Annotated in this window: 26 protein-coding genes and 3 pseudogenes; 4 read left to right on the forward strand and 25 right to left on the reverse strand. The window is 40.2% G+C overall.

Features of this window, described 5'->3' with window-relative positions; genetic code table 11:
- Window positions 1–300 precede the first annotated feature (300 nt).
- From CALPO_RS0104560 to trxB, 11 genes and pseudogenes are all read right to left on the reverse strand, one after another.
- A complete protein-coding gene (locus CALPO_RS0104560) occupies window positions 301–1,626 on the reverse strand; it encodes an ABC transporter substrate-binding protein (protein ID WP_026486279.1) in 1,326 nt (441 codons plus the stop codon).
- A gap of 139 nt (window positions 1,627–1,765) precedes the next feature.
- Window positions 1,766–2,593, reverse strand: coding sequence for a carbohydrate ABC transporter permease (locus CALPO_RS0104565; protein WP_026486280.1), 828 nt, complete (start codon window positions 2,591–2,593; stop codon window positions 1,766–1,768).
- Between the two features lie 11 nt (window positions 2,594–2,604).
- Complete coding sequence (locus CALPO_RS0104570; RefSeq protein ID WP_026486281.1) at window positions 2,605–3,489, reverse strand: carbohydrate ABC transporter permease; 885 nt, start codon at window positions 3,487–3,489, stop codon at window positions 2,605–2,607.
- Window positions 3,490–4,145: 656 nt separating this feature from the next.
- Window positions 4,146–6,052 (reverse strand): annotated as a pseudogene (locus CALPO_RS15235) (rhamnogalacturonan lyase).
- A gap of 68 nt (window positions 6,053–6,120) precedes the next feature.
- Window positions 6,121–8,640 (reverse strand): glycosyl hydrolase, encoded by a 2,520-nt coding sequence (locus CALPO_RS13235; RefSeq protein ID WP_051585824.1) that lies wholly within the window; start codon window positions 8,638–8,640, stop codon window positions 6,121–6,123.
- Between the two features lie 9 nt (window positions 8,641–8,649).
- Window positions 8,650–9,591, reverse strand: coding sequence for a rhamnogalacturonan acetylesterase (locus tag CALPO_RS13240; RefSeq protein WP_051585825.1), 942 nt, complete (start codon window positions 9,589–9,591; stop codon window positions 8,650–8,652).
- Window positions 9,581–12,238, reverse strand: coding sequence for an exo-rhamnogalacturonan lyase family protein (locus CALPO_RS0104590; protein ID WP_245589911.1), 2,658 nt, complete (start codon window positions 12,236–12,238; stop codon window positions 9,581–9,583). The genes CALPO_RS13240 and CALPO_RS0104590 overlap by 11 nt, the downstream gene beginning before the upstream one ends.
- A 122-nt stretch (window positions 12,239–12,360) precedes the next feature.
- Window positions 12,361–13,932 (reverse strand): extracellular solute-binding protein, encoded by a 1,572-nt coding sequence (locus CALPO_RS0104595; protein WP_026486283.1) that lies wholly within the window; start codon window positions 13,930–13,932, stop codon window positions 12,361–12,363.
- Between the two features lie 84 nt (window positions 13,933–14,016).
- Window positions 14,017–14,895: a carbohydrate ABC transporter permease gene (locus CALPO_RS0104600; protein ID WP_026486284.1), complete on the reverse strand. Its 879-nt coding sequence runs from the start codon at window positions 14,893–14,895 to the stop codon at window positions 14,017–14,019.
- Window positions 14,896–14,932: 37 nt separating this feature from the next.
- A complete protein-coding gene (locus CALPO_RS0104605; RefSeq protein ID WP_026486285.1) occupies window positions 14,933–15,898 on the reverse strand; it encodes an ABC transporter permease in 966 nt (321 codons plus the stop codon).
- Between the two features lie 342 nt (window positions 15,899–16,240).
- Complete coding sequence (gene trxB / locus CALPO_RS0104615) at window positions 16,241–17,155, reverse strand: thioredoxin-disulfide reductase (protein ID WP_026486286.1); 915 nt, start codon at window positions 17,153–17,155, stop codon at window positions 16,241–16,243.
- A gap of 218 nt (window positions 17,156–17,373) precedes the next feature.
- On the opposite strand from trxB, the gene CALPO_RS0104620 reads away from it, so the two are divergent.
- Window positions 17,374–19,521 carry a glycoside hydrolase family 3 C-terminal domain-containing protein gene (locus CALPO_RS0104620; protein WP_026486287.1) on the forward strand — a complete coding sequence of 716 codons (2,148 nt, stop codon included), beginning with the start codon at window positions 17,374–17,376 and terminating at the stop codon, window positions 19,519–19,521.
- 50 nt (window positions 19,522–19,571) lie between these two features.
- Here the strand turns inward: CALPO_RS0104620 and CALPO_RS0104625 are convergent, their stop codons facing one another.
- From CALPO_RS0104625 to CALPO_RS0104660, 7 genes and pseudogenes are all read right to left on the reverse strand, one after another.
- Entirely contained in the window at window positions 19,572–20,441 is an 870-nt protein-coding gene (locus tag CALPO_RS0104625; RefSeq protein ID WP_026486288.1) for a damage-control phosphatase ARMT1 family protein, read from the reverse strand.
- Window positions 20,442–20,463: 22 nt separating this feature from the next.
- Window positions 20,464–21,492, reverse strand: a complete 1,029-nt coding sequence (locus CALPO_RS13245; protein ID WP_051585827.1) for a DUF3048 domain-containing protein — start codon at window positions 21,490–21,492, stop codon at window positions 20,464–20,466.
- A gap of 45 nt (window positions 21,493–21,537) precedes the next feature.
- Window positions 21,538–22,755, reverse strand: coding sequence for a tyrosine--tRNA ligase (tyrS, locus tag CALPO_RS0104635; protein ID WP_026486289.1), 1,218 nt, complete (start codon window positions 22,753–22,755; stop codon window positions 21,538–21,540).
- Between the two features lie 279 nt (window positions 22,756–23,034).
- Window positions 23,035–23,181 carry a hypothetical protein gene (locus CALPO_RS15320; protein ID WP_156940130.1) on the reverse strand — a complete coding sequence of 49 codons (147 nt, stop codon included), beginning with the start codon at window positions 23,179–23,181 and terminating at the stop codon, window positions 23,035–23,037.
- 25 nt (window positions 23,182–23,206) lie between these two features.
- Window positions 23,207–24,157 (reverse strand): tRNA dihydrouridine synthase DusB, encoded by a 951-nt coding sequence (dusB, locus tag CALPO_RS0104650; RefSeq protein ID WP_026486290.1) that lies wholly within the window; start codon window positions 24,155–24,157, stop codon window positions 23,207–23,209.
- Window positions 24,158–24,359: 202 nt separating this feature from the next.
- Window positions 24,360–24,650: pseudogene (locus CALPO_RS15325) on the reverse strand (DUF134 domain-containing protein); the annotation flags it as partial.
- A 129-nt stretch (window positions 24,651–24,779) separates the two neighbouring features.
- Window positions 24,780–25,064 carry a DUF5320 domain-containing protein gene (locus CALPO_RS0104660; RefSeq protein WP_026486292.1) on the reverse strand — a complete coding sequence of 95 codons (285 nt, stop codon included), beginning with the start codon at window positions 25,062–25,064 and terminating at the stop codon, window positions 24,780–24,782.
- 210 nt (window positions 25,065–25,274) lie between these two features.
- Here CALPO_RS0104660 and CALPO_RS0104665 point away from each other — a divergent pair, with 210 nt between their 5' ends.
- On the forward strand, window positions 25,275–25,871 hold the full coding sequence (locus CALPO_RS0104665) for a superoxide dismutase (protein ID WP_026486293.1): 597 nt from the start codon (window positions 25,275–25,277) through the stop codon (window positions 25,869–25,871).
- Here CALPO_RS0104665 and CALPO_RS0104670 read toward each other — a convergent pair.
- The 3 genes from CALPO_RS0104670 to CALPO_RS0104680 form a co-directional block, all read right to left on the reverse strand.
- Window positions 25,866–26,825: an aldo/keto reductase family protein gene (locus CALPO_RS0104670; RefSeq protein ID WP_026486294.1), complete on the reverse strand. Its 960-nt coding sequence runs from the start codon at window positions 26,823–26,825 to the stop codon at window positions 25,866–25,868. The genes CALPO_RS0104665 and CALPO_RS0104670 overlap by 6 nt on opposite strands.
- Before the next feature lie 24 nt (window positions 26,826–26,849).
- Window positions 26,850–27,239: a type VII toxin-antitoxin system MntA family adenylyltransferase antitoxin gene (gene mntA / locus CALPO_RS0104675; RefSeq protein WP_026486295.1), complete on the reverse strand. Its 390-nt coding sequence runs from the start codon at window positions 27,237–27,239 to the stop codon at window positions 26,850–26,852.
- A gap of 96 nt (window positions 27,240–27,335) precedes the next feature.
- Window positions 27,336–28,106, reverse strand: coding sequence for an SDR family oxidoreductase (locus CALPO_RS0104680; RefSeq protein WP_026486296.1), 771 nt, complete (start codon window positions 28,104–28,106; stop codon window positions 27,336–27,338).
- Window positions 28,107–28,436: 330 nt separating this feature from the next.
- On the opposite strand from CALPO_RS0104680, the gene CALPO_RS14895 reads away from it, so the two are divergent.
- Window positions 28,437–29,366, forward strand: a complete 930-nt coding sequence (locus CALPO_RS14895) for an HD-GYP domain-containing protein (protein ID WP_245589887.1) — start codon at window positions 28,437–28,439, stop codon at window positions 29,364–29,366.
- Window positions 29,367–29,387: 21 nt separating this feature from the next.
- Here the strand turns inward: CALPO_RS14895 and CALPO_RS0104690 are convergent, their stop codons facing one another.
- From CALPO_RS0104690 to CALPO_RS0104700, 3 genes are all read right to left on the reverse strand, one after another.
- The gene (locus CALPO_RS0104690) at window positions 29,388–32,090 is read right to left on the reverse strand and encodes an AAA domain-containing protein (RefSeq protein ID WP_035172321.1); all 2,703 of its coding nucleotides are present in this window, start codon (window positions 32,088–32,090) and stop codon (window positions 29,388–29,390) included.
- A gap of 82 nt (window positions 32,091–32,172) precedes the next feature.
- Window positions 32,173–36,732: a glycosyltransferase gene (locus CALPO_RS0104695; protein ID WP_026486299.1), complete on the reverse strand. Its 4,560-nt coding sequence runs from the start codon at window positions 36,730–36,732 to the stop codon at window positions 32,173–32,175.
- Between the two features lie 39 nt (window positions 36,733–36,771).
- On the reverse strand, window positions 36,772–37,560 hold the full coding sequence (locus CALPO_RS0104700) for an FkbM family methyltransferase (protein ID WP_026486300.1): 789 nt from the start codon (window positions 37,558–37,560) through the stop codon (window positions 36,772–36,774).
- Between the two features lie 592 nt (window positions 37,561–38,152).
- Between CALPO_RS0104700 and CALPO_RS13250 the strand changes: the two genes are divergently transcribed.
- Window positions 38,153–39,214, forward strand: coding sequence for an IS110 family RNA-guided transposase (locus CALPO_RS13250; protein ID WP_169736181.1), 1,062 nt, complete (start codon window positions 38,153–38,155; stop codon window positions 39,212–39,214).
- A gap of 895 nt (window positions 39,215–40,109) precedes the next feature.
- Here the strand turns inward: CALPO_RS13250 and CALPO_RS13255 are convergent.
- A pseudogene (locus tag CALPO_RS13255) lies at window positions 40,110–41,115 on the reverse strand (IS110 family RNA-guided transposase); the annotation flags it as partial.

Here is a 41,115-nt window from a genome sequence, read left to right on the forward strand (position 1 = left end):
CAGCAATCGAGCATACATCGCGTGAAGGATTATATGTTTGGTCGATGTGTAGTCAAGCCTAAAATGAACTCACTGCGTTCGGGCTTGACAACCCATCTTCCCAAACATAGATAGTAGCTATGCGATGTATGCATAGGTATCAAGTGGCACTTGATAGATTTAATCATAGTGAAATTTAATGAAACAATATTTAAATATCAAGGTTCTTTATTAATCTTGTTAAAGGTCGACCTTTTTGGTTGATTACAAATCATATTATACGAGGAGAGAACTCCTTTATATTTGTATTTGCAACATCATCTAATCTTTTTTGGCCAGTTCTTCATTTACTCTTTTTTCTAATTCCGACAATACAGAATTGATGTCTTTGTTGTTATGCCAAAACTGATCTGTCACTTCTGTATAAATATCATTGACTTTATTATGAGTAAGCATGGCATAAGGATAAACATCTGCATTTATAAACCAATTAATCATCGGTTTAAAGCTTTCGCCATAAACCTTATCACTATACCATTTCTTCATACCTTCTTCTGTATACAATGATTTCCTATCTGGTAACCACAAACCTTCTTTAACATTTTGGATCTGATACTGATCCGATGACAGGAAACTTATAAGCTTCCAAGCTTCTTCTGGATGCTTGGTCTTGGCCCACGCAGCATGCATATGCGCCTGAACATGGGTTGTTGAATATTTAAATTTGGGTAAAACACCTACTCCGACCCGGAAATTCATTTGAGATAACTCTTGTAATGACCACGATCCATCAGCTAACATAGCAACCTTTCCCGTTTCAAGCATCTGATGAGGCTGCATTCCTACCATCTCTAAAGTTGTTGCATCAGGTGCTGCATTATCAACCTTACGCAAATTCAACACCGCTTGAAAAACCTCTCTAGCTTCAGGTGTATTTATTATCATTTTATCATAATTATCATTAAATATCTTGACCCCGTTCTCCATAAGAAGAGCGGTTGTCACATATTGTTGCTCAAATCCATAAGCACCATATTGTATTACTTTATTACCCTGCTTTATAGTGAGTTTCTTCGCCACATCTCTAAACTGATCCCACGTCCATGCTTTATTAGGATCACTTGGTGGATATGGAAGACCAGCTTTGTCAAATAAGTCTTTATTATAAAATAACTCAGGACCTACTATACAACTTATAATTCCGTATAATCTGCCATTTACTTTCATAAGTCTCATAGTACCTGGGAGAAAATCGTCCTCTTTATATTCACTATTTTTAAAGTAATCAGTAATGTCTAATAGCTGTCCTTCTGTAGCCAATTTTCTATATAAATCAGTACCAGCAAAGAAAACATCAGGAGCAGCATTACCAGCTAACATAGTCATTAATTTAGAAGCATAATTAGACCCTGGAACTGTGGTATATTCAACTTTAATATTAGGATTCATTTTCATAAATTCTGCAAGTCCATTTTTTACACTTTTCGTTTCCAACGGACTGGCTTCCCAACCCATCATTTTTAAAGTGACAACTTTATTATTATCTGTTCCTTTTTGGTTCCCAGTCTGCTTAATGTGTCCCGAACATCCACTCATCAGTATACCCAGTAGGAACATACACGCAATCAATAAAGAACTCTTTCTCATTTTCGAAACCCCCTTGGATAAATTTACAACAATCGAATATCTTTAAAACACCATATTTCCGCTTTTTCACATTTACTATCACCCCCTTCTCTGAAACCTCACTTCCGTAGCTTTATATATCCCTCCTTTGCCATATGCTTTAACCTTCTTTTAATCCTGAAAGCGTTACACCCTTAATAAATAAATCCTGTGCTGCCAAAAATACAACAAGTATAGGAATTAAGCTAATAGTAGTTCCTGCCATTAACGCTGGCCAATCAGTTGAATACATACCTTGCATTGAAGCCAAACCTAAAGGCAATGTCATTTTATTTTGAGAATTTATATAAACCAACGGCGCCAGAAAATCATTCCAAATACCCATAAAAACAAATATGCCTAATGTAGCAATAGCAGGCTTTGACAATGGCAAAAATATGCGCCAATATATATCAAATGGTGTACAACCATCTATCCTAGCAGCTTCCTCTAATTCTTTAGGAATGGTCAGGAAAAACTGACGCATTAAAAATGTACCAAAAGCTGACACTAAAGCAGGTAAAATAAGTGAATAATGCGTATCTACCAAGCCATAAGTCTTCATTAAAATGAAATTGGGAATCATTGTAACCTGGCCTGGAATCATCATTGTAGCTAGATACAAAGCAAATATAGAATCTCTAAACCTGAAATTTAACCTGGCAAACACAAATCCTGCCATAGAACTTGTTACTAGTTGAGCAAACACCACGATTATTGATATTTTTAAACTATTTAGAAAAAATAACCAAAACGGAAACCTCTCTGTTAACTTTGTGTAATTTTGCCATACTATTTTACTCCCGAAAAATTTTGGAGGAAACACAAATACTTCGCTCAATGGTTTTAATGATGTACTAATCATCCAAAGAAAAGGAAGTATCATTGTAATAGCGCCTAGCATCAATATTATATGTGTAATAATAATCGTACTTTTCTTTTTCTTCATGATTCTACCCCCTAATAAATAACCCATTTTTTCTGGAAAATAAACTGAATTAAAGTAATTACAAATATAATAAAGAATAATACATACGCAAGGGCACTCGCATATCCCATCCTAAAATACTGAAATGCATTTTGATATAAATAATGAACCAGAACTGATGTAGACCGACCAGGTCCTCCTCCTGTCATTAAAAAAACTGAGTCAAATACCTGAAAAGAGCTTATAAAACTCATTATTATTACAAAAAATGTCGTAGGAGAAAGTAATGGCACCGTGACATTTTTAAATTTTACCCACCAATTTGCCCCTTCAATATCAGCTGCCTCATAGTATGAGGAAGGTATTCCCTGAAGACCCGCAAGGAATAGAAGCATATTAAACCCCAGACCCTTCCATACATTAGTTACTATAATAGCAGGCATAGCCCACCGCGGATCACTCAACCACGCAGGTCCCTTTATTCCCACTAAACTCAGCAAATAATTTAATAAACCATAGTCGGGATTAAAAATCCATTGCCATACCATAGCAACAGCAACCATCGATGAAATAACAGGTAAGAAGTAAGCCGTTCTATAGAACTTTATTCCAGCAATTTTTTGATCTAACGCAATAGCTAAAAATAATGAAATAATGATTCCTACAGGAACCGTTATCACGCTATAATAAAATGTATTTATTACCACCTGTTTAAAAATCTGATCATGTAACAAATCAACGTAATTTTTTAAACCTATCCACTTTACCGGAGACATCATATCGTACTCAGTAAAGCTCAATAAGAACGCTGCAATTACAGGAAATAATGTAAATATAAAAAATCCCAGCGCATTAGGGAGTAAAAGTAAAATGGCCCAAAAAGTATCTGAATACATAAGCTTATTTTTTATTTTCATAATGTACCTCTTCCTTTCTCGAATACTTGCTTATTCCATTTTCTCCTTTAGAAAACATCTGGGATACATAACTAATAACCTTATTCCTCCACAGCATCAAATAAAATCATATTCAGTACCTGCAAATAATAAGTGTTATATATTGTCGCAATCTATATGTAACATTCACTTTCTATTTGCTTAACTTCTCTTATACCGTTCTCTTAAAACAATTAATTAGCATTAATCACCTAAAAAGCGTTTTTATTTGTATACCACCTTCCTTTCATTTTCGTAGTATACGTACATTTTGTAAATAAAAATTAAAATGTACGTATATCTTCATCTTCTGCTTTTAGAATACTCTTTTATAAAAACATTTTCAAAGCCCAAATTTGACCAAATTCACCGAATATTCTCCGTTTTTTTTTTTTTCAGAATAATACTCGCGATCTCTCATTTTTTCTCCATTTTTCTCCTATATGTGTTAAGATACCTTGCAAAAACCCATATTACCTGCCTCGAGGTAATCCAGCGGTAAATGCCCTTCACATTCAACAACACGTTTTCAAACTCTTTCTTTGTTCCTTCAATTTTTTTATTTTGTCTAATAAACAACCAGACATAAAAAGGTATGGCATTTATTTAAACGCGCCATACCTTAAATATCACATAACTCATTTTTGCGCTTTATGAGGAGCTAAATAAATATTCGGCCTCGGTGGGTTAGCCATGCCCCCGCCTAAATAAAAGCTCGTATGGGGAGGCTGGTTATAAGCTACATTCTGCCATGCAATACCAAGCCTGTATACAGGATCGTGCATCAGCGTGTATATACGATGTTCAGTAACTTCTGTAGTTGTATAGATACGGAGTGCAGTGCTATCAGCCGTTTTCCATATCACTTCTTCCCTCCAATCCCCCAGTATATCGGCCTGCAGCGAAGGAGTAGCTTTTGTGCCGTTATTTGAAGTGCATCCCTCAGCTGTAAGCAAATTAATGGTTTGATTATTTACATAATCCCACTTGTCGATCCTATTTGAGTCAAGAAGCTCGCGAAGCAGATCTCCATCCCACCAGATGGCAAAATTTATCGACGACGGTTTGCTGTCAGCTATCTTTTCCCATTTACAACTGTACAAGCCATATGGGCCAGCAGCCCACATCTCCTCACCTGGATACCTAGGATCCACATCAGCTGATAAGCCCCTTCCGGTATCTTTTGTGGTAGACAATCCCCATACTATCTCACCTGTCCTGGCATCGTGCATTTCTATGCCGGCACCGGACGGTACTTCGTGAACCTGAAATACTTCAAGGCCCGGCCTGCTGGGATCTAAATCCCCTACATGCATGGCATCTCCATGGCCTAAACCCGTAGTATAAAGCCCCTTTCCGTCGTGGTCTATAACGGACGATCCATATATGATCTCATCTTTACCATCGCCATCCACATCCGCCACGCTTAAATTGTGGTTGCCCTGTCCGGCATACCTTGAATTACCAGGGTCATTGCTGTCAAACCTCCATAACTTGGTAAGCTTTCCGTCCCTCCAGTTATACGCCACAAGCACCGTCCTCGTATAATAACCGCGGGCTATAACAAGACTTGGCCTCTCGCCATCCAGGTACGCTACGGCTGCGAGAAAACGATCTACGCGGTTGCCATAACTATCTCCCCAATCAGCAACATTACCTCTAGGTGGATCGTAATCCGTGGTCACCAGCGCTTTACCTGTCTTTCCGTCAAATATAGTAAGGTATTCAGGGCCTGAAAGTATTCGACCTGTGCGTTGCGGTAATCCGCATTGGGATCGCCAATTACCTTTCCTATCCCATCAACAGTCCCATCTGCTGTCTTACAGGCAATTTCAGCCCTGCCGTCGCCGTCCAAGTCATATACCATAAATTGAGTATAGTGTGCACCTGCGCGTATGTTTTTGCCCAGGTCAATTCTCCACATCAATTTGCCATTGAGTTTATAAGCATCAATGTACACATTGCCTGTATATCCATTCTGTGCGTTGTCCTTGGAATTGGATGGATCCCATTTAAGCACAACCTCATACTGACCGTCGCCGTCGAGATCCCCTACGCTGGCGTCATTGGCGCTATAAGTATAGGAAACACCATCTGGCGTGATGCCATCTGCCGGTTTTTGAAGAGGAATTGAGAGGTAATTTGTGCTCCATACCTTTACTTTTTCAGACGGTGGCAATTCTTTGCCGTCCACAACAGCACGGATATAATAAATTGAATTTAAATTACCATCAGGATCTAAGTAATTCGTACTTGTCCCTATAGGCGAAGAGTTTATCTTTTTCCCGTCGCGGTAAATGTTAAAAGAAATGCTATCAGGATCGGTACCCAACAACCGCCACCCAATGTAGACGCCATTGTCTATTTTTACGGCTATTAAACCTCGATCCAGGTTTTCCATTTGGCGCTTCATTTCTGGCATTTTATTTACAACCTCCTTTAACACCGTATTTTGAGCACTGCCGCCATTTGAATATCGCTGTCCGCTCATACCCCAATACAGCGTAGTGGGCACAAAAGCAAATATAAACACGGCTGCTATCATAAAGTAAAACTTAAAACCTTTTAAAACTTTAAACACCGATACTCCCCCTCACATAATTTTTTATTGATTTAACTATTATAAGACACAATCCTCACAGGTCCCATAAGACCTGAAGGAACCATTTCCATATCAAATTTTATGGAAACAGAAAGATAAAAGTTTTTCAAAGCTTCCTGTCTGAGTTTCTCCGCCTTTGAAGCATCCCCCAGTATTTCGCTCGCTGGTGTATTTCTCACCTCAATCATTACTACATTTGCTCCTGGCTTCAGAATATGGGTCACATCCCACCTAAAAGGGCGCCAAGCGCAGAGCCCCAGATCTTCTCCGTTTACCCAGGCTCTGGCTGAATACATTACCCTGCCGCACTCCAGGAAAAGCCTCTTACGGGTTTTAAGCACATCTTCAGGAAAAGTAAATTCTTTGCAGTAGTATGCGGCGCCTGAATAAGCAGGATGCCCTAATTGTTCCCAGCTCAAAAGGAGAGCCTTTCTTTCATCTTCCCCTATCTTAATATTCCACAATTGGTCAGAAAGGTCCAGGACGACCTCACCTCTATCCATAAGCAAATCTCTTCCTTCCGCAGCGGGGAGAGATTCCCCCACAGCTATAAATTTTGATTCAAAAGGCTCAAGTACAAGGGGTATTTTCACATATCCATTTCCTGCTGGCATGCAATCAAGAGCCCTCACCTTGCCCGTTCGCGCATCCCATACCTGAACTTTCCCAGAACCATAAAGCAAGGCATAAGTCGTTACCTTCTCATCCTTTTCGTTGAAAAAGAAATATATCTCACCGTCTACCAGACGCCTATGGGCATACTTTATGGAGGGATAAACTCCTTCAATTTCCACATCGGGCGCAGGTAGCGCCTCAAGCACATTGGCCTGTACCTTACCCGAAGGCTCCCACAGTGACCAGCTCATATCGGCATAATCACAAGCGCGAAGAAAGCTTTTTTCTACCACTAAAGGTGGCTTGTCGCCTAAATACACCACTTTTTTGCCTTCTAGAGCAAAACCGCGCAATAGCTCAAGGGCTTTTTGGGATATGACGGATACTCCAGGCACGATGATACATCTATACCTTGAAATCAGACCCAAGCATATGGCCTGCTCATCGACAAAATCAAAATCCCTCTGGTGCTCCAGCAGTTCCCCCGCAACATCAAGGGTGTTTTTTAACGCCTGTTCATCTCCCAGCCACATGCTTAATGTAGGAAAATACAGACCGATCTGAGCTGAAGGTTCACCGGCTGACAAAAGGTAACAGATCCTATTTATGTAATCTATAATAAGTGGAAAATGCTCTGATTGAGGGTTTTTGTGATCTCTATCCATAAAAATCGCCGTTAAAAAGAAGTTGATACCGCGCACAGCCTGATGATCTATCACCCACTTCGCCTGTTCAATGGAAAGACCCCGCCCATACACCGCAAAACTCTCACTAAACGCCCGTTTTCTGTCAAACAGATGAGCGGCTGAAGAAGCCAGCTTGGGAAAATCGGCTGCTTTATCCATCCATATCTGGCGCCATATAGCGTCTACAGCAGGGATGTGAACATAGCGCATACACCTGAAAAAGTCTCCCTCGCTTTTTGTAAGCTGCATGAGCATATCCTCGTGATTCAAGTGCACAATGTAGTTGAGGCGGTTTCTCTCGCACCATTCTGCTTGAGGTTTAAAAAAGTTCTCGCAAAACAAGGCAGACCACACGTCCCAATAGTCAGCTTTGGCCCGGCGCACCTCTTCAGACATCACCGGCGCAAAAAAGTACGGGATATAAGGCTGTATTTCATAACCTTTTTCTCTACTAAACCTATCAAAAATACCAGGGGTCCAGGGTATGCCCTGAATACTGTAGTCAGGCTCATCGCCAAAAAAGCCCAACACTGTCTTGCCAAATTCATCTCCTATGTGCTTTTTGTACCTTTCGTGGACATCTTGCAGAAACTGATGGGTAGCGTTTTTATCCAGATAATCACAAAGGGAATAGGTAGTGTCCTTGGCTCCAGTAGGATGATGTACATATCGAGTGGGAGAGGTTAGAAAATCCCATTTTATCATCATAACTTGCCAATGTCCCTTTGGGACCGTCCAATCCAACCTTCCACCCTTTATATCAAGGGCTATGCTCTGCTGGGTTTCGCTTTCCACCGCCAATACCCCTACGGTGTTATGTGAAAGATCTCTTATTACTCTTGTGCCCTCTTTTACCTCTATTTTTTCACCCACCACCAAAGCTTTCATGCGAAGGCGTGGATGTCGCCGGGTAAATTCCCCACCGGCAAAGCCACTGGGATAGCTCCCTTCATCTGCTATCCACACTTTTATATCCCTTTTTTTTGCTTCCTTTACAGTAAACCGAATCCTTTCAAACCATTCATGAGAAAGGTACCCGGGTTCCACACCATGGCCAGCTCCTATAAGTACCTGTTTTATACCCAGAGACTTCACTTCGTCCAGTTCGCGGCATACCCTCACCTCTGTCATGGGACCTGCCCATATCCACCAGTGCACCACGCTATAGCAAGCAGGCGGATCACAAAAGTCCTTTGCTAAGTCTTTAAAACTGGAAAATCCTATCCCCATTTTATCCCATCACCCTTTGACATACATCGCCAATGGAAGCCCTTTTTCTTTTATTTCTTCTACCACCAGACGTGCCAGTTCGTAGGCTCCAAATTCGCTAAAATGGGTATTGTCTTCTATGCCGTCGGGGTATCCAGGATAATCTCCAGGAGAAGCATAGACAAACAAAGCCTTTGTCCCCTCAGGGCCGTAATGATTAAAAAGCTTTTCACTTTTTGCATTAAGATCGATTAAAAACACCCCTTCTTCACAGGCCAGCTGCCTCATGGCCTCAGGATATTGCCCCAGCGTATTTACGATTTTGCCATTTTTATCAAAGAAGCGCCTGTGCATAGGAGTCACAAGGACAGGGATGGCCCCCTTTTCCCTCGCCTCATTTATGTAAATCTTGAGCATTTCTTTATATGTGGTATAGGGCTCAGTGTGGCGCCAATCCTCTTTTTGATCATTGTGGCCAAACTGGACAAAAAGGTAATCCCCTTCTTTTATGGTCTTCAATATATCGTAAAGCCTTCCATTTTCTATAAAGCTTTTTGTAGACCTACCTGAGTAGGTATGGTTAGCAATAGCCACTTTGCTGGTAAAAAAGCATGGAAGCATCTGGCCCCATCCTGCCCATGGCTCTTTTCCCTGATCACATACGGTGGAATCCCCTGCTATGTATATCACCGTCACATCACCGGCTTTTTTGACATCTATACCCCTCACCAGAGGCGCATGGCTATAAAACTCAAGGGTGAGTTTCCCTCCTCTTACGTTTGCAGCAAACTCTTTCTCTGTCAATCCCCCTGAAACAACCTCTTTAACCATGAGCCTCCTCGTCTGAGCCTTTACAGTGACCTCGCTTTTGCCGCTCTCATCTCCTATTAATACCTTTACAATGTAATTGCCATCAGGTACGTCTACGCCCAACCTTAAAGTGCTCTTTTGCAAGATTTCTTTATCTGTCACTTGCTCCCCCTCCTAATCTACTTTGTCGCTTTTTCAACAGCTCATGTATCCCCTTGGGGACCGTATCCCCTATGAGCCCCATACTCATTATAACATTTAGGGCCCATTGTGAAACCGCATTGGTGGATATCCATGGGATCTCCGTGACAGGCTTAACACAGGTTATAAGTGACGTCACTTCTTCTGACTCTACAGGCAATCTTACCCACGACTTTTCACCATCCATCAGGAGGGTCCTCCACACCTCCTCCGCCAATCCCTTGATGCCCCTTCGGCTAGCAGCATAAGCCGCAAGACCGCTGCTGTATACCGACATATCGAATCCTCTGTTTGGTACTCCCCATTCGGCTAATTTTTCGTCCTTCTTTTCCATAAAAGAGCTGTAGAACTGCCCCATATCCATGATCATGTTGTCCAACACGCTGTCACCTATGGCCTGGGCTATTTCCACCCATATAAACTGGCTTCCAAAGCAAAACATAAAAGGGTCTCCGCCTGAAAGCTTAAAATCGTGCAGCTGCGTTTTGTCAGGGTCATATCCATAAACGCCTCCCGAAACCAATGCATAGGGATGACTTTTTAGAAAATCTAAACACTTAAAGAGTTTGGCTTTATACACCTCGTCCTCATAGCGTTCCCATCGAGTAAACCAGTTAGAGCAGAAAGCCATGACATCGGGTCCTATCCTCACATGGGTTTTAAACCGCGGATCCGGCGGGTAATATGCCCTCATGGGGTCCAGGTTGCCGACGGTGTAGTCCACTTCCTTTACCTCATCCATCACATCCCCCACTCTTTCATCTGCGGTTAGGTAATAATAGTACCTGTGAAGGCCTGCCATGCTTATTCTGGCCTCTTTACATCCACAGCCCCAGTGTAGCACATTATGCCTGGACCCAAGACCTGCGTATTCGCCAAAATGATAGACATCCACCTCTGATGTATGGCGAGTCATGGCTTCAGCCATCCTGAACACATCTTCCCTTCCGCTCCTCAAGAACATATACCACAGCCACATGTTGGGTACCAACTCTGTATTCTGCCAAGCATACCCGCCGATGTCATACCTCCATGTATGCCTCACTTTATCGTAGCTGTGCATTACATCGCCGTAATTCCAGAAACCGTACCACTTTCTGCGCTCTATTTCCCCTTTATAAAACTTTACCAGTGCATCTAGCTGGTCTTCTATAAAAGCTCTCTGCGGTGTGCTCCTGTCTACAAGGCTCCACTCACCAAAAACTCCCGTTTTTCTATAATACTCGGGTTCACATACTAAAAGCGGCGGAGATGCGCACTCTGCGGCAATTTCAACGAGCATGTGGTTACCAGGCATCCCATCAAAACAATAAAGAGCAAATTCACTGGTGTTGGCAATACCGTAAGGCGTGCTCCTCAATTCGTCAAACCCTTCGTAGGATGATAGCACATGGGTGCTGGTATCGTAATGGCGAAGGTCCATAGCTTCACAATCCGGAGGCCAAAACCACAATGTAAGCCTGGCAATGTCTGACACCACGCCCAATGTTTCTAGAGATGACGGGTACTTCTGCCAGAAATCCTCGACCCCTACGGCAACTCCTCCTTTTTCATGGCCAACGCACGCAAGGCCGCCAGATCTATTGCCCCTCGTCGCTTCCACAAAGCTACAGTGCTCATTCGTCCTCTTGAAAATCGCGTAATTATCTGAAGAATACTGCACGAGCTTGAAACAATCCCATACCGCCGAATCATCTACCATGGCTAAAAATCTTGAGTCTTGCTCTGGATCCAACGATACAGGTTTTCCCTCTATTTGCATCCTGTATAAATCCTCGTACTTCCCATAGGTCATTTTATTCATGAGGTTTTTAGGCGATTCGCAAAACAGACCGCTATCCCCAGAAAAGCGCACGTACCTGTTATACAGAGGCCCTGCCATAGGCACAGAAAAAGTCATACCAATACCTTTTATGAAGTCAGCATAGGGATTGCCATCGTAAAAAAAGGTGTACACAAACCGTATGGATTCCTGGCCAGCGTAAAAATAAAGCCTCATGTCAAAAGGCAGCCATCCCCGATATATCCCCGTTGCAGCATTCCCTTTGTTTATATGCCTTCCTCTTATGCGAATCACGCAGCGCCTCGGCCCCTGACTCTCAATCTCAGATTCTACAATCTGGCTTTCAAAATCCTCTTCCGCCCGCACCCTGAGGCCTGACGCGATACTCCTGCTCTCACGGATGCACACAAGTTTCGCACCTGTGCATACAGTGACATCGCCCCGCCTTATATACTTAATTATATCGCTTCCTTTTTTACTTATCCGGCAGGTGATCATGCCGGTGTCTACATCTATGCAGTCATCGGTTTGCTCAACTGACATAAATCCGTCCACATCAGGTGAGACCAAAGGGCCTGGGCCAACCGTTTTATAGGCGTATAACCTCTGTGGCGGGGTATCAGAAAAAGACGCCGCATGAGCCGTCCATTTAACGCTTCCGTCAGGCCAGTAGGCCGTTATCCAGCTTTGCACGGTAATATCCTCGCCGTTTTCCCCTTCAATCTTTACTAACTCATCCCGAGTCAATGCGCCGCGTTTCCAGGGAATTCCCCATGTCACCCCGCCTTTTTTGGGCCTTTTATTGCCCAGCCAGTGAATTACCACTTTATCCAAGGCATTCCACTTCCTTATGATAGAGAATTGATATGACAAATACCCTCGCGCCTGTGAGAAAAATTACACGCTCATCACCAAGCGCGAGGAATTTACTTTAACTTACTCTGCCATCAAAAAGAAGGCATCTTATCTTTGTACTTTTTGTATAATTCATTGACCTCCTCGATTAGCTTATCGCCTCCAGTTCTTCGCCACAGCTTTACGGCGTTTTGGAAACCTTTCTCATCGATCTGACCGCTTATAAACTTAACCCTGGCATCCTCTATAATATTGTCCAGCTGAGGACCCACTTTAGCGTACGTCTCAGTTTGAGAGAGCAAAGGTTCTGCAGGATTTCCCACGACTATTTTCTCGTTTTCCCTCATGACTTGACTCTCTTTTTCTCTGACAGGAGGCGTTTGTACCCGAGGCGTTCCATTTTCAGGCGGTATAAACATGAGAAGCTGATTAAGGTCAGCGGCCTCTCGTGTTACCTCCGCCGGCAAATTCTCTATCGGTTGAACCTTGCCATTTACTAAATTGTAATGTTTACCCTCTATGCCATAGCCCAATAAGTCCTGCATCTTTTTGTCCCCTAATTTATCCAAAAAAGCAAGAACTTTCTTTAACTCATCTACGGTTTTAACGCTGGATTTAGATATTAGGTACATACCTGAATAACCCGATGTAGGAAGATTTCTGAGCCCTTTAGGTCCTTCCACAGAACTTATAACATCCATTTCAGCATTTTTTACCCCTGCCTTTTCCAATCCCTGCTGTATTCGATGGGCTGAATCCAGAACATCGACTTTTACACCGGCTTTTCCTGCAACGTAGAAATTCTCCCATTTAGCCGGATCAACAGTAGCAAAATCCCTGTTGAAAAGCTTCTCGTCATACATCTTCTTCCAGAACTTTAAGCAGTCCATATACTCCTTTGTGAAAAATGAAGGCACCAGCTTTCCGCTACCGTCATCACCCCATCCGTTGGGCGCACCAAACCATGTGAGCATGATGTTAAATGGTCCGTTGTACTTGGTCACTATCATACCATAGGTATCGTTTTTGCCATTTTTATCCGGATCATTGTAGGTAAACGCTTTTAGTACATTGTAAAAGTCATCGATGGTCTTAGGCATTTTAAGGCCCAGGTTGTCCAGCCAATCTTTTCTTATAACTATACCATTTCTGCCTAAATCCCTTCCTCTATATATCCCATATATCTTCCCATCTATAGAGGAATTCCACAGTATAATAGGATTAGCTTTGCTTAAATTGGGGTAATCCTTCAAATACGGCCCTACTTCCCAAAACGCACCCGCTCTAACCGCGTTGATGATACTAGGAGACTTAGAGGGAGCAAATACCACCATGGGCAGGTTTCCGCTGGCCAAAACAGTGTTTAACTTGTCTTCGTAAGAGGTAGAAGGCACCCACGTTATATCCACCTGGGTATTAGTGTATTTTTCCATCTCCTTAATCACCGGGCTGTCAGGCGGAGCCGGATCGGCTGCAAAATTCTGGGTCATTATGGTGATTTTAAATGGTTTTTCCGCACTGGCTACATTAGCCTCTTTTCCTTTATCAGCAGTTTTGTTTCTGCTGCTTTTAGAACCTCCACATCCTGCAACCGCTGTTGACAATAATATTATCACGAGCGCCAGAGATATAAAATTTTTAAAAAATCTCCTGAAATCTCTCACTGTTAAAATCCCCCTTTCTCATTACTCATTCAAGTCTCTATATTGCCGGGAAATTTTCCTTTATTTACCTTATGGCATTTTGCATCACCCCTTCAATGATCCTATGAGAATGCCCTTCACAAAATACTTCTGTAAAAACGGATAAACCGCCAGTATAGGCACAGTACTTATCACTATGACAGCCATCTTTAGCGACTCCTGAGGCGGAACGAAATTGGGGTCAAACTGCGCTAAATTGGACATTATTCCAGAGGATAACATGACTATGTTGCGAAGTGTAACCTGTATAGGCCATTTACTCGAGTCATTTATGTATAAGAGAGCGCTAAAGAACGCATTCCAGTGGCCGACCCCGTAAAACAACGCAAAGGTGGCGATAATAGGCATTGACAGCGGCAGCACAATCCTTATAAACACTCCCAGGTCACTGCAGCCATCAATCTTGGCTGCATCCTCCAGTTCCTTGGGAAGCTGTTGAAAAAAGTTTTTGACGATGAAAAGGTTAAACGGGCTTATAGCACCGGGAAGCCATAGCGCCCAATAGGTATCCAGCATCCCCAGGCTTTTTACCAGTAGGTAAGTGGGAATCATGCCACCGCTGAAGAGCATGCAGAATATTATACCGTTTATAATCACATTTTTACCTATAAAATTATCTTTGGACAAAGAGTACGCCAAGGTAAATGTGAAAAATAAATTTATTAAAGTGCCCACTATTGTAATATAGACAGAGTTAAGCAAGCTCCTCATTAAACTCGGTGAAGCAAAAACGTACTTATAAGTATCCAGCGTAGGCATGTGTGGAATCAGGAAAAACGGCCTTTTGGCAATTTCCGCATCTGTAGCAAAAGATGCTGCTATCACGTATATAAAAGGAATAACTGTTATTAAGGCGCATAGTCCTAAAAAAGTATAATTGAACACATCAAACAAACGGCTACCCAAACCGGCTTTCTGACGCATTCACTTTTCACTCCCTTTGACATGATTTACTTGTGCATCAGAACAAAGATGTCTCTCCCACCTTTCTGGCGAGGTAATTAGCGGCTTCTATCAATATGATGCCTACCACTGATTTAAACAACCCTACTGCAGCGCTATAGCTGAACGCCCCCTGAGTGATACCCATAGTGTATACATATGTATCAAATACGTCAGCTACTTCGCGGTTTAGCGAATTCATCATCAAATATATCTGTTCAAAACCTGTGTCCAGAATACTGCCCAATCTCAAAATAAGCAAAATTATTATAGTGCTGCTGATAGCCGGCAGCGTTATATACCGGGCTTGTTGCCATCTGGTCGCTCCATCTACGATAGCAGCCTCATATAGCGTTGGATCCACGCCGGACAACGCCGCTAGGAATATAATCGTCCCCCAGCCGGTTTCTTTCCATATGCTCTGGCTGATGATAAGCGTTCTGAACCACCTGGGATCTGCGAGAAAATCTATTTTTTGCCCTGTCCAATGGAAAATCAATTGGTTAAGAGCCCCGCCTTCAGTGGTGAGAAGGACATAGGTTATACTCGCTATGACCACCATGGATATGAAATGGGGAACGTATACACACGTTTGCACTATGCGCTTATATATAGATACCCTTACCTCGTTGATAAGCAAAGCCAAGATGATAGGCATTGGGAAAAAGAAGATGAGATTGTAAAACGACAATAGCAATGTATTCCTCAGCAATTTAAGAAAATCAGGGTTGGTAAAAAAATCCTTAAAATGCTCAAATCCCACCCATTTACTTCCCATAAGCCCTAAAAACGGATTATAATCCTGAAAAGCCACCACTATACCTGCCATGGGAATGTACCTGAAAATAACAAAATACAATATTCCAGGAATCGCCAGTATATACAGCCATTTGTCTTTTCTGAGCGCTTTAAGCATACTACGGTTGTGAGCTATATTTATTTGAGTTTTAGATCCACCGACTTGAACTAAAGCTGTTTTGGACATTATATCTTAATTAACCCCCTTCCCGGTATATGTTACTTCATAACACCAAGCTATTTATCGTCACTCACCTCCCTTGCAAACGTTTGGTTTTTTGCCAGCGCTGAATTTTATTACAATATTTATGTTAAACTATATTGAATTTATTCCATTATTATGCATCTTTTTATGTCTTTATGTTGAATTTTTTCACTTTTTCTCCATATTTCTCTTTAGCTTGCCAAACGTTAAACTTTAGCGTATAATATACTTAAAACATTTTCAAAGTCCAAATTTGCTCAAATTCGGCGAATATTCGCCGCTTCTTTTTTGCATTAAAAAAGAATTCGACATAAGCCGAATTCTTCATTTTATTTCCCCTATGTATTTCTCAGCCATGATAGCCGCTATAGCTCCATCGGCAGCAGCTGTCACTATCTGCCTTACAGGTGTCTTTCTGACATCACCTGCCGCAAATACCCCTTCTACGCTCGTCTTCATACTCTCGTCGGTTATTATATAGCCGTATTCGTCCATTGCCACAAGTCCTTTTACAATTTCGCTATTGGGAACTGTTCCTATAGCTACAAAAAGGCCATCCACTGCAATCTGGCTTTCTTGACCTGTTTTGTTATTCCTGAGCTTCAAACCCTCCACTGCCTGATCGCCAATTATATCCTCGATGACTGTATCCCATATAAAGCTTATTTTCTCATTGCTAAAGGCTTTATCCTGTTCAGCTTTAGTGGCCCTGAGCTCATTGCGCCTGTGGATGAGGTAGACCTTACTGGCGAACCTGGTGAGAAATACAGCGTCCTCTACAGCGGTATTGCCTCCACCTACTACCGCTACCACTTTGTCCTTATAAAACGCTCCATCGCATGTGGCGCAATAGCTGACGCCTGCACCTCTAAACTTGCGCTCCTTCTCCAGGCCCAGTTCTCTGGGATTAGCCCCCATGGCCAGTATAACAGCTTTTGCCTCATACGTATTCCCATCGGTCTTTACCTTTTTAAAAGAGCCAGCTATATCCAGCTCCTGGACCTCTTCGTATATTATCTCTAGGCCATAGCGCCTGGCCTGGTTCTCAAAATTAGCCATGAGGTCTGGCCCGGCAATAGGCTCCACAAAGCCGGGATAATTCTCTACCAGATAGGTCGTAGAGACCTGCCCACCTGCAAACATCTTTTCCAGCAATACAACGTCCATACCAGCTCTGGCTGCATAAAGACCTGCCGTCAAGCCTGCAGGACCGGCCCCTATTATAATCAAATCATGCATATACTACCTTCCCTTCCTTTCCACAAGTATCTTACAAAAAATTGTAGATGTTCCCAATACGGCCTTCCTTGAGTTACACATTCTATCCATATATTACCCTGTTCTTTATCATTATACAACAAACAGCATTTTGCATCAAAACATGAATCGCTGCAGGATTTGAAAGGAAAAAGAAGAACTAATAAATTATAACGTACTCATTTGAGGGGGTATTATTTATGGAAGAAAAACCGCTGTACAAAGATCCTTCGCAGCCAATAGATATAAGGGTCAAAGACCTGGTATCCAGAATGACTTTAAATGAGAAGATATCTCAGATGCTGCACGAATCCCCTGCTATTCCGCGCTTGGATATACCAGAATACAACTGGTGGAATGAATGCCTTCACGGCGTGGCCCGAGCCGGAATTGCCACCGTGTTTCCCCAGGCCATTGGCCTTGCAGCTACGTTTGATCCGGATCTGATATACCAGGTAGCTACAGCCATATCCGACGAAGCCAGAGCGAAACATCACGAAGCCGTACGCAACGGCGATAGAGGAAAATACAAAGGTCTTACCTTCTGGAGCCCAAATATAAACATATTCAGAGACCCTAGATGGGGGCGAGGCCAGGAAACTTACGGAGAAGACCCATACCTTACCGGGCGGATGGGGGTAGCATTTGTAAAAGGATTGCAGGGCAATCACTCAAAATACCTTAAACTGGTAGCTACACCCAAGCATTACGCCGTACACAGCGGGCCGGAAAAGGACAGACACCATTTTGACGCCCGCGTAAGCCCAAAAGACCTTCGCGAGACATATCTGCCCGCCTTTAAAGAATGCGTACAGGAGGCCAAAGCAGAGTCCATCATGGGCGCATACAACAGGACCAATGGTGAACCCTGCTGCGGCAGTAAAACCCTGCTTCAGGAAATATTAAGGGATGAATGGGGCTTTGACGGCTATGTAGTCTCTGATTGCGGCGCTATAAGCGACTTTCACCTCCATCATAAGGTCACCAACAGCCCACAGGAATCCGCCGCTATGGCGGTAAAAAACGGCTGCGACTTAAATTGCGGCAATACATATGGCAGCCTGCTTATAGCAGTACAGGAAGGCCTTATAACTGAAGATGAAATCGATCAAGCCGTAACCAGGCTCTTTAAGGCAAGGTTTAAGCTCGGCATGTTCGATCCACCGGAAATGGTTCCTTACGCCCAGATACCATACGAAGTAAACGACTGCCCTGAACACAGGCAACTGGCTTTAAAGGCTGCGCGAGAATCCATCGTGCTGCTAAAAAATCAAGGCAACTTGCTGCCTCTTAAAAAAGACCTTAAATCTATTGCAGTGATAGGCCCCAACGCCGACGCGCTAGAGGTCCTTCTGGGTAACTACAATGGCACACCGTCAAAATATGTAACACCTCTGGAAGGTATAAAAAATGCGGTATCGCCTGACACAAAAGTCATATATGCCAAAGGATGCGACCTTATAGGGACATCAAAAAAAGGCTTTGATGAGGCCGTAGAAGCCGCCAAAAATGCCGACGCCGTCATTATGTGCATGGGACTGGCGCCATCCATTGAAGGCGAAGAAGGGGATGCAGCCAATTCCGACGCCTCAGGCGACAGAATCCTTATAGACCTACCAGGGGTTCAGGAAGAGCTGCTCAAAGAAATCCACGCTACAGGTAAACCCATCGTGCTGGTGATGCTAAACGGCAGCGCCATTGCCATAAACTGGTCCCAGGAACACATACCTGCCATTATTGAGGCGTGGTACCCTGGCGAAGAAGGGGGCACCGCTATTGCCGACGTCATCTTCGGCAACTACAATCCAGCAGGAAGGCTCCCTGTCACCTTCGTCAAGTCCATCGACGATCTGCCGCCTTTTACTGATTACAGCATGAAAAACAGGACTTACAGGTACATGGAAAAAGAGCCTCTGTATCCCTTTGGCTTTGGCTTAAGTTACACCACATTTCAATACAGCAACCTGATTTTAAGCGCCAAGGAAATAGGCACATCAGAACAACTCACCATATCAGTTGACGTGCAAAATACAGGCAAAATGGCCGGGGAGGAGGTAGTTCAACTTTATCTCACCGACCTGGAAGCATCAGTAGTAGTGCCTAAATGCCAGCTGAGGGGCATCCAGCGAATACACTTGGCACCAGGCGAGAAGAAAACCGTCACGTTTACTTTAACGCCCAGGCAAATGGCCCTCATAGATAACGACGGCAGGTGTATACTGGAACCAGGGGCATTTAAAGTCTCCGTCGGCGGCTGCCAGCCTGACGAAAGGAGCAAAAAGCTGGGAGGCACCTTCCTCACCGAAACCTTTGAGGTGAAAGGAAACCCCGTAGAATTGCCTTACTGATTTGCCGGTATACGCGCAAAGGTGCTACAGGATTTACACTGTAGCACCTTTTAATCCCTCATCCGATTCTGGCAAAATACCAGATCCATATAATTGACGCCTGCCCTTTTGGCCACCCACGGGCACTTGGCCCTGAATATAAAGAAGGTCTTGTCGCCGGCTATTTCCTTGCCTTCCAGCGACTCGTAATTGCCCTGACCTTTTGATATCACCAGATCGGCTTCTTTATACGCCTGAATAAATTCTTCAGAGCAAGCATTCAGCACCGTGCCCAAATACCTGTTGCCGTTCTCGATAACATCAGCCATCCTGTCCATACCTACCATAGTAGCGTCCTCCACGGTAGAATCGTTGAGTATAGGACCTGATTTGACGCTATATATGATATGGACATGATACCTCTTTAGCTGTTCCACAAGGAGTTTGTCAAACACTATTTCGCCGCTGTTATCGCCTACGATCAGAATTTTTCTTGCTCTGTTTAAAAAAGCCTTAAACTGCTCATAATCGCACAATGCAAAACCAATAGATAGGGCATCTTCAATGCTCTTATCCACATCAAAATCCCTTAATATCCCCATATCTATGATATTACCTGCCGCCGCCATCTTTATCGCCATCATAAGCGGGTCTTGGTCATTTAAGACCATACCCCTCAACTTTGGATAAAGCTCCATAGCAAAAGCATTAGAACGCTCCTTAGCCTCTTTAAAAGGATCATCAACAGCCATGAGGCGATATGCTTCTAATAACACTATAGAGGAATTTTCCGCAGGGCTCTTGGTATCATCTACATCCGGTATCATCTTTGAAACCTCTTTGATAATTTCCCTCTGCCTCTCCTGAGGCAGCCCTGCGGCCTCAAAAGCCGATATAACCTGTTTCAAATAGCATGGCGAACACTCCGCAACACACTCCATCGCCATCACCCCTATTCGCGAACTATTTGCTTATAGTGACATTCCCTTCAGAAGGTACTATATTTATCCACGTCTTGCCTGGCATTATCCTTATTTCTTCCCCATTGCCATCGTAAAAATGAGTTATGTCGTCTTTTGATGTCCTCTCCCACGTGCCTTGGATGTAATTCCCATTGACTATATAAGCGGCCTTGCCTTTTGATATGAGGTTTATGTAAAGGCGCCCTTGGCTGTCCAGCACTTTATAAGGCGCATATTGCAATATTATGTTATCAGCATAAAGCTGCTTACCCGTTTCCCTGTCCAAATGAGGTTTCCCGTTTATATACCTCAAAAAATGCCCCGTGCTCTCATCGTATTTATAAAGATTGTCAAAATACTTATTGTACTTAACCTCTACCGATTTGACATTTCCGTGGGGTATACCGCTGTCAAATTTAAAATGTGGTATCTTATCTGTTGCCATATCGTTTAATTTGACGGCGTCCTTTAGCGATGCGTATGTGGCATGTGGATCCACCCGGGTTTTGTCTTTAAAAAAGGGGCGGGACATATGTAGGGCCTCGATATCTACTAGCCCCAATTGCTTTATTGCGGTTTTGGCCGCTTCAGAACCACCCACGTGGACGTACTGAGCATTCCATTCTTTCGCAATATCCACAAAATAAGGCCTTGCACTCCTCACCGGCCCCACTTTATCAGGGTAGTTCTCGTAAAAGAGAGCCAAAAACCTGGTTATGCCGCCCTCCACCAATGCCTCATAAACCACATCTGCATAAATTAGCCCCGACTGTGGCCTGGCTGGCGGAGTATTTTCTACCATCACCGCAAACAGTTTATCGTTCTGCCCGGCGTATTTCATGCCGGTCGTAAAAGAAGTCCAGTTATCATTGGACTTCACATCTTTTTCACCGGCCGTTTTGCCGGCATGGCTATCGCTGTTGTTATTTATCGAATTGCCCTCAGGCACCACATCTTTTACCTGCTTTTTACACCCTGTAATCCCCAGAGTTAATATGACAATCAAAAAACACGCTATAAATTTCTTCATGACAAACAGGCTCCCCCTTTAAGCCTCTCTGCACCTCCCGCGTCTTTACTCTATCTCTATTTTATTGTACGTCTTTTTGCCCTTTCGCACCAGCATAAAACCATCTTTGAAGAAATCCTCAGTGGCAATAAGGTTTATATCATCAACCCTCTCATTGTTTACATAAAGCCCTCCTTGCTGGATAAGCCTTCTTCCCTCACTTTTAGACGGTATAACACCTGCTGCTAGAAGCACATCGAGTATACCTGTGTTTATCATATTCTGTGATACCTTTGACGTGGGCACATCGTCTAGATTGCCCCCACCTTCAAACAACGCTTCGGCAGCTTTTCGAGCTTTTTGGGCTTCCTCCTCACCGTGCACCAGTTTAGTAACCTCATAAGCCAGTACCTTCTTGGCCTCGTTAATCTCCTTGTCCTTCAGCGAGCTTAACCTCCTCACCTCATCCATAGGCAGAAAGGTCAAAAGGGCCAGGCATTTTCCGACATCCTCATCATTGACGTTTCGCCAATATTGATAAAAATCATAAGGCGATGTCTTCTCGGGATCCAGCCACACCGCTCCCTTTTCAGTTTTGCCCATCTTCTTGCCTTCACTGTTGGTGAGAAGGGTAAAGGTCATGCCATATGCCTGCTTCTCTTCCTTTTTCCTTATAAGCTCAACCCCTGCTATTATATTTGACCACTGGTCATTACCGCCCAGCTGCATCACGCAGCCATACCTTCTGTAAAGCTGCAAGAAATCATAGGCCTGCATGAGCATGTAGTTAAACTCCAGAAAGGACAAACCCCTCTCCAGCCGCAATTTAAAGCATTCGGCTGTAAGCATCTTGTTTACAGAAAAATGCACGCCGATATCCCGTAAAAACTCTATGTAATTGAGATCCCAAAGCCAGTCGGCGTTATTGACCATAATGGCTTTGTCGCCAGAAAAATCAATAAAGCGCTGCATTTGCACCTTAAACCGTTCAGCGTTGTGGGATATCTCTTCTTTAGTCAGCATCTTCCTCATATCGGTCTTTCCGCTAGGATCGCCCACCATAGCAGTTCCGCCGCCTATAAGCGCGATAGGCCTGTGACCTGCTCTTTGCATATGGGCCATAACCATAAGCTGAAGAAAATGTCCCACGTGCAGACTGTCGGCAGTAGGATCAAACCCGATATAAAAGGTGATCTTTTGTTTATCCAGCAAATCTCTTATCTCATCCTCGTGGGTTAACTGCTCAATATACCCTCTTTCTCTTAAAACATCAAAAACCGACACGCGAAAACCTCCTCAACGTTTTACTCTTATGGTATTTGCAGTTAATGATATTATACCATATTAATAACACAAATTTAAATCTTCAAGCATTTAAAGATCCTTCTCTATTATTTGCCCGCTGGTAGTCAAAGCTCCTGGCAGTCTCCAGATTGTGATTGTACCTCTCAACACCCACTTCCTTTAGTATCAAGGCTGCTTTTCTCGTCAAAGTGCCCAGACATGCACACAGCTTGAGATTTATCCCTTAAAATTACCTGAAATTCTTCCTCATCGCCATTATTACCCCAAGCCACTGGTGGCTATATCGCAGTGCCTGGCTCCGTTTTTCTCCTTCTGTATTGCCTGCTCAACAATCTTGTCCTCGCTCATCAAAGAATAGCATTTAATGCCCTCTGACTTGGCATTGATGACAGAGCATAGGTCCACTTTATCTCCAGCGTACTTTTCTCACTTATATCAAAGTGAGAAGCAATTCCTTTATCTCATTATAATCCGTCATCTTATTGATGCTGTCTCTCAACCTGGCACTTCCATGAATCCCTTTAAGATACCATCCTATGTGCTTTCTCATCTCCTGTATTCCTTTATTTTCTCCTTTATACTGTACCATCATGTCCAGGTGCCTTAAAATCATATCTACTTTCTCTTTAAGGGATGGCTCAGGGAGCAATTCCCCTGTTTTTAAGTAATGAACAGTCCTCTTAAATATCCATGGATTACCTTGAGCCCCTCTCCCTATAAGCACGGCATCACAGCCGGTATACTCCAGCATATTTTTAGCGTCCTCCGGAGAAAAAATGTCGCCGTTACCTATAACGGGAATCTTCACAGCCTCTTTGACGCTGCGTATTATATCCCAATCCGCTTTTCCTGAATAAAATTGTTCCCTGGTCCTGCCATGGACCGCCACTGCCGCCACACCGCAATTTTCTGCGATTTGCGCGATTTCCACAGCATTTACGTGTTGGTCATCCCAACCTTTTCTTATTTTCACCGTCACGGGCTTCTTTGAGGCCGCCACCACCGCCCTTATAATTTTTTCCGCCAGTTCGGGTTTTAGCATTAGGGCAGACCCATCGCCATTCTTTACGATTTTAGGCGTAGGACACCCCATATTTATATCTATTATCAAGGCCTTGGACCCGTTTAATCTTTCTGCTATCTCGCCCATTATATCCGGATCGGAACCGAATATCTGCAACGCCACCTGTTCTTCATCGCCGATATCCATCAAAAACTTCGTATTCTCACTACCGTAGTAAAGGCCTTTAGCGCTGACCATTTCCGTATAAGCCAGCCCGCAACCCATCTCCTGACACAACATCCTGAAAGGCTTATCAGTAACCCCTGCCATAGGAGATAAAAATATATTATTCTTTAATACAACGTCACCTATCTTCATTGTATCGACCCCACATTTATAGATCGTGTCCATGATGCCCATGGCGGTGGCACTTCCCATGGCAAAATGGCCCTCTGTTGGTACAGACCGTTTCGGTAGAACCACACTTGGGGCATTCAAGCTTGCCTTCTCTCATCTTTTCTAAATTTTCAAAACTGTCTTCCCACATATTGCCACAGCTCAGGCATTCAAACTCACATACGTGTACTGTATAATTGCCACCTTCAACCCTTATAGCCTTGCCGTTTACAAGACTATCTGCTACTTTTGCCCTGGCTTCATTCAAAATGCGTTGAAAAGTCTGCCTCGATATTTCCATCCTCGCGGCACATTCATCCTGCTCCAGACCTTCTATATCTTTAAGCCTAAGGGCCTCCAGCTCCTCTACCTTTAATACATTCTCCTGCATATGCCCTCTTGGCACACCCACAGGTACAAAGTAATTTATATCAGGCAAAAACTCCACTCTTCTCCACTTAACAGGTCTTGGCAAAGCCATCACTCCATTTGTTTAACAAATAATTAAGATATTCTTTAATTATCTTATTATACTAAGTATACAATCAAAATAAAAGGGGCTTAAAACGCTCCTTTAACTTTGAAAATTAGCCCCTTTTACTACTTAATTGTCACCGCCTTCATCGCGGTTTTTTAAATCTTTTAGCCTTCTTTTTATAGCATCAAGGTGTCTTTGAAGGAACTCTGCTCTGGCTTCCAGCACTTTCGCTTCTTCTTCTATATTACATGGGTAAAATCCCCAGTGATGCGGTAGACCGTAATAGTGGCAACAACCCTTCCTGACATATCCTGCCGCATAGGCCGGATAGCCGTATCCGCCACAAAAACCTCCTCCATGACCTTTCATCGGCCCCATTCCCACAGGACCTGTTCCATCTCTTCCTGGCATTATAAATCCCTCCTTTAATTATTGGCATATGCCCTATTCGATTATGATTATACAATTATTATGGGCATATGTCAATAACTAATTTTAAAATTTCTATTTCAAAAACATTGCAACACAGAAATAAACTCATACCGCTAAAAAGCAGCAACTTAAAGCTTATAATTTTCATATTATGTATTAATCATTGATTTTACTCTTGAGGTGATAAATATGGATAAGCTTGTAGCTAAAAAATATAACCTGGTATTGAAGGGAATATCTCAAAAGGCGCTGACAGAGCATTATAAACTATATGAAGGTTACGTGAATAAGACCAATGAGATATGGGATAAATTGCTGACTGCTGATCGCACGAAAGCTAACGCCACATACAGCGAATACAGAGAGCTGAAATTAGAAGAAAGCTACAGCCTTGACGGAGTAAAGCTCCACGAGCTGTATTTTGAAAACCTGGGCGGCCCTGGAGGTATGCCCGTTGGCTTAATAAGCCATATGATAGCCGCCAGCTTTGGGTCCTTTGAGGCATGGAAAGAGGATTTTATCGCATGCGGAATATCCTCCAGGGGTTGGACCGTTCTGTGCTTTGACCCTATAGATTTGAAACTTCACAATTATTTGCAGGATCTTCACAACCACGGCATTATCGTCAGAACGGCCCCACTCCTGGTGATGGACACCTACGAACACGCCTATTTTATAGATTACGGTACGGATAAAAAGGGGTATATAAAGGCATTTATGGATAACATAAAATGGAGCGAAGTCAACAAGAGGGTATCACTGTGGGTGGACATGCACAACTTATAGGATTTCCTCTATAGCGTTCATAGTGTTTTCATCCAGCGTAACACCCACGGCCTTTACGTTTTCTTCTATCTGCTCAGGCCTAGATGCGCCGATGATGACGCTGCTTATCTCTTTGTGCTGCAATATCCAGGCAAGGGCCAGCTGCGCAACAGTCATTCCATTTTCTGCTGCAATGTCTTTAAGCCTTTCCACTTTATCCAGGTTTTCATCGGTCAGATATCCCTGCACAAAATGGCCTACCTTGGGGTCAGCTGCCCTGCTCCCTTCGGGAATGCCCCCTCCTTTTTTGTATTTTCCCGTCAAAACACCCTGAGCCAGCGGGCTGAAAACCGCAAGCCCTATACCTTCTCTGGCACAGATAGGCATAACCTCTTTTTCTATGTATCGGTTTAACATGTTGTACACAGGCTGGTTAATCGCAATGGGGTTTAAGTTTAACTGCCTTGCGGTATATACGCCGTCCAGAATCTGCGCGGGACTCCACTCGCTTACGCCTACATACAACACCTTGCCCTGATGCACCAGATCGTCAAGGGCCCGCATCACTTCGTCAATAGGCGTATCTGGATCATACCTGTGGCAGTAAAATATATCCACATAATCGGTGTTCAGCCTCTTTAAACTGGCGTTACACTGTTCCATGATGTGCTTGCGGGACAACCCCCTGTCGTTGGGCCCATCTCCCACAGGCCAGAACGTTTTGGTAGCCAGCACGTAAGAGCTTCTGGGGAAATCCTTTAGCGCCTTTGCGAGAATCTCCTCAGCGGCGCCAGGATAAGTCTGGCCTGCTCCGTAGACATCAGCGGTATCAAAATAATTGATACCCAGGTCATAGGCCTTTTTAACACAGGCGTTGGCCTGCTCCTGTCCATAAGACCCTCCATATGTAAGCCAGCTGCCCAGAGCTATCTCGCTGACCTTAATCCCATACCTTCCGACTTTGCGGTATTTCATAATACCATCCTTTCTGTTAAGGTTTTATTTTAAGTTTGTCCTTCTTTCTTGGCGCACTCTATAAATATCGTATACAACATTTCTGAAATCTTCTGCTTCCATTGAAACATCAAGCATATAATTTATATATAATTGCTCATCTTTTATTACTATTTTTTGACCTCTAATAGCTTCCCATGCAATAGTCGCATTGGCATTGTTTAATATGATGAGATCTACATCGCGCTTGAGTAAATCCTCCAGCTGATTCCATAATAAATAAACCAGAGATTCATCATAATTCTTTAAATACACAGCAATGTCAATATCAGACTCCTTCGTCTGCTTTCCTTTGGCTGCAGATCCAAATAAAAACCCCATTAAAACATAATCTTTATCCTTAAAAAAATCTTTTAAGGTCTCTAAATAGTCCATATTTTCACCTTATCCTTTTTGCATTCCTCATATTTATTATACCATAATATGTATTCCAAATCATATAGCAAAAGGGCGATTTACGCCCTGAAAATCTTACACATAAATCATCTTAACAGTCATACCACCATCTATGGTAAGATTGGCTCCTGTTATAAACCCTGCTTCTTCTGATGCCAGGAATAAGCACGCACTAGCTATGTCCTCCGGTCTGCCTACGCGGCCCACCGGATGTTGCTTATGATCTGCCTCTGTGAGAACAGGTTTTGTGGCCTGCGAGCTTTTCTTCCATTCAGAAACCTCTATCCACCCCGGGCTTATAGAATTTACCCTGATATGATCCGGCCCCAGGCTTATAGCCAATGAATGAGTAAGGGCTATTATACCCCCTTTTGACGCAGAATAAGGCTCTGTATGTGGTTCTGACATAAAAGCCCTGGTAGACGCTATATTAATTATAACCCCTCCGCCCAGATCCCTCATCTTCAAGGCAGCGTACTTGGAACACATATATGTTCCCCTTAAATTTACGGCTATAACCCTATCCCAATCCTTCATATCTCTTGTATAAATGGTACCGCCTGTTCCTATACCAGCATTGTTTATCAATATATCCACTCTGCCAAAGGCCTTTACAGCTTCGTCCACCATGTTTTTCACATCTTCTTCGATAGCCACATCCGTATGGACAAAAATGCATTTTCCACCATTGCTTATTATGTATTCTTTATTCTCCAACCCGGCTTCATCATCTATGTCAGCAATGACAACACAAGCTCCTTCCCGAGCAAAAGCCCGAGAAATAGCCCTGCCAATGCCCTGACCTCCTCCTGTCACTATGACTACCTTATTATCAAACTTTCCCATAATGTCAGCCTCCCTGTTTTCATTCATATAGTTAAATTATACCATAAACTTTACAAAAACTTTACAAATAAATCTCTATACAAAACATATGCTTTTATGCTACAATATAGGCTGAAAAAGGGACGGAGAGTGTTGGCAATCAATAAAGGAAGATTTCAGCAAGTGTTTGTAGTGCCTTAAAATTTGCCATAGAATTTTCTTTTCTAAGTGCATTATCTTAAATAAAACACTCTATTACTTCCCAAATCTAGCAAAAAGTAAAAAAGAAAAGGTCCGCGTAGTCTAGACATATGCCTGTTCCATGGAAGAATAGAAGGAGAGAATACCGTCGTGACTTTAAAACTAAAAAACTATAGAATTTTAATTTTCTCGCTTTTACTTTTAGCGACGATCGCAATATACTGGGTATCTTATCGTTTTGGACGTGACATAGTACACTATTACGTATACTCGCGATTGTACTACATACCTATAATAATAGCAGCTTTCTTATACAACTACAGGTATGCAATAGTATTTCCTCTACTGGCCATTTCAGGTAAGCTGTTAACCCTGTATTTACTGGATAGGAGTAACCCTTTATTATGGCTATTTGAAATAAGTATACCTATTTACTTTGTAGTATTTGCTTTAATAGCTAAATTAAAAGTTAAAACAGAAGCGGTACAAGAATATTATTCTAAATTCTCCCAGGGTATACAAGATACAATAGACGCTTTGCTATCAGCTTTAGAAGCAAAAGATTTATACACCCATGATCATTCCAAAAGAGTAAGCAGGCTAGCAAAATTGATAGCACAGAAAATGGATTTGGCCTCTAAAGAAATAGAAAAAATATATTTAGCGGCGAGACTTCACGATATAGGTAAGATAGGGATTAACACCACCATATTAAATAAGCCGCAAAAACTCTCTGCAGAAGAATTTGCCCATATAAAGGACCACCCGGTTATAGGAGCAGAAATCATTAAAAAAGTCAACACCATGGCAGATCTGGTCCCCCTCATACTTCACCACCACGAAAGATATGATGGAAAAGGATACCCGGCAGGTCTAAAGGAGGACCAAATACCCCTTGGCTCCAGAATAATAGCTTTAGCAGACAGCCTTGATGCCATGATATCCCACAGGCCGTACAGAAACCCGTATCCTTTTCCAAAAGCCATAAACGAAATAGTTGCAAATTCGGGCAGCCAGTTTGATCCACAGGTCGTAAATGTATTTTTATCAGCCATATCAGAAATGGGCTTGGAAGCATGATTCCATGCCCATTTTTTACGTTTAGCTGAATATTTTCCCATCGCATCCAGGATATCCAATACATCCTAAAAAAGTTCTGTGTTTACCCTTCCTGATCACCATAGGCCTGCCGCACCTGGGACATGGTTTGTCAACAACATCACCAAGTGCATTTGATTTATTCAGCTCCAAATTCTTAATTATTTCCTCAACGGCTAAGGCACTCTCATATCTCCTCACAGTTCCCGAATATCCAGAATTGCAAAACATATTAATATTCCCTTCCCATATTACAGAATCTATGATAAGTAGATTTTTATTTACGGTTGTTCTTTCTATTACAGTTACTCCCTTATCTCGCAAAATATTAATTACCTTTGCGTCTTTACTTGTATAGTCCCAGTATACAGGTTTTGTATAAACTTTAATATCAACCTCTCGACCTTTTATTTTAGCAAATATCTCATTAAATACCTTCACGATTAATGAAATCTTTGTACAAACAATAACAATTTGTCTACTAACATTCTTTAAATCGTCGGATAGTTTTGTCCAAACCTCTTCCTTATTTCTTGCTTCTAACTTACAATACGTAATCACATCAGTAGCATTAATATTTTTAATAAAATTTTCAGCAGGTATTTTGGTGGATTCACGACATATATAACTTATTATCCTATATATTAAAGAACTCATATTGAGTTGAGATAATAAATACTTTGTATTGCCAATAAAGTAAAAGCGGCTCTTTGCTCTTGAAATCGCCACGTTAAATAATAAATCTGCATTCGAATCAGGAATTAAATCATTTAAAAGCGGAGATATTGTAAGTCCAATACTATCTGATGCATCAAATAAGATTACATCTTCTTCACCTCCCTGGAATCTGTGAACTGTGCTAACTCGAACATTTTCTCTTAATCCCCATTCCCTTATTAATTTAGCAATCAATCTCGATTGTAACGAATACGGTGTAATTATACCAATTTGTATACTCTCGTTACTCTCTAAAATCTTTTTTGCGATTTTAGCACAAACAAATGCATTATAGATATTAAATCTACTTCCATAGGATACTTTATAACATGGAGGGTTCACATCCTTTGTATCCACCAAGACAAGTGGGAAATCCGCTATAGAATCATCTAAATTTCTGTTCATTACGCTCTCGTGATCTTTGAGTTTATTTTGATAAAAAAACATATTCACTATAGAGGATATTTGAGGGACCATTCTATATTGCGTATCTAATAATCTCACTAATTTGTAATTATATGCTACATCTACTTTATCGATTTTCATAATATTAAAAATATTTCTTCCAAACCACTCTTTTACCATCCTATCTTCCGATATACATATAGGAGGTAGCTGTAAAAAGTCACCCGCAACTGTAACATATTTTTTACTCCTGGCTATCACCCAATACAATTGAGGCAATGGAACCATGCTCACCTCGTCAATAATTAATACATCAAAATATTTATTTGACATTTTTTCATCACAAAACGTCTTTGTAACAGTCGTTGAAACAAGCATAGCTTTAGATATAATATCATCACTGTTAGTTGCTAATATGTTATCTATTTCAGTGATTCTTTCTTTCATCAGCTGAACTCTTTCAATATCTTGCTCTCGCTTATTTAATATATTTTTTAATATATTTTGATTATTATTTATAGCTTCACATATTTCTTCGCTTTTTTCTTCTAGATTAGCTTTTTCTAATTCCTTTTTCTTTATTGCTTCTTTAATCTCCTCGGCATATCCTTCTTTATCGCTGCTCCCTGCGTACTGATTCAAATGGGATTTTAAAACCTGTAAACTAAAATCTATTTCTTTTAAAGCTTTATTTATATTTTTTAAATACTCCTTATCTCTTTCTATCTCTTCAAATTTTGCTTCTATTCTGGATATGGCTTTCTTTAAAAATTCTTTCTCCTTTATTAACAATCCAAATTTTTCATTTATTACATTATCGAACAAAACATTTTTATAATCTCTATTATATAACTCCATAAATTTAGATTGTGGCTTTCCATAACGAATAATTCTGCCTTCCTTATATAAGTCACTTTCTTTAAAAATTGATAAAACTTCCTTCATTGCTTCATCTACAGCATTATTGGCGTGGGATACTAATAGTACTCTTCGCTTTGCTTTTAAATGCGCTTCAATAGCTTTTGCCAATGTCTTAGTTTTCCCGGTTCCAGGTGGTCCCCATATTATACATAAAGGTCGATTGTAAGAAGCTTTAATGGCCTTTATCTGCGCATCATTTAATTCATCACCGGATATATCACAATTAATATCATCATTTGCATCATCTATATGTCCGCTAAATATCTTATCGCTCAAACTAAAATCAAATTTTTTTATATTTTTCTTGCACTCAATATATTTATGCCTTAATATATCCAATAAATACCATGGCTTGAAATCCAAAACCGCCTCCTTAATATTGTTATCTATATATTCTTCTATTATTATCTCCAATTCCGAACTGGTAGATGATATTATTTCCGCTGAATATATTTGGCCACTGATCTCAATTTTGCACGGAATTTCATCTATACTATATAATTCACTGTCATAAGTAAATTTATATATAAAACCAGATAAATCCTTGCCAATAAAAATACCGTTATATATTTTGATAAAGTGATTTTCTCTACTACACTTTATAGCTTCTATTTCTTTTTCAAGGGCTTTAATAAAATTATTGATATAACATAATGACTTCATACCCTCCAATTTTACATCCTCCTAGTATGGCCGGTATCAAAAAGTAAGACTACACTTAAGTGCAGCCTTACCAAAAGAAATATTATTTACAATGCCCACTAACTCTCTCTTTTAGGTCTACGTCAGGATATATATCTTTTATAGCATTATTTATCTGTTCTGCTTCATCAAATCTATCAATAGTCACATATATCTTATATAACAAAGTATAGCTATCTACATCCCTCTCATCCAGATTTAAAGCGTTAAAGGCCAAAGACAAAGCTTCATCATACATGCCCTGCTCAACAGCCTTTTCGGATAGGTATCTGTATACCGTAGGATTTTTGCTGTCGAGGTTTGCTGCGTTCATATATGCCTCAAAAGCCAGATCCTTAAGCCCGTAACTCTCCATAAGTTGACCGTATCTCTCGTAATCCTGACAGGAGAATGAGCTGACGTACAGGCTCAACACCTCATTGTAGATATCAAATTCACCTAATTTTATAAGGTTGTCCAAAAGTGTAAAGTAGCTATCTTTAATGTCATGAAAATTTGTTTTTTCTTTTCCTAGTACTGCAAGGTACAACTTTTTATCTTGACTATCATCCATATTTTCCAGCACTTTTAATGCATTATCTCTTTGACCTGAAAGTATATAACACAAGACCTTCCACATATTAGCTTCTCGCTTTGCTTTGCCGTATTCTGCATCAAATGCTTGAATAGCTTTGTCGTAGTTCTTTAATCCCATGTACACAATACCTCTTATGTTGTTCAAACCCTCAATATCCAAATTAATTTCATCGAGATACTCCTTCGCAATGTCAAATCTTCCAATATTCATGTATAGCCTGGCAAGAATGACCTTGTTTACAGGGGAAGATGTATCCACGTATTTATTAAAGAAACTACGCACATCTTCAGGTCTTTCATTTTTTATTAGGATGTCAAACAACTTTATAAATGCATCCTGGAATGTCCTATTTAACTTTAACGCCTCTATATAATTTTCTACAGCATCGTTTAATCTGTTCAACCTCTCAAAACACATTGCACGCATATATCGTGCTCTATAGCTCCCTGTTCCTCCTAATGCTACCAATATACCTTTGTATTCACCTATCTCCAGGCACTCTTTAAATACCTCTATGGCCTTTTCATACCTCTTTTGCTCAAAATATATCATGCCTTCAAGGTACGGATAATCTGCCATATCACTGTAGTACGCTTTAGCGTCCTCTGCAATTTTAAGGGCGGTATCATAATCCTTCAATGCCGTATATGTAGCAATGAGGTAGCGTATAATCCTGGTAGCACCGAAAGTATTCAAGTCTATATTTCTAGACGCAATCAGTAAATGCTTGAGCGCTTTATCGTATTGGCCGGCGTTGTAGTATTCCACTGCCAAATTGGAATGCTGGAACTGGTCATCAGGATGTTGCATTAAGTAATTCAATATCAATCTTATGTATCTCTCTGTCTTATTCTTCTCTACCCTCGTCTCATTCAGATAGCCGTAGTGTAGAATCGTCACGTCGGATTTTTTATATACCGGAACCCTATTCTCTACTATATCCCTCAAATTTTCGTGTACAGGGTATATATATTTTAACCTTCCATTATTCCTGAACAGCCTGAAATTGTAATGAACTTCAGTACTGGCATTTCCCACGGTATAGCCGGCATAGTTTATAAACTTCAATAAATATGCCTCGACAGAATCGTCCTGCATAAGTTCCTTTATCTTGGGTACATCCTCCTTCGCAATCTCTTCGTCAGCATCAAGAAACAATATCCAGTCAGACGTAGCATTTTCTATAGCGATATTCTTAGCTTTACTGAAGTCATCTTCCCATTTCGCATGAATAACTTTGGCGCCAAAACTTTCAGCGATCTCCACCGTCCTATCCTTCGAACCTGTATCCACCACAACTATCTCATCCACAATATCTTTAACGCTGTTTATGCAACGGGCTATGTTCTTCTCTTCGTCCTTAGTTATGAGGCAGAGGGAGAGGGTGTTGTTTTTTATTTGTTGAAACTTAAACATTTTAATATCCAAATATTCTCTTATTAAAAGATTTTCAAGAATATCAATTGCTTTATCCCATGTAAATTCTTTAGCTGTTTTTAAACTATTACTTATTAATTGTGTTCTTAGTTGTTTATCTTCAATTAATTTTATAATACTTTCTGCCATCCCTATATAATCTCCTATTTTTACCATCAAGCAATTGTACCCATCTATTGCATATTCACTAACGCCTCCATTGTCCGTAGTAACTACAGCACACCCTGAAGCCATGGCTTCTAGTGGTGGCAATGGACATGCCTCGTAATATGAACCACACACATATATGTCAGCTTCTCTATAAAGCTCAGGTATTTTATCTTGTAGCGGATTTATATATAACTCTATGTAGTCTGGACATACTTCAGGTTGCGTTTGTGTAATCCATATTACATCAAAATCATAACCTTTACTCCTTACAATATCAAAAGCCTTAAAAATATCATCGAAACCCTTAAATTTTAGCATAGCATTACCCACAATTATTATCTTGATCTTTTCATGTTTAGTTTCCAAATCTTCATTATAGAACTTTTCTATATCTATTGCATTTTTAATAATTTCACAATATCTACCATATTTTCTTTGTATTGTTTCACTTAAAAATCTTGAAACTGCTAAAAACTTACTTTCAGCATATATATAGCTATTAGCCACAGCAGCCCTCATTATATCTTGTAACTTACTATCATCAAATAAGAACTCGTCTCCCTGTATTAAAAACATTGTATTATCAAATCTATTAACCTCATACCATTGATTCCAAAATGTATAAATTATTACATTATTATTATTTATATGTTTCGATATATCGTCATTAATATCAACTTTTTTTACGTTAATTTTTAAATTAAACCAATCTGGATTACTATAGTAACTTACCGCATTAACATTATGTCCTCTATCGTGTAACCTATTTATCTGCTCATATATGATTCGCATCCCACCAGTTATACCATTTACAATAGGCAAATATGTAATATCTAATTTATAGTTATTTTCTTTAAATATCTCTAAACACTTTGTTATTAAGTCATTATGATTTTTTATTCTTATATATCCTTGTGAAATAAAATTACATACAGACACCCTTATATTTCTTAGCTTTTCGTCACTTATTCTTAAGTACTGCTCAGTTGCTCCTGAATAATCATTATTTAACAACAGTATATCTCCATATAATAATCTGTACTTATCATTATCCATTGACTTTATCTTGCTTATATAATCAAGCGCACATTTTACATTACCCAATTTCAGATAAATATACGAATAAAAATAATTAAATACATCCTTATATTTATTCATGACTCTATTATCTATATTATTTATCTCTTTAAGCGCATCATCATATCTACCATCACAAATCAACGTATTTATTTTTATATATTTTTTTGCCTCATCATTAAGTGTATTTATCTTACTTATAATTTTCTTAACAGAGTTATTGATAATCAATGGCCACTGCCGAAGTTCATAATATTTATTTATTGTCTCTTTATAGATATTAAGGTACTTTTTTACAACAATCTCTACCGAAAATTTTTCTTCTACCGTCTTTCTCGCATTTATCCCAACCTCTTTTGAAAGCTCTGGATTCGACATAAGCATTTTTATCTTTTCAGCTATTGCTTCAGGATTTCTTTCAGGAACTAAAAAACCATTATATCCATCTTCAATTATCTTTCTTAACCCACCTATGTTTGATGCTATTACCGGCTTACCACATGCCATTGCCTCTATTGCAACAAACCCAAATGATTCCTCCGCATTACCAATTTTAATTGAAGGTATAACTACTACATTACATCGATTATATATTTGAAACATTTGTTTATTGTCAATAATGCCTAACAATTCAATATTATTTTCTAGTTTATTTTCCAAAATATATTTTTTTAATAAATTTCTTTCCTCACCATCACCTGCAACAATAAGTTTAGCATCTATTTTTTCACTAAGTAGTAACTCTAAAGCTTCAACTAAATATATTACTCCTTTTTGTTTCGTAAGCCTTCCTGCAAATAGTATAGTATAGGTTTCATTGTTTTGCTTTATATCATAAGGCCTATATCTCTTTGTATCAACAAAATTATCTAATACAAATATTTTCCTTCTTATAATTTTACTAATATATTCTTTTATTCGTTCTCCAACAACAACGATATTATCACTAATGATATAAGCGATTTCTTCAATAGCTCTTAAATACCTTTCCTCCAAACTATTTTTAACAATAGAATTTGAAGCAATATACTCATCAGCAAGGTATCCATGAACAGTAAGCAAACACGGTATATTTAGTTGAGCTTGTTTTGCTGCCAATAACGATATAACATCATTAGCAACAATTATATCTATTTTATTTTTTGACACAAATTCCTCTATTAAATTAGCAAACAATATTCTATAGTTTTCTATAAGGCTTATTAAGGTTAACTGTTTACCTAATTCTTCTTTAACGTTGTTATATGACAATATGTGGACTTTATTTCCCGTTGATTCCAAGCCATTCTTTAAAGTAGACATATATGATGATATTCCTCCTACATGAGGATATTTCCAGAATGTCACAAATAAAATATTCATAAAAAACCTCCATAGCTTGTAATAATTTTTATATCCTAATTAATGCTGAACTTTTATAATAACATTTGATATTGATTCATGATTAAATATATCATCAACTTCCATCGGTATTATATCTCCTTTATCATTCACAATATAATATTTAAAAGCAGAATAACTTTTTAAATATTTATATAGGCAATTGTAATCATCCTGTAACATATTTTTATTTAGTTCAAAACTTATTGTATCAATTTTACCTGCTGATATTAATTTTTCCATACCTTTCAGTGCATGATATTCACCACCTTCTATATCTACTTTGACAAAGTCGATATACTCAATTTCATCAATATGCGCATCCAATGGTTCTGCATCAACCTCTATCTCGATATATTCATCAACTTTATAATTATTTTGATAATTTTCGTTATGTTTATGAATCGACGAATTACCCATAAACCTACTTGTAACATAAAACTTCAGTTGTGAGTAATCAGAATATATTGCCTTATTTATAACATTTACCTGCTTATTAAGATAATTCATTGAGATATTATCTTGAAGTAAGGCAAAAATGTTAGGATTTGCTTCATAAGATAATACTCTGCCATTAGGCCCTACGAGATATCCCATCAGAACAGTAAAATAACCTAAATTAGCACCTATATCAACAACGGTATTCCCAGGTTTTATTGTTTTAATTAAATAATTTGTTAAGCCTACATCATACACTCCTCTCGTAATTAAAGTTGGTGATAAGCTTAAATCATCTGAAGAAACTAAAAGCATTCCACCCCATTGTGTTGAAACTAATACTCTATTGTTCCCTATATATGTACCGTACATCCCTTTCTCCTCCTCGTATAATATGATTTGTAATCAACCAAAAAGGTCGACCTTTAACAAGATTAATAAAGAACCTTGATATTTAAATATTATTTCATTAAATTTCACCATGATTAAATCTATCAAGTGCCACTTGATACTTATGCATACATCGCATAGCTACTACCTATGTTTGGGAAGATGGGTTGTCAAGCCCGAACGCAGTGAGTTCATTTTAGGCTTGACTACACATCGACCAAACATATAATGTATGCTCTTTTGCTGCATTTTGTATTGTAGTACACGTATTCCCTCTTTCTTCTTCAGGTTGTCTCTGTTAAACTATCTACAAGATTTGGTTGCAGGGTCGCTCTGAATCCCCCCTGAAGACCCTTCTTTGGGGTACTTCTCGCCAAAGACTGCACCCCTGGGATTACTCGTTTGGTTCTTACTCGCTTGCTGTCCATGTCTTACTCTTCCGTATGTTTCAGCATCCATACGGTATATCCTATGGGTATTGACTTAGTTCTGATATCGCGAGGCTGTTTCTCGGTAATCTGTCAGGGATTAACCTGGTACTGGTCTCAAATTTTTTGTGAAAGGAGGAATTTACGTGCCCAGTACTTTATTCGTCGGTATCGACATCAGCAGTCAATCTAATTCTGTTTTCTTTATTGATCAAGATGGCAATAACCTCATTAAGAAGCCTTTTTCGGTTTCTAATGATATACCAGGTGCTGATTCTATCATCTCTGAGGTGATCTCACATGCTAAAGCTATTGATGCTTCCTGTGTCAAAATTGGTATGGAAGCTACTTCTCATTATGCATGGCACCTCCATCTTCACCTGGCTTCTTCTCCTGACCTGGCACCTTTTAACCCTAAATTCTTTGTCATGAATCCATCTGTCGTCAGTGGTTTTAAAAAGGCTTATACCCATTTGCCTAAAACTGACGATTTTGATGCCAGAGTCATTGCTGATTGTGTCAGATTCGGTAGGGTAAACCCTGCTCCTACACCTGACTTTAAATATGCTGCACTACAGCGCCTTACTCGCTTTAGATACCACCTGGTACAGACTATATCCAGTGAAAAGAGCAGATCTTTGAACCTGCTTTATCTCAAGTTCTCTTCATACAAGGAAGACTGCCCTTTTAGCGACGTCTTTGGCTCAGCATCTACTTCTGTTTTTGATTCTTTTACTCCTGATGAGATCGCTGTTATGCCTATGGAGGATCTTGTTGATTTTGTCTTGAGTCATGGCAACAATAGATTGAGCAATCCCAAAGAAATTGCTAAAACACTTAAATCCGCTGCTAACAGGGCATATCGTCTTAATCCCGACATGTGCGATACTGTTAGTATGACTTTGACCATGACTCTTGAAAATATTAGATTTCTTGAATCTCAGCTTAAGAAACTGGATAAAGAAATCTCTAAACAGCTTAATGCTTTTCGCCAAACTCTGACTACTATTCCAGGCATCGGCGATGTATTAGCCGCAGGCCTTGTGGCTGAGATTGGTGATGTTAAGCGGTTTAAAAATGAATGCGCTGTAGCCAAATTTGCATGCCTTGTGTGGAATAAATATCAATCTGGTAACTTTAGTGCTGAAGACACCTCTTCAGCTAAGAAATTTCCTTCCATTATTATCCAATATATGGAGGTTTATTAAGCGTTGCCTTTTTTAGAGTTTTTAAGGCCTTTATTTTTCAAGGTTCCAAAAAATACTACTTGACATTACATCGCTTGTCTTTTAATTACTTTACCTATCACAATAAGTATTTTCTTTATACCTACCCTTCTTGCTAAAATAACACATTTTATAATTATATCCAAGCCAATATTTTATCATTTTACATTTCAATATTTATATCGACATAATAAGATAAAAATTAACTTAGGTTAATTATAAAATTAAATGGCGACACCAAAAAATAGTTGAACCATAGCATGAAACCCGATATGATGTTGGTTGGTAAAAAAACTAACACATATGGAGGGTTTCAGCTATGGTTCTTACTCAAGAGTATACCACATCTCCTCCTTCTATTATCTTTCATTTTCTCACGATATCTTCGTTTTTCTTCGATTTTCTCATTGCAATAATAGCGCCTCATGGTTGGTGTTGTTATTTTTTACTTATATTACCTTTATAACTATGACTTTAATAAACTTACGTAAGTTAATTCCATATTATGGCAGGATAGCTCCACTTTTCTCATGGGGTTTACCCTCCCATCTCTCACAGGATCTTTGTCCTTAATTCCTTCGTTCTACCTTCCATGAGGTGGATGTCAGTTATGCTCGTACACAGGGTCTCTGCCCTTATGGAGAAATCTTACCTGACAACTCCCGCTCTTGTTCTCAATGTTAAATTCTACTTAGTTCATAATCGCCTTACGAAACCCAATTTCACTATTATCCTTTGCACCGCTTAATTGTCCTAACCATCGCAGAACGCGAGGCTGTCAAGGGTCGGCTTGCGAAGTGAGCAAAGCAAAACCGAGATGTTAATCCTTGCCCAAGACTTCGAGCGGATGCGATGCATAATCGCAAATGCGGTGCTTTTATGCAACTTCCTGTAATGATGGCCTTTTTATGTCTTTTAACATTTTTTCAGGATCGTACTTTATTCCTTTTTTTTAATATCGCAAAGAATATCCTTATTAACTTGCAGCATAACACTATCAATGACTGTTTATTTTTTAGGGGGTTATCTTTTCTTGTCGTATAATATTCATGTAATATCCGAAATTCCTGATTTTTAGCTACTATTGGCAATATTGCCTTATATAATATGCTCCTTAAGCGCCTACGCCCCCTCTTACTTATTGTTGTTTCCCCTTCATGCTCTCCGGAACTGTTCTCTACCAGATTTAATCCCCCTAATTTCTGTATCTGTCTTGGATGTTCATAATTTTTTATATCGCCTACTTCAGAAATAAACGCCGCTACTGTATTTATTCCTACACCTTTAATCTCCAATATCTCCCGGGCCCCAGGTACTTTCATTGCAAGCTCTTCCATTTTCTCCTCAATTTCTTCTTTTTGTTTCGTAATTATATCATATCGCTCAAGTAGATACCTTATTTCATATTCTGCTATCTTTATGCCTTGCCTTTTGCCTATACTCTCTTCTGCAGCTTTTACAAGATTTATTGCCTTTTTCTTACCAACTGCACTATATACTTCATTTCTCCAGCAAGATACTATGCCTTCAACGCCTTTTTCAATTATCTTTTCTGGTGTTGGAAATTCTTTTAATGTTATTAATGCTGCTTTCCCTTCCCAGTCTGCAAATACTGTATTAAATTCTGGAAAGTATATATCAAGCCATCTTATAACTTGGTTTTTATCATGATTAAATCTTTATTTAATCTTTCATGTATATCTACTGCAATTCTTAATTCTGCGTATATGCCTTCGGGTATATTAGGTTCTACATATCTTCCATCTTTGACGAGCATTGCTATTGTTTTTGGATCTTTTCGGTCATTTTTGTAGGCGAATTATCATCCAGTTCTTTGCTCTTTTTACATGGTATGGATTTACCAATACCAATTTTATACCATT

The organism is Caldanaerobius polysaccharolyticus DSM 13641 (assembly GCF_000427425.1).
Lineage (GTDB): Bacteria > Bacillota > Thermoanaerobacteria > Thermoanaerobacterales > Caldanaerobiaceae > Caldanaerobius > Caldanaerobius polysaccharolyticus.

Excerpts from the sequence above, each read along its gene's own strand:
- CALPO_RS0104560 (WP_026486279.1), bottom strand. The coding sequence starts at position 1,626 with ATGAGAAAGAGTTCTTTATTGATTGCGTGTATGTTCCTACTGGGTATA.
- CALPO_RS0104565 (WP_026486280.1), bottom strand. The coding sequence starts at position 2,593 with ATGAAGAAAAAGAAAAGTACGATTATTATTACACATATAATATTGATG.
- CALPO_RS0104570 (WP_026486281.1), bottom strand. The coding sequence starts at position 3,489 with ATGAAAATAAAAAATAAGCTTATGTATTCAGATACTTTTTGGGCCATT.
- CALPO_RS13235 (WP_051585824.1), bottom strand. The coding sequence starts at position 8,640 with ATGGGGATAGGATTTTCCAGTTTTAAAGACTTAGCAAAGGACTTTTGT.
- CALPO_RS0104600 (WP_026486284.1), bottom strand. The coding sequence starts at position 14,895 with ATGCGTCAGAAAGCCGGTTTGGGTAGCCGTTTGTTTGATGTGTTCAAT.
- CALPO_RS0104605 (WP_026486285.1), bottom strand. The coding sequence starts at position 15,898 with ATGTCCAAAACAGCTTTAGTTCAAGTCGGTGGATCTAAAACTCAAATA.
- trxB (WP_026486286.1), bottom strand. The coding sequence starts at position 17,155 with ATGCATGATTTGATTATAATAGGGGCCGGTCCTGCAGGCTTGACGGCA.
- CALPO_RS0104620 (WP_026486287.1), top strand. The coding sequence starts at position 17,374 with ATGGAAGAAAAACCGCTGTACAAAGATCCTTCGCAGCCAATAGATATA.
- CALPO_RS0104625 (WP_026486288.1), bottom strand. The coding sequence starts at position 20,441 with ATGGAGTGTGTTGCGGAGTGTTCGCCATGCTATTTGAAACAGGTTATA.
- CALPO_RS13245 (WP_051585827.1), bottom strand. The coding sequence starts at position 21,492 with ATGAAGAAATTTATAGCGTGTTTTTTGATTGTCATATTAACTCTGGGG.
- dusB (WP_026486290.1), bottom strand. The coding sequence starts at position 24,157 with ATGAAGATAGGTGACGTTGTATTAAAGAATAATATATTTTTATCTCCT.
- CALPO_RS0104660 (WP_026486292.1), bottom strand. The coding sequence starts at position 25,064 with ATGCCAGGAAGAGATGGAACAGGTCCTGTGGGAATGGGGCCGATGAAA.
- CALPO_RS0104665 (WP_026486293.1), top strand. The coding sequence starts at position 25,275 with ATGGATAAGCTTGTAGCTAAAAAATATAACCTGGTATTGAAGGGAATA.
- CALPO_RS0104670 (WP_026486294.1), bottom strand. The coding sequence starts at position 26,825 with ATGAAATACCGCAAAGTCGGAAGGTATGGGATTAAGGTCAGCGAGATA.
- mntA (WP_026486295.1), bottom strand. The coding sequence starts at position 27,239 with ATGGACTATTTAGAGACCTTAAAAGATTTTTTTAAGGATAAAGATTAT.
- CALPO_RS0104680 (WP_026486296.1), bottom strand. The coding sequence starts at position 28,106 with ATGGGAAAGTTTGATAATAAGGTAGTCATAGTGACAGGAGGAGGTCAG.
- CALPO_RS0104690 (WP_035172321.1), bottom strand. The coding sequence starts at position 32,090 with ATGAAGTCATTATGTTATATCAATAATTTTATTAAAGCCCTTGAAAAA.
- CALPO_RS0104695 (WP_026486299.1), bottom strand. The coding sequence starts at position 36,732 with ATGAATATTTTATTTGTGACATTCTGGAAATATCCTCATGTAGGAGGA.
- CALPO_RS0104700 (WP_026486300.1), bottom strand. The coding sequence starts at position 37,560 with ATGTACGGTACATATATAGGGAACAATAGAGTATTAGTTTCAACACAA.